Consider the following 57,671-nt stretch of genomic DNA (forward strand, 5'->3'; position numbering starts at 1 on the left):
CTGGACCTGGCCGAGGATCGTCTGGCAGGCGGGGCCGCAGTCCGCCTTGGTGGCCATCGACACCCCGCCGCTGAGCTGGTCGATGCCGCCGCCGGGCTTGAGGGCGTCCTGCAGGCCGGAGTGGACCTGGTCGACGCCCGCCTTGGACGCGTCGACGCCACCCTTGGACTTGTCGACGCCCACCTTGGACGCGTCGACGCCACCCTTGGACGCGTCGACGCCGCCCTTGAGCTGGTCGAGGCTGCCGCCCTTCTCGGTGGCTGCCGACAGGCCGGCGCGGATCTGGTCGACCCCGTCGATGAGCGTGCCGGTCTGCCCCTTGGCGCCGAGGCCGGCGCGGAGCTTGGCGATGCCGGCGTGGAGAGGCTTCGCCTGGTCCGGCAGGCCACCGACGCCGTCGTAGAGCTGCGTCAGACCGGCGTCGACCTTGTCGAGCCCGTCAGCGACGAGCGCGAGGTTGTCGACGAGCGCGGGGGCGCCCTCACCGAGCAGGTGCAGTCCGCCCGCGACCTGGCCGGCGCCGTCGTCGACCTGGGCCGCGCCGCCACTCAGCTTCCTGGCACCGGCGTCGAGCTGGCCCGCGCCGTCGGCGACCTGCACGGCGCCGCCCGCGACCTTGGACGAGCCGTCCTTGGCCGCACCCGCACCGGACCGCAGCTTGCTCGTGCCGTCCTTGAGCTGGCCGGCGCCGGAGGCGAGCGCGCGCGAGCCGGGGAGCGCCTGGGCACCCAGGCCGGCGTCGAGCTTGCGCGCACCGTCGCGCAGCTGGATGAGCCCGGCGAGCAGGGTGCCTGCTCCGTCGCGCAGCTTGAGCAGGTTGGAGTCGATCTCGGTCGCACCGGAGGTCAGGGTGACCCCGGTCGTGGCACCGCTCTTGTAGCTCGCGGCCCCGCCCTTGAAGGACGGGCTGTCGAGCGGGCTGACGGGCAGCGCCGCCACCGAGGCCTTGGGCAGCGTGCCGTCGACGATGTCGGCCGCGTAGCCGAACGTCGCGGTCGGCGTGCCTATGGGCCCGAAGAGCGTCATCGTGAAGGTCAGCTTCGTGCCGCCGCGTCCGTCGCCGGCGAGGTTGGCCTCCTTCGAGCTGACGTTCGTGAACGTGTCGGGGACCGTGGTCGTGAGCGAGCCGACCATCGGGATGACGACGTCCTCGGTCGCGGACGTGCTGTGCCCGGTGCCGTCGTCGAAGGTGACCACCTGCGAGGTCGCCGTCACGTTCTTGACGGTGTAGCTGACCTCGAGGTGACCGCTGCGCCCGAGCAGGTCGCCCGGCTCGGCGGGCTTGCCGTCGAGGGTGTAGGTGGCGTGGACCTCGAGCGGGAGCTTCTTCGTGTAGTCGCTGACCGTCCGGAGCTGCTGCTCACCGTCGACGTCGTACCGGCCGACCATGACGCCGTCCTTGACGTCGAAGCCTCCGAAGCCGTCGAGGTTGCGCAGGCCCTGGGTCTCGACCGGGTTCTTGAGGTCGACCGTGCCGCGGCCCTTCATGGCCACCTGCTCGTAGACCCGAGCGACGTCGACGGTGCCGGATGCGTCGAGGTAGGCCTGGACCGTCTCGGTGTTGGACACCTGCACGTTCGAGTCACCGGCCGCTGCCGCGGGCGAGGCCGCGAGCAGCAGGAGGGTGGGCATGGTCGCCAGGCCGGCAACCAGGGTGGCGAGAGTCCGCTTGCTCACTGTGCCGCTCCCGTCACGAGGTCATCGAGGTTGGTGGTGGTGCGCTCGGAGCCGGCCTCCGACTCGTCGGGCCCGCGACGGCGGCGGGCGGGACCCGCCGCCGGGTCCGACTGCGGCGCAAGGAGGTTGGTGGCGAGGTAGCCGAGGCCCACGGCCAGCAGGACCGTGGTGGCTGCGGCGGGCGACTCGCTGAGGAACTGCGAGGGGGCGTCGGTGTAGACCGACTCGTAGGCGCCGACGATCGACGCGGCCCCGACGAGGCCGCTCCAGAGCGGCAGCCGGCCGCCGGACACCGCGGCGACGACACCGACCAGTGCGACGACGACGAAGGCCGCGACCGCACGGCCCGCGGACGAGTCCGGCAGGACGGCTGCGCGCAGCGCGAAACCGAGCCACGCGAGAAGGAAGCCCGCGGCGAAGCCCGCGACCTTGCCCCACGCCGGACGGTGCGGGACGAGCCCCAGGACGCCACCGAGGGCCGCGCCGAGGAGGGCGACGTGCTCGAGATCGAGACCGAGGACGTTGCTGAGCCCGATGATGACCGCCGCGAAGACGGCGAGACACAGACCTGTGACCAGGCTTCTGACCATGTCCACCTCACAGTAAAAGCACCCGCCTCCATTGGCGGGTGCAAGTTACCGAGCAGTATGCAGGTGAGCAGGTCTGCGTGGAGTGTCAAGTGATGGACACGACCCTCCCGTTTCCATAACGTGACCAAACGCCCGTCCCGAACGGGTAGTCACCCCGCCCGACCGGCCGCCGGGACCCCCGGGCACCCGGTCGACGGCCCGGCACCGCTCGGGGTCTCGCCGTGAGCCTCCTCGACGGGACGAGGTCGACGGTCGCCGTCGGTGGCGCGTCACTGCGCCGCGTCGGGGGGCGTGAGCGGGGGTCAGTGGGCGGCGTCGTGCCAGGAGTGCCCCACGCCGACGTTGATGTCGAGCGGGACGTCGAGCTCGGCCGCGTGGCCCATCTCGTGCCGCACGAGCTTCTCGATGTCGTCCCGCTCACCGGCGGCCACCTCGAGCACGAGCTCGTCGTGCACCTGGAGCAGGATGCGGGACTTGGCCCCGGCCCGGGTGAGGGCGCGGTCGACGCCGATCATGGCGACCTTCATGATGTCGGCGGCGGACCCCTGGATGGGTGCGTTGAGCGCCATCCGCTCGGCCATCTCGCGTCGCTGCCGGTTGTCCGAGGTCAGGTCGGGCAGGTAGCGGCGACGACCGAACATCGTCGCGGTGTAGCCGGTGCCGCGGGCCTCGGCTACGACCTCCTTGAGGTAGTCGCTGACGCCTCCGAAGCGCTCGAAGTACCCGTCCATGAGGCCGCGGGCCTCCTCGGTGCTGATGGTCAGCTGCTTGGACAGCCCGAAGGCTGAGAGCCCGTAGGCGAGGCCGTAGGACATGGCCTTGACCTTGGAGCGCATCGCGGCGGTGACGTCGTCGGGCTCGACGCCGAAGACCCTTGAGCCGACGTACTTGTGCAGGTCCTCTCCGGTGCGGAAGGCCTCGATGAGCCCGGCGTCGCCGGACAGGTGCGCCATGACGCGCATCTCGATCTGCGAGTAGTCGGCCGACATGAGCGCCTCGAAGCCGTCACCGACGACGAAGAGCTCGCGGATGCGGCGCCCCTCCTCGGTGCGGATCGGGACGTTCTGCAGGTTGGGCTCGGTCGAGCTGAGGCGCCCGGTCGCGGCGATGGTCTGCAGGTAGGTGGTGTGGATGCGGCTGTCGTCGGCCACCGACTTCTGCAGCCCCTCGACGGTGACGCGCAGCCGCGCGGCGTCACGGTGGCGGAGCAGCGCCTCGAGGAACGGGTGCTCGGTCTTGGCGAACAGGTCGGTCAGCGCGTCGGCGTCGGTGGTCCAGCCGGTCTTCGTCTTCTTCGTCTTGGGCATGCCGAGGGTGCCGAACAGCACCTCCTGCAGCTGCTTGGGCGACCCGAGGTTGATCTTCTCGCCGCCGATGGCGTCCCACGCGTCCTGCTGGGCGCCGGCCACCTTGGCGGCGAAGTCGGTCTCGAGGGCGTCGAGCCCGGGCACGTCGACGGCGATGCCGGTGCGCTCCATGCGCGCGAGGACGTCCACTAGCGGGAGCTCGACGTCGGCGAGCAGCTCGGCACCGCCGGTGGCGGCGACCTGCTCGTCGAGCACGGAGGCGAGGTCGCGGACGGCGGTCGCGCGCACCATCTCCTTCTGCGCGGCCTGCTCGTCGGCGTCGCCGCCGAAGTCGAGCATGCCCTGCCCGTCGGTCGGCGCCGCACCGCTCAGCTCGCGGTGCAGGTTGCGCAGGACGAGGTCGTCGAGGTGGTAGGTGCGCTGGTCGGGCTTGACGAGGTAGGCCGCGAGCTGGGTGTCGCTGGTCAGCCCCGCGAGCGACCACCCCCGTGCCGCCAGCGCCTCGACGGGTCCCTTGGCGTCGTGCATGGCCTTGGGGCGGTCGGCGTCCTCGAGCCAGGCGCCGAGGGCCGCCTCGCCCTCGGGCGTCAGGGTCTGCAGGTCGATCCACGCAGCGCTGCCGTCGGCAGCCGCCACGGCGATGCCGCTCGCGTCGCCGGTGCCGCGGGCCCAGCTGCCGGTGACGGACAGCCCGGAGCGGTGGTCGTTGGCGAGGTGCTCGGCCACCCAGGCCGCCACCGACTCGGGGGCGACCACGGAGCCGTCGATCTCGAAGCCCTCCTCCGCCTCCGGTGCGGCCGCCTCGACCGTGGCGAAGAGCCGGTCGCGCAGGACCCGGAACTCGAGGCCGTCGAAGACCGTGTGGACCTCCTCGCGGCTCCACTGGCTGCGCTTGAGGTCCTCGATCTCGACACCGACGGGGCTGTCCTTGACGAGCTGGTTGAGCCGGCGGTTGCGCAGCACCTGGTCGAGGTGGTCGCGCAGCGACTGGCCGGCCTTGCCGGGGATCTTGTCGATGCTGGCGACGATGCCGTCGAGGTCGCCGTACTGGGTGATCCACTTCGCGGCGGTCTTGGGGCCGACCCCGGGCACGCCCGGGAGGTTGTCGGAGGTCTCCCCCACCATCGCGGCGAGGTCGCTGTAGCGGGTCGGCGGCACGCCGTACTTCTCCTGGACCTCGGCGGGCCCCATGCGCCACACCTCGGAGACGCCCCGGACGGGGTAGAGGATCGTGACGCGGTCGGAGACGAGCTGGAAGGTGTCGCGGTCGCCGGAGCAGATGAGGACGTCGATGTCCTTGGCCTCGGCCCGCGTCGCGATCGTGGCGATGATGTCGTCGGCCTCGTAGCCGTCGAGCTCGACGAAGGTGATGCGCAGCGCGTCGAGGATCTCCTTGACGAGCGGGATCTGGCCCTGGAACTCGTCGGGCGTGCGGGCCCGCCCGGCCTTGTACTCGGAGTACTCCTCGGTGCGGAAGGACTGGCGGGCCTTGTCGAAGGCCACGACGACGTGGGTCGGCTCCTCGTCGCGCAGCATGTTGATGAGCATCGAGGTGAAGCCGTAGACGGCGTTGGTGTGCTGCCCGGTGGTCGTCGAGAAGTTCTCGGCGGGGAGCGCGAAGAACGCGCGATAGGCCAGCGAGTGTCCGTCGAGGAGGAGAAGTCGGCTCACACGGCAACCCTAGTGGCGCCCACCGACGCCCCGACCGCGGGCACGACCGCGGGCACGACCGCGGGCGCGACCGCGGGCACGACCGCGGGCACGACCGCGGGCACGCCGTCGCGCGCACGACAGGGAGGGCGGCATACGATCACGCCCATGACCGACCCCACGCCGCGCCCGGCCGGATCCACGCTCGAGGACATGCAGATGACGACGGAGGGCACCCTCCTGGACCGGATGCACATCGAGATCCTCGAGGCCACGCCCGAGCGCCTGGTCGCGACGATGCCCGTCGAGGGCAACACCCAGCCCTACGGCCTGCTCCACGGCGGCGCCAGCGTCGTGCTCGCCGAGACCCTCGGCTCCGTCGGGGCCCAGCTGCACGCCGGACCGGGCCGGGTGGCCGTCGGTCTCGACATCAACGCCACCCACCACCGGGCCGCGCGCACGGGCGTCGTCACGGGCACGGCGTCCCTGCTGAGCGCAGGTCGCACGCTCGTCAGCTACGACGTCGTCGTCACTGACGAGGACGGCCGACGCCTGTGCACCTCGAGGATCACCTGCCTGCTGCGTGACGCGGCGCCCGGAGCCTGACCGGGCGCCGGGTGGGGCAGGACCTAGCCGGCGATCTTCGGGTCGTGCCGCGGCGCCCTGGCCCGCGCCCGCAGGTCGCGCCGGCGCTGCAGCAGGTCGAGCGACACCCGCTGAGGGCGCTGCTCACCGGCGAGCTTGCGCTGGAGCGTCGCCGCGGACGCCACCCGGCGCACGGTCTCGGGTGCGAACCCCAGACGCGCGAAGAAGCGGTTGGCCTCGCGGTCACCTGCGGGAACCGCACTGGCGAGGTGCTCGCAGCCCTGGCGGTCGGCGTAGCGGGTCGCGGCCGAGAGCAGCGCGCGCCCGATGCCCTGGCGCCGGAAGTCCTGGTGCACGAAGAGCATGTCGATCGACACGCACGGCGAGTCGACGAGAAGGCTGCGGGTCGAGTCCGCGAGCACGACGTAGCCTGCCGGCCGCCCATCGGTGAACGCGATGAAGGCGCAGATGTCGTTGCGCTGCAAGGCATTTCGCAGGGTGCCGTCGAGGGCCAGCCGCTGGGCCGCCTCAGGGGTGGTGCCACCCTCGATGCGGTGCGTGATCCACAGCTCGATGAACTGAGAGTGCAGGCCCTCGTCCACGCGCTGCACCGAGACCACTGCTCGACCCATCATTCCTCCTGTTCCGGCCCCGAGGTCACCCGGCAGACACTACGACCAACGGCGACGTGACGGAAGAGCAGGTCGCAACTGCACCGGCGCGAAGCGGGGCACCACGACCGTTGTCGTGGTGCCCCGCTTCGGATTCCGTAGGCCGCTCGGCCCGCCCGGACAACCCGGTCTAGACGTCGCCGCCGAGGTAGGCGGCCTTGACGGCGGGGTCGTCGGCGAGGGCCTTGCCCGTGCCCTCCCGGACGATCTCGCCCGTCTCGAGGATGTACGCGCGGTGCGACCGCTTGAGCGCCTGGGCGGCGTTCTGCTCGACGAGCAGGACCGTGGTGCCCTGGCTGTTGATCTCCGTCACGATGTCGAAGATCTGCTGGATCAGCTTCGGCGCGAGACCCATCGACGGCTCGTCGAGCAGCAGCAGCTTCGGCTTGGCCATGAGGGCACGCCCCATAGCCAACATCTGCTGCTCGCCACCGGACATCGACCCGGCCGCCTGGTTGCTGCGCTCCTTGAGCCGGGGGAAGAGCTCGAAGACGCGCTCGAGGTCGTCCTTGACGGCCTTGCTCTTGCGGTCCGGGCGCGCGTAGGTGCCCATGTCGAGGTTCTCCATCACCGTCATGCCGACGAAGCAGCCTCGACCCTCGGGGGACTGCGAGATCCCGAGGACCGGCCGCTCGTGCGAGGGCAGGTGCGTGATGTCCTGACCGTTGAAGACGACCGACCCCGCCCGCACCGGGCGCAGGCCCGAGACGGTCTTCATCGTCGTCGTCTTGCCCGCGCCGTTGGCGCCGATGAGGGTGACGATCTCACCCTCCTCGACCGTGAAGCTGATGTCGCGGATGGCCTCGATGCGCCCGTAGTTGACGCACAGGCCCTTGACCTCAAGAAGCATCTTCCTCATCAACTCCCAGGTAGGCGGCGATGACCGCCGGGTTGTCGCGGATCTCCGCGGGTGAGCCCTCGGCGATCTTGCGGCCGAACTCGAGCACGACGATCCGGTCGGTCACGCCCATGACGAGCTTCATGTCGTGCTCGATGAGCAGGACGGTGTAGCCCTGGTCGCGGATGGTGCGGATGAGCTCCATCAGCTTGACCTTCTCGGCCGGGTTGAAGCCGGCCGCCGGCTCGTCGAGGCAGAGCAGCTGCGGGCTGGTGGCCAGGGCGCGTGCGATCTCCAGACGGCGCTGGTCGCCGTACGGGAGGTTGCGGGCGAGCTCGTTGGCCTTGCCGTCGAGGCCCATGAACGCGAGCAGCTCCATGGCGCGCGCGAAGCCCTCGGCCTCCTCCTTGCGGTGCTTCGGCAGCCGGAACATCGCCGAGACGACGCCCGTCGAGTGGTGGGCGTCAACCCCGACGAGGACGTTCTCGAGCGCCGTCATGTTGGCGAACAGACGGATGTTCTGGAAGGTGCGCGCGATGCCCAGCTTGGTGATCTGGAACTTCTTGCGCTTGCCGAGCGGCTTGCCAAGATAGCGAACCGCCCCCGAGGTCGGCTGGTAGACGCCGGTCATGACGTTGAAGCACGTCGTCTTGCCGGCACCGTTGGGACCGATGAGGCCGAGGATCTCGCCCTTGTTGATGTGGAAGCTCACCTCGTTGAGGGCCACGACACCGCCGAAACGGAGCGTGACCTCGTCGACCTCGAGCAGCTTCTCCCCCTCGGCGACCACCGGCACGCCGATGTCGACCGGCGCGATGTCGACGTCGGGGTTGATCTCGGTGACCTCGTCGGCCGGGTCGACGAGCTGGTGCTCGACCGGGTGCTCCGACCCGCTGGTGGGTGCGGTGGCAGGCGGGGTCGTCGTGTCGTCGTCGCCGGTGGTGGGCTGAGTCGGCTCAGGCACTGGCTTCTCCTTCCTCGAGAACGGCCTGTCTGTCGTCCGCCCGCTTGGCGCGGACGGTGCGGCGCGGTGGCAGCAGACCCTGGGGGCGGAAGATCGCGAGCAGCATCAGGGCGAGACCGAAGACGAGCACGCGGAAGTCCGCGAAGTCACGGAAGCGCTCCGGGAAGTAGCCGACGACGATCGCACCGACGATGACGCCCCAGCGGTTGCCGGCGCCACCGACGACGACGGCGGCCAGGAACAGGATGGAGAGCAGCAGCTGGAAGCTGTCGGGCGAGATGAAGCCCGCCTTCGTGGCGAAGAGCGCACCCGAGAGGCCACCGATCGCGGCGCCGAGGGCGAAGGCCAGCAGCTTGAACCGGAAGGTCGGCACGCCCATGAGCTCTGCGGCGTCCTCGTCCTCACGGGTCGCCTCCCAGGCGCGGCCCACCCGGCTGCTCTTGACGAGGATGTCGAAGAGCAGGACGAGCCCGATGATGCCGAGGGCCAGCCAGTAGTAGGGCACGAAGTCGTTGATGCCGAACTTGAGGAACGTCGACGTCGTGCTGAGGTCGACGACCGGCGCACCGCCGCTCCAGTCGAGGCTCGGCACCTTGAACAGCTCGATGCCGGGCGGCTTCGGGATGTCGCTGATGCCCTGGGCCCCACCGAGCCACTGCGAGTTGACGAGCGTCAGGCGCACGATCTCACCGAAGCCGAGCGTCACGATGGCGAGGTAGTCGCCGCGCACGCGCAGGGTCGGTGCACCGAGGATGACACCCGAGACCATGGCCACGACGATCGCGATCGGCACCACGAGGACCCACGAGAGGTGGGCGTGCTCGGACGTCAGGACGCCGACGGTGTAGGCGCCGACGGCATAGAACCCGACGTAGCCGAGGTCGAGCAGTCCGGCGTAGCCGACGACGATGTTGAGTCCGAGCGCGACGAGGACGTAGGTCGACACCGTGAAGAGGACGCCGCCGAAGTCCGACCCCTCCGTCGTGATGAACGGGATGTTCAGCAGCGGCAGCAGGAAGAGGAAGACGGCGAAGGCCAGCCAGAGGATGATCTTGACGGCCCTGGGCAGGTTGGTGACCCGCTCCTTGAAGCCCCGCGACGACGGCTTGGCGGTCGTGGATGCCGACGTGGTGGTGCTCATGCGCGCGCCTTTCCGAGGGACTCACCGAGCAGGCCGGTGGGTCGGAAGAGCAGGATGAGGACGAGGAGCACGAAGGCCACGACGTCCTTCCACTGCGAGCCGACGACCGCGGAGCCGTAGTTCTCGGCGAGGCCGAGGACGAAGCCGCCGAGGAGGGCGCCGCGCAGGTTGCCGATGCCGCCGAGGACCGCCGCCGTGAAGGCCTTGACGCCGAGGATGAAGCCGGCGTCGTAGCGGGTGATGCCGATCTTCAGCATGTAGAAGACCGCCGCCGCACCGGCCATGACGCCGCCGACGAGGAAGGTCACCTGGATGACGCGGTCGCGGTTGACGCCCATCAGGGCCGCTGCCTCCGGGTCCATCGCCACGGCACGGATGCCGCGACCGAGGCGCGAGCGCTTCACGAACTGGTCGAGGATCACCATGATGACGATCGCGCCGACAATGACGAAGATGTCGACGTTCGTGACGTGGTAGCCACCGATCGTGAAGATCGGCTGGGGCTGGATGATCGTGGGCAGGCCCGCGTTGTTGCGGGAGTTGCGGACGTAGTCGCGCAGGGTGTCATCGAGTCCGACCCAGCCGACGATGCGGCTGCGCAGGCCCATGATCTCCGCGAGGACGAACGAGGCGCCGATGGCGGAGATGAGCGCGATGAGCGGTGGTGCGTTGCGTTTGCGCAACGGGCGGTAGGCCACCCGTTCGAGCAGCACCGCGATGAGGCCGGACATGGCCATGGCCGCCACGAACATCATGGCGACCCAGAAGATGACCTGCCCGACGCCGGCGCCGGGGTGGCCGCCGAGGAGCATGACGACCCACAGCGCTGCGAAGGTGCCGTACATGAACACCTCGGAGTGGGCGAAGTTGATCAGGCGCAGCACGCCGTAGACGAGGGTGTAGCCGAGCGCGATGAGCGCGTACACCGCGCCGATCGTCAGTCCCGTGATGGTGTACGAGAAGAAGTTGTCGATCAGGTTCTGCATCCAAGACCTCCTGGGCCGGGTGCGATGGGCTGGATCAGAAGTCGGACGTCAACCGAACGAGGGGCGGTCGGAGCGTACTGCCCCGACCGCCCCCCTTTCGATGACGTTCGCGTTACTTGATCTCGCCGACGGAGACGATCTTGCCGTTCTCGACCTTGTAGGCGAAGACCTTGATGTCGGCCGACTCGCCCTTGGCGTCGAACTTCAGCTGCTTCGTGACGCCCTTCTTGTCGTAGGCCTTGACGAAGTCGACCATCGAGGCGCGGTCCTTGCCGGCGGCGATGCCGTCGAGCAGGATCGTGGCGGAGTCGTAGCCCTCACCGGAGTAGGTGTTGGGGTCCTCGTTGTACTTCGCCTTGTAGGCGGCCTGGAAGGCCGGAGCGACGTCCGGCGGGACGCACGGGCAGGTGATGATCGTGCCCTCGGCGGCTTCCTTGGCGTTGTCGATGAAGGACTGGTCCTTGACACCGTCGGCCACGACGAACGTGCCCTTCCAGCCGGCGTCGCGCAGCTGCTTGATCATCGGGGCGGCCTCGGGCGAGTAGCCACCGAAGAAGAGCGCGTCGGCGCCCGAGCTCGTCACCTTGGTGACGGAGGCGGAGAAGTCGGTCTGCTTCTGCTGGATGGTGTCGTTGCCGACGACCTGGCTGCCGAGGTCCTGACGGACGATGTCGGCCAGGCCCTTGCCGTACTCGGACGCGTCGTCGATGACGAAGGTCTTCGTCGACTTGAGGGTGTCCTTGATGTACTTGGCGGCGGCGGGGCCCTGCGTCGCGTCGTTGCCGAGCGCGCGGAAGAAGGTCTTCCAGCCGTTGTCGGCGAGCTTCGGGTTGGTCGCCGAGGGCGTGATGGTGACGAGGCCGGCCTCGTTGAACGCCGGGTCGGCAGCCTTGGACTCACCGGAGAACGCGGGGCCGACGATGCCGACGACCTTCTTGTCGTCGATGGCCTTCTTGGCCAGGGCCGGCGCCTGCGTCGGGTCGCCCTGCGAGTCGTAGTTCTCGAGCGTGACCTTGCAGTCGGCGTGCTTCTTGTTGTAGTCGTCCAGGGCCAGGTTGACACCGTTCTGGATGTAGATGCCCAGGTTGGCGTTCGGGCCGGTCAGGGCGCCGAACATGCCGATCTTGTAGTTGCCGCAGGCCGCGGCGCCACCGCTGGCCGCCGGGGTCGTGGTGTCGCCGCCCTTGGTGCCACACGCACCGAGGGCAAGCGCCGCAACCGCGAGCGGCACGGCGAACTTGAGGGTGGAACGCACGGGTGTCCTCCTGATGTCACTCATCCCTCAGTCGAGGGCTGGTCGGAGACTAAGCCGAAACCCGTGCTGGGGTCATCAGAAAACGGCGATCGGTGACCGTGTCGTGACCTGCGCCCGTGCCGGGGGCCGCAGGATCTGCTGAGACGTCGCGGTCAGGCCGCCGGGAAGCCGTTGATGACGGCCTCGGCGACCTCTTTCATCCCGAGGCGGCGATCCATCGCCGTCTTCTGGATCCAGCGGAACGCGTCGGACTCGCTGAGCTTGAGCTGCGTCATGAGCACGCCCTTGGCCCGGTCGACGAGCTTGCGCGTCTCGAGGCGCTCGCCGAGGTCGGCGATCTCGGACTCGAGGGCCTTGAGCTCCTGCCAGCGCGACGTGGCGATGTCGATGGCCGGACGCAGGTCGTCGGCCGTGAAGGGCTTGACGATGTAGGCCATGACGCCGGCGTCGCGGGCGCGCTCGACGAGCTCGGTCTGCGAGAAGGCCGTCAGCATGATGACGGGACACAGCTTGGCCTCGTGCAGCTGCTCTGCGGCGGACAGGCCGTCGAGGATCGGCATCTTGACGTCCATGATGACGAGGTCGGGACGGACCTCCTTGGCGAGCTCGACGGCCTGCTCGCCGTTGCTGGCCTGGCCGACGACGTCGTAGCCCTGCTCGCCGAGCATCTCGACGAGGTCGAGGCGGATCAGCGCCTCGTCCTCGGCGACGAGGATGCGGGTGCCGCCGGAGACGGGCGCCGCGGTGCCGTCGCCGCTCTCGGCCGCCTGGGCTGCCGCGGCGCCGTCGGCGCCCTCGATGCTTCCGGCGCCCTCCGTGCCCTCTGTGGGGGCGGCGACACTGGCAGGGGTCGGCTTGGGCGTCAGGCTCTCGTCGGTGCTCACGGGCAAAGCCTATCCGGGGCCAGGTTTCCGGCGCGTTTCGGGACCGTCACCCTGCGCCACCCGTCGTCGGCGCCACTACGGGTCTTCGGTGCCGAGGGCGGGACTCGAACCCGCACGGCCTTGCGGCCAGAGCATTTTGAGTGCCCCGTGTCTGCCATTCCACCACCCCGGCCGGAGTTGCCGAGCCAGCATACCCACGACGGCGTATGCCGTCGGGCGCGCCCAACGGCATACGCCGTCACTCGTGGGGTGCCGCCACCACCCGAGCGTGTGCGCTCAGCTCGTGACCTCTTCGGGCCGGTAGGCGGGGGCCGCCCGGTTGACGGCGTCGCCGACCCGGTGGACGCGCAGCGCGTTGGTCGAGCCGGGGATGCCGGGAGGCGAGCCGGCGACGATGACGACGCGGTCACCCTCGGCCACGCGACCCTCGGGGATGAGCTTGAGGTCGACCTGCATGGCGAACTGGTCGGTGTGGTGCATGCGCGGCACGAGGTAGGTCTCGATGCCCCAGACCAGGGCGAGGCGCGAACGGACGCGCGGCTCGGAGGTGAAGGCCAGCATGGGCTGGCGGGGGCGGATGCGGGCCATCCGCGTCGCCGAGCCGCCGGTCTCGGTGAAGACGATGAGGAACTTGGACCCGACGACCTCGCCGATCTCGACGGCGGCCTTGGTCACCGCGCCACCGACCGTCTTGGGGTTGGTGGGCATGCGGACGATCTTGTCGAAGCCCTTCTCCTCGGTGGACTCGATGATGCGCGCCATGGTGCGCACCGAGTCGATGGGCCACGCGCCGACCGAGGTCTCACCGGAGAGCATGAGCGCGTCGGCACCGTCGAGCACCGCGTTGGCGGCGTCGGAGGCCTCGGCGCGCGTCGGCCGGGGGTTCTCGATCATCGACTCGAGCACCTGCGTGGCGACGATGACCGGCTTGGCCTCGCGGCGGGCGAGTTCGATGGCGCGCTTCTGCACGAGCGGGACGTCCTCGAGCGGCATCTCCACACCGAGGTCGCCGCGGGCGACCATGATGCCGTCGAACGCCGCGACGATGCCCTCGAGGTTGTCGACCGCCTGCGGCTTCTCGATCTTGGCGATGACGGGGATGCGGTCGCCGAACTCGTCCATGATCGCGTGGACGTCGACGATGTCCTCGGCCGAGCGCACGAACGACAGCGCGATCATGTCGACACCGAGGCGCATCGCGAAGCGGAGGTCCTCGCGGTCCTTGTCGGACAGGGCGGGGACGCTGACGGCCACACCGGGCAGGTTGATGCCCTTGTTGTTGCTGACCTGGCCGCCGATGACCGTCTCGGTCAGCACGTCGGTGTCGCCCACCTCGACGGCGCGCAGCATGACCTTGCCGTCGTCGATGAGCAGCACGTCGCCGGGGCTGACGTCACCGGGCAGGCCGGCGTACGTCGTGCCGACGATGGTGTCGTCACCGTCGACCTCGCGGGTGGTGATGGTGAAGCGCTGGCCGGGGCTCAGCGTCACGGGGCCGCCGGAGAAGCGGCCGGTGCGGATCTTGGGGCCCTGCAGGTCCACGAGGGTCGCGACGGCGCGTCCGGACGCGTCGCCCGCGGCGCGGACGTCGCGGTAGACCTGCTCGTGCACGGCGTGGTCACCGTGCGAGAGGTTGAGCCGGGCGACGTCCATGCCGGCGTCGACGAGGGCGCGGAGCTGGGAGGGCGATGAGGTCTTGGGGCCGATGGTGCAGACGATCTTGGCGCGACGCATGCTTCAACCTTAGGGGTGCTGTGACGTGGGTCACCGGGCGGGTTCGACCTGTGGGACGAACGCGACCGGTCGGGGCGTGAGCTGCCCTGCCACAAAAGGCGATCGTGGTCGTATGCCGTGTCGCGGAGGTGGCGACACGGCATACGTGGGGTGCGCGCGGGTGACGAGCGGCCCGTCAGGCCGTGAGCGGCCGGTCGGTCGGCGCGATGGGTCGCGGCAGGGAGCTCGACCCGGTGAGCCAGGCGTCGACGCCGGCTGCGGCGGCGCGCCCCTCGGCGATGGCCCACACGATGAGCGACTGCCCCCGGCCCGCGTCGCCGGCCACGAAGACGCCCGGGACCGAGCTCATGAAGTTCTTGTCGCGACGGACGTTGCTGCGCTCGTCGAGGTCGACGCCGAGCTGCTCGAGCACGCCGCTCCCCTGCGGCCCGAGGAAGCCCATGGCGAAGAGGACGAGCTGGGCAGGGATCTCCCGCTCGGTGCCCGGCTTGGCGCTGGGACGACCGTCGACGAACTCCACCTCGGTCAGGCGCAGCGCCGCCACGTTGCCCTCGTCGTCGCCGACGAACTCGGTCGTGCTGACGGAGTAGATGCGGTCGCCACCCTCCTCGTGGGCGCTGGCGACGCGGTAGAGCATCGGGTAGGTCGGCCACGGCTGGCTGCCCGGGCGGTCCTCCCCCGGCTGCGGCATGATCTCGAGGCTCGTCACCGAGGCGGCGCCCTGGCGGTGCGAGGTCCCGATGCAGTCGGCGCCGGTGTCGCCACCGCCGATGACGACGACGTGCTTGCCGGTGGCGAGGATCTGGTCCTCGACCTGCTCGCCGAGCGCAGCGCGGTTGCCCTGCGGGAGGAAGTCCATCGCCTGGTGGATGCCACCGAGCTGACGCCCGGGGGCGTCGAGGTCGCGCGGCACCGTGGCACCGAGCGCGAGCACGACGGCGTCGTAGCGGTCGCGCAGCTGACGCCCGGTGATGTCGACCCCGACGTCCATGCCGTTGCGGAAGCGGGTGCCCTCGGCGGTCATCTGGTCGAGCCGGCGGTCGAGGACCGACTTCTCCATCTTGAACTCGGGGATGCCGTAGCGCAGCAGCCCGCCGGGCTTGTCGGCCCGCTCGAAGACGGCGACGGTGTGCCCGGCCCGGGTCAGCTGCTGGGCGGCCGCGAGACCGGCGGGGCCGGAGCCCACGACGGCCACGGTCTTGCCCGAGAGCCGCTCGGGCGGCAGGGGCACGACGAGCCCCTCGTCGAAGGCACGCTCGATCGTCGTGACCTCGACCTGCTTGATCGTCACGGCCGGCTGGTTGATGCCGAGCACGCACGCCGTCTCGCACGGTGCGGGACAGAGCCGACCGGTGAACTCCGGGAAGTTGTTCGTCGCGTGGAGGCGCTCGATCGCGTCGGCCCAGTCGCCCTTCCAGGCGAAGTTGTTCCACTCCGGGATGAGGTTGCCGAGCGGGCAGCCGGAGTGGCAGAACGGGATGCCGCAGTCCATGCAGCGGCCGGCCTGGCGCTGGAGCTGCCCGAGCTCCTGCTCCTCATAGACCTCCTTCCAGTCCCGGATGCGCACCGGGACGGGTCGGCGGGCCGGGAGCTCGCGCTCGCGGGTGGTGAGAAAGCCTTGGGGGTCAGCCACGGGAAGCCTCCATGATCCGGTTCCACACGTCGGGTCCGTCGAGGTCGAGGCCCTGTTGCTCCGCCTCGGCTCGCACGTCGAGGACGCGCTGGTAGTCGCGCGGCAGCACGAGGGTGAAGCGCTCGCGCGCCTCGTCCCAGTGCTCGAGCAGCGCCTGGGCGACGGGCGACTCGGTCCACCGCACGTGGGCCTCGAGCAGCTCGCGCAGCGGGGCCTCGTCCTCGTCGCGCAGGGCGAGCAGGTCGACCATCTCGGGGTTGACGAGGTCGCGGTCGAGGTCGAGGACGTAGGCGAGGCCACCGGACATGCCGGCCGCGAAGTTGCGGCCGGTCTGCCCGAGCACGACCGCCGTGCCGCCCGTCATGTACTCGCAGCCGTGGTCGCCGACGCCCTCGACGACCGCGTGGGCGCCGGAGTTGCGGACGCAGAAGCGCTCACCGACGATGCCGCGCAGGAAGAGCTGCCCGGTCGTGGCGCCGTAGGCGATGACGTTGCCGCCGATGACGTTCTCCTCGGCCACGAGGGCCGCGTCCCGGTGCGGTCGCACGACGACCCGCCCACCGGAGAGCCCCTTGCCGACGTAGTCGTTGGCGTCGCCGAAGAGCTGCATCGTGACCCCGGCCGGGAGGAAGGCGCCGAAGGACTGGCCTCCGGACCCGGTCATCGTCAGCTCGATGGTGTTGTCCGCGAGCCCGTGCGGGTGCGCCTTGGTCACGTGGTGGCCCAGCATCGTGCCGACCGTCCGGTTGACGTTGCGCACGGCGATCTCGGTGCGCACCGGCTCACCGGACTCGATGGCCGACAGGGCCCGGCTCAGCAGCTCGTTGTCGAGCGCCTTGTCGAGACCGTGGTCCTGCGTCGCCGACTGGTGCAGCGTGCCGCCGGTGGGGTTGTCGGCCACGGCGAGGATCGGGCTGAGGTCGAGGCCGGAGGCCTTCCAGTGCGCGATCGCCTTGTCGAGGTCGAGGCTGCCGACCTGGCCGACCGCCTCCTCGATGGAGCGGAAGCCCAGCGACGCGAGGTGCTCGCGGACCTCCTCGGCGATGTACTCGAAGAAGGTCTCGACGAACTCCGGCTTGCCGGAGAAGCGCGAGCGGAGCTCGGGGTTCTGGGTGGCGATGCCGACCGGACAGGTGTCGAGGTGGCAGACACGCATCATGACGCAGCCCGACACGACGAGCGGCGCCGTCGCGAAGCCGAACTCCTCGGCGCCGAGCAGGGCGGCCACGACGACGTCGCGCCCCGTCTTGAGCTGGCCGTCGACCTGGACGACGATGCGGTCGCGCAGGCCGTTGAGCACGAGCGTCTGCTGGGCCTCGGCGAGACCGAGCTCCCACGGGGCGCCGGCGTGCTTGAGCGAGGTCAGCGGCGAGGCACCCGTGCCACCGTCGTGGCCCGAGATGAGCACGACGTCGGCATGCGCCTTGGACACCCCCGCGGCCACCGTGCCGACCCCGATCTCGGAGACGAGCTTGACGTGGATGCGGGCCGCCGGGTTGGCGTTCTTGAGGTCGTGGATCAGCTGGGCCAGATCCTCGATGGAGTAGATGTCGTGGTGCGGCGGCGGGGAGATCAGGCCCACGCCCGGCGTCGAGTGCCGGGTCTTGGCGACCCACGGGTAGACCTTGTGGCCGGGCAGCTGACCACCCTCGCCGGGCTTGGCGCCCTGGGCCATCTTGATCTGGATGTCGTCGGAGTGGGTGAGGTAGAGGCTCGTCACGCCGAAGCGGCCGGACGCGACCTGCTTGACGGCAGAACGGCGCTCGGGGTCGAGCAGTCGGTCGACGTCCTCGCCGCCCTCACCGGTGTTGGAGCGACCGCCGAGGTGGTTCATCGCGACCGCGAGGGTCTCGTGCGCCTCCTGCGAGATGGAGCCGTAGCTCATCGCGCCGGTGTTGAAGCGCTTGACGATCTCGCTGACCGGCTCGACCTCCTCGATCGGCACGGGCAGGCGGCCCGTCACCCCGGTCGGCCGGAAGCCCATGAGGCCGCGCAGCGTCATGAGGCGCGAGGTCTGGTCGTCGACGCGGTTGGTGTACTGCTTGAAGACGTCGTAGCGGCGCTGGCGGGTCGAGTGCTGGAGACGGAAGACCGTCTCGGGGTCGAAGAGGTGCGGTTCGCCCTCGCGGCGCCACTGGTACTCGCCACCGACCTCGAGGGTGCGGTGCGGCTGGTGGACGCCGTCCGGCGGGTAGGCCCGGGCGTGGCGCTCGGCCGTCTCGCGGGCGATGACGTCGAGGCCGACCCCACCGAGCTGGCTCACCGTGCCGGTGAAGTAGCGCTCCACGAGGGCCTGCGACAGGCCGATGGCCTCGAACACCTGGGCGCCCCGGTAGGAGGCGACCGTGGAGATGCCCATCTTGGACATGACCTTGAGCACACCCTTGCCGAGCGCCTTGATGAGGTTGGCGACGGCCTTCTCGGGGGTGACGCCCTCGATCTCGCCGGCGCGCACGAGGTCCTCGACGGTCTCCATCGCTAGGTAGGGGTTGACCGCCGCGGCGCCGAAGCCGATGAGCAGGGCCACGTGGTGGACCTCGCGCACGTCGCCGGCCTCGACGAGCAGGCCCACCTGGGTGCGGGTCTTCTCGCGGATGAGGTGGTGGTGCACGGCCGCGGTGAGCAGCAGCGACGGGATGGGCGCGAGGTCGCGTCCGGAGTCGCGGTCGGACAGCACGACGAAGCGCGCGCCCCGCGTGATGGCCTGCGAGACCTCGGCGAAGATCTCCTCGAGACGGTCGCGCATGGCGGCCGCTCCCCCGGTGACGTCGTAGAGGCCGCGGACGACGTGCGTCGCGTAGCCCGGCAGGTCGCCGTCGGCGTTGATGTGCACGATCTTGGCGAGCTCGTCGTTGTCGATGACCGGGAAGTCGAGGACGAGCTGGCGGGCGTGGCTCGGCGAGGCGGACAGCGCGTTGCCCTCCGGCCCCATGTAGGTGCCCAGCGAGGTGACGAGCTCCTCGCGGATGGCGTCGAGCGGCGGGTTGGTCACCTGGGCGAACAGCTGGGTGAAGTAGTCGAAGAGCAGCCGCGGCCGCGACGAGAGGACGGCGATGGGCGTGTCGGTGCCCATCGACCCGAGCGCCTCGCCACCGGTGCGGGCCATCGGCGTCAGCAGGATGCGCAGCTCCTCGGCGGTGTAGCCGAAGGTCTGCTGGCGCCGCGCCACCGAGGCCGCCGTGTGCACGATGTGCTCGCGCTCCGGCAGGTCCTCGAGCCGGATGAGTCCCGCGTGGAGCCACTCGGCGTACGGCTTGGCCGCGGCGAGCTGGGACTTGATCTCCTCGTCGCCGACGATGCGGCCGTGCTCGGTGTCGACGAGGAACATCTTGCCGGGCTGCAGCCGGCCCCGCTGGACGATCGTCGCCGGGTCGAGCTCGAGGACCCCCGACTCGGAGGCGAGCACGACGAGGCCGTCGTCGGTCACGGTGTAGCGCCCCGGTCGCAGGCCGTTGCGGTCGAGGACCGCCCCGACGAGCGTGCCGTCGCTGAAGCAGACGTTGGCGGGGCCGTCCCACGGCTCCATGAACGTCGAGTGGAACTCGTAGAACGCCTTGCGCGCCGGGTCCATCGTGGCGTGGTTCTCCCACGCCTCGGGAATCATCATGAGCACCGCGTGGGGCAGCGAGCGGCCGCCGAGGTGGAGCAGCTCGAGCACCTCGTCGAAGCTCGCCGAGTCCGACGCGTCGGGCGTGCAGATCGGGAAGACCCGCTCGAGGTCGCCGGGGATGATGTCTGAGGTCAGCAGGCTCTCGCGGGCGTGCATCCAGTTGCGGTTGCCCTTGACGGTGTTGATCTCACCGTTGTGCGCGATGAAGCGGTACGGGTGCGCGAGCGGCCACGACGGGAACGTGTTGGTCGAGAAGCGCGAGTGCACGAGCGCCAGCTCGCTGGTGAAGCGCGGGTCGGACAGGTCCGGGAAGAACGGCTCGAGCTGGCCGGTGGTCAGCATGCCCTTGTAGACGATGGTGCGCGAGCTCAGCGAGGAGAAGTAGACCTCGACCTCGTGCTCGGCGCGCTTGCGCAGGCAGAACGCGAGGCGGTCCAGGCCCAGGGCGACCTGGCGGCCGATCGAGCTGCTGACGAAGAGCTGCTCGAAGAACGGCATGCAGTCACGGGCCACGGTGCCGACGAGGTCGGCCTCGACGGGCACCTCGCGCCAGCCGAGCACCTTGAGGTTCTCGGCGACCGCGATCTCCTCGATGCGGGCCTTGGCGGCAGCCCGCTCGATGGGGTTGCGCGGGAGGAAGGCGATGCCCGCGGCATACGCCCCGCTGTTGGGGAGCGTGAAGGGGACCGACGCGCGGAAGAACTCGTCGGGGATCTGCGTCAGGATGCCGGCGCCGTCCCCGACGAGCGGGTCGGCACCCGTCGCGCCACGGTGGTCGAGGTTGCGCAGCGCCGTGAGCGCGTGGTCGACGATGTCGTGACCCGCCGTCCCCCGCATCGTCGCGATGAGGGCGACACCGCAGGCGTCGTGCTCGAGCTCGCGCCGGTAGAGACCGGAGTTCTCCGGGTGTGCACTGAACAGGGCACGGGTGGGGGTGTGCGGCGGCATCTTCACCGTCCTTCTGCTGGGTCCCAGGCGGCGACCACGACCGGGCCGGCGACATGACTGAGGGCATGTGGACGGCACTGGCCACAGGCGTTGCTGACGACGATATCGGAGGGACCGCTCGTCCTACCTGTTGATACGGCGGATTCCGCATCCTGAGACGCCGTGCTCACATCCGTCGCACGGACGTGAGCGGCGACACGTCAGCGCTGCGCCGGACGCTCCGCGTCGGCCGTGCGTCGGGCGGTGTGGTTCAGCCCGTCGGCAGGCTCGTGCGCCGCAGGATCTTCGGGGGCCGTGCCGGTGGAGTCGCCGCCGTGGCTGCCCTCCCCCACCCGGTCGGCGTCACCAGGCCCGGCAGGCTCAGCCGGGTCGGCCGGGTCAGCCGGGTCAGCCGGTCCGGTGGACTCGGTGGACTCGGCTGGCTCGGCTGGCGTCACCGGCTCCGGCAGCGCGGGCTGCTCCAGGCGGCCGAAGCGGCGCCACAGGACGATGCCGAGGACGAAGACGAGGATCGAGACCCACGTGTTGACCCGCTGCCCGAGGATGAGGTTGGCGGAGTCGCTCCGCATGTTCTCGATGACGATGCGTCCGACGGGGTAGCCCATGACGTAGGCGGCGAAGACCTGGCCGGCCTTGAGCTGACGCCGGCGGCCGAGCCAGATGAGGAAGGTCGCGAGCACCAGGCACCAGAGCGCCTCGTAGAGGAAGGTCGGCTGGAAGTAGCCCTTGACGATCGGGTTGCCCTGGGCGTCGACGAGGGCGCGCCCGGCTGAGGTGTCCCACTCGTAGATGCGCAGCCGCCACGGCAGGTCGGTGGGGGCGCCGTAGATCTCGTTGTTGAACCAGTTGCCGAAGCGGCCCATGGCCTGGGCGATCGCGAGGCCGGGGGCTGCCGCGTCGACGAAGTCGCGGAAGGCGACGCCGTTCTTGCGGCAGCCGATCCACGCGCCGACGGCGCCGAGCGCGACGGCGCCCCAGATGCCGAGGCCGCCCTCGTAGATGGCGAACGCCTTCCACGGGTGGCCGTTCTCGCCGAAGTACGGCTGCGGCGTCGTGATCAGGTGGTAGAGGCGGCCGCCGACGATGCCGAACGGCACGGCCCAGGCGGAGATGTCGATGGCGACGCCCTTGCGGTGACCGCGCGCCTCGAGGCGCTTCTGGGTCAGCCACACGGCGACGACGATGCCGGCGAGGATGCACATGGCATACCCGCGGATCGGCAGCGGACCGAGGTGCCAGACCCCGACGCTCGGCGACGGGATCTCGGTGGGCAGGGCCGCGAGCAGGCTCATGACCGGCTCCGGCGCACGCCGTCGGCGAGCTCGCGGGCCAGGGCACCGAGTGCCTCCAGCCCCTGGGTCTCGGACTCGGCCTCGGTGAGGCAGCGCACGAGCGCGGACCCGACGATGACCCCGTCGGCGTAGCGGCCGACCTCGGCCGCTTGGTCGCCGGTCGAGACACCGAGCCCGACGCACACCGGCAGGTCGGTGTGCTCGCGCGTGCGTGACACCAGCGCGTCCGCGGCGTCGCCGACGCTGGCACGGGCCCCGGTGACGCCCATGACGGCGGTGGCGTAGACGAAGCCGCGGCACGCGGACGTGACGGCCGCGAGACGCTCGGGCGTCGAGCTCGGAGCGACGAGGAAGACCTTGTCGAGGTCGTGCGCGTCGGCCGCGGCGATCCAGTCGCCGGCCTCGTCGGGGATGAGGTCGGGCGTGATGAGCCCGGCTCCCCCGGCCGCGGCGAGGTCGGCGGCGAAGCGCTCGACGCCGTAGCGCAGGACGGGGTTCCAGTAGGTCATGACGAGCGCCCCGGCCCCGGCGCCGGAGACCTCGCGCGCAGCGGTGAAGATGTCGCTCAGGTGCACCCCGGCGGCCAGCGCTCGCACGGCGGCGTCCTGGATGACGGGACCGTCCATGACGGGGTCGCTGTAGGGCACCCCGATCTCGACGATGTCGACGCCGGACTCGACGAGGACCTTCATCGCGGCGATGGAGCCCTCCACCGACGGGAAGCCGACGGGGAGGTAGCCGATCAGGGCGGCGCGGTTGTCGGCGCGGCACTTCTCGAGGACGGCCTCGACGCTCACTGCTGGACCCCCGTGCCCTTGGCTCCGTCGTCGTCGGGCAGGCGCGTCGCGCCGTCCCCGTCGATGAGGCCGAACCACTCGGCGGCCGTGTGCACGTCCTTGTCGCCGCGGCCCGAGAGGTTGACGAGCAGGACCGCGTCCGGGCCGAGCTCACGGCCGACCTGCATCGCACCCGCGAGGGCGTGCGCGCTCTCGATCGCCGGGAGGATCCCCTCGGTGCGCGACAGCAGCGAGAAGGCCTCCATCGCCTCGTCGTCGGTGACGGGGCGGTACTCCGCACGTCCCGACTCGAGCAGGTGGGCGTGCTCCGGACCGACGCTGGGGTAGTCGAGACCCGCGGAGACGCTGTGCGACTCGACGGTCTGGCCGTCCTCGTCCTGCATGACGTAGGTGAAGGCGCCGTGGAGCACGCCCGGGATGCCGGCCGAGAACCGCGCGGCGTGCTTGCCGGAGGCGACGCCCTCGCCGCCCGCCTCGAAGCCGATGAGCCGCACCGAGCGGTCGTCGACGAAGCGATGGAAGATGCCGATCGCGTTGGAGCCGCCGCCGACGCAGGCGAGCACGGCGTCGGGCAGGCGCCCCACGAGGTCGAGCACCTGCTGGCGCGCCTCGACGCCGATGACCCGGTGGAAGTCGCGGACCATCTCGGGGAACGGGTGCGGGCCGGTCACGGTGCCGAGGACGTAGTGGGTCGTCGAGACGTTGGCCACCCAGTCGCGGAAGGCCTCGTTGACGGCGTCCTTGAGCGTCTTGCTGCCGTTGTCGACGGGCACGACCGTGGCGCCGAGCAGGCGCATCCGTGCCACGTTGAGCGCCTGGCGCTCGGTGTCCTTGCGACCCATGTAGACGACGCACTCGAGGCCGAGCAGGGCGGCGGCCGTGGCCGTGGCCACCCCGTGCTGCCCTGCGCCGGTCTCGGCGATGACGCGCGTCTTGCCCATGCGCTTGGTCAGCAGGGCCTGCCCGAGCACGTTGTTGATCTTGTGCGAGCCCGTGTGGTTGAGGTCCTCGCGCTTGAGGATGACCCGGGCACCACCGCAGTGCTCGGCGAAGCGCGGCACCTCGGTGATGATGCTGGGACGGCCCGTGTAGGTGCGGTGGAGCCGCTCGAGCTCACCGACGAACTCGGGGTCGACGACGGCCTTGCGCCAGACCTCCTCGAGCTGCTCGAGGGCGGGGATGAGGGCCTCGGGGACGTAGCGCCCTCCGAAACCACCGAAGCGGCCGTATGCCGGCACGTTGGATGTCGTGGTCATGCTCACTCTCCTGCCGCGCCCGCCCGGGCCGTGGCCCGGGCCGCGTGCGCGGCGTCGATGAAACCGCGGATCGCGGCCTCGGGGGCGCCGTCCTTGACGAGGGCCTCGCCGACGAGGACCGCGCCGGCACCGGCGCGGACGTAGGTGGCCACGTCGGCCGGGCCGCCGACCCCGGACTCGGCCACGCCGACGACGTCCGCGGGCACGCGCGGCAGCAGGTCGGTGACGGTGCGCGGGTCGACCTCGAGGGTCTTGAGGTTGCGGGCGTTGACCCCGACGAGGACCGGGTCGAGCGCGAGCGCGCGGTCGAGCTCGGTCGCGTCGTGGACCTCGATGAGGGCCGTCATGCCGAGGTCACGGGCCTGGTCGTGCAGGTCGCGCAGCCGGGCGTCGTCGAGGGCCGCGACGATGAGCAGGATGAGGTCGGCGCCGTGAGCGCGGGCCTCGGTCACCTGGTAGGCGTCGACCATGAAGTCCTTGCGCAGCAAGGGAGTCCGCACGGCCGCACGCACCTCGTCGAGGTCGGCGAGGCTGCCGGAGAACCGGCGCTCCTCGGTGAGCACGCTGATGGCGCTCGCGCCGCCCGCGGCATACGACCTCGCCAGCAGGCCGGGCTGGGGGATGTCGGCGAGCGCTCCCTTGCTAGGGCTCGAGCGCTTGACCTCCGCGATGACGGCGACGCCCTCGGCGGAGCGGATGCCGGGCATCGGGTCCAGGGCGGCGGCGACGGAGCCGAGGCGCGCCTCGAGCTCGGTCAGCGGCACGGCGACACGACGGCGTCCGAGATCCTCGCGGACGCCGCTGATGATCCCGTCGAGAACCGTCGTCACTGCGCTCAGCTCTTGCCGCGGGTCTGGACGCCCACCTCGTCCGGGGCGTCGATGATCGAGCCGCCCTGCGCGTGGTGGCCGTTGCTGCCGTAGCCGGCCATCGACAGCAGCTTGCCCGCGACGATGCCCGCGACGATGATGACGGCGCCCACGATGGCGAGCGCGACGCTGGGGATGATGAAGGCGACCGACGCGATGGCCGTGCCGAGCAGGATGATCCCGACCCCGGTCCAGGCGGCGGTGCTGTGACCGTGGTCCTCGTGCTGCTCTTCCATGGCGTCCTCTCTGGTCCGGTCGACTCCACTCGCGTGCGGGCCGACGCCGTCCATTCTGTCAGGTCTCGTCGGGGGCGTCGCGCAGGGTCGGGTCCCGCCCCTCGGACAGCTCGTCCCACGTCGTGCGCACCTCGCCCCGGGGTCCGCTCGCCGGCTTGTCGCCACGCTCGTAGCGTCCGGAGAGCCCCGCCCACGAGCGGCTCGAGACCGCCGTGACGACGGCGCCGAGGGTCAGGAGCACGGCGGCGACGACGGCAGCCCAGACCCAGGCGGTGCCCGAACCGGTGGCGGCGGGCGCGGTGGTGCGGGCAAGCTCGCGGGCGACGGCGTCGGCCACGGTCGCGACGGGTCGCAGCGCGACGAGCACCGTCATGGCGAGGGCGCCGAGGGCAGCCAGGACGATGACGGCGGCCGAGACGGCACGGATGACGGGCCCTCCGGTCATGAGGCCGAGCAGGGCCACGACGCAGACGGCCAGCAGCCCCACGACACCCGGCGCGGCAGCGCCTCCCGTGACCGTCGTGACCGCCTGGCTGAGGACGTCGCGGGACTCGCCGGTCGCCCAGGGCTGCGTGGTGAGGCCGAGCAGCAGGGCTGCCGGCAGCAGGACGACGAGGGCGGCGCGCTTCTTGTCGAGGGCACGGGTCGGGCGCGTGGTCGGTTCGGTCGGCTCGGTCGGCTCGGTCGGCTCGGAGCGACCGGTCTGGTCGGTGGGGCTCATGCGCGGTGCTCCCCCAGCGGCCGCAGGCCGGCCGCGGCCGCGACGGCGCGCAGCGCGGCGGCCGCCTTGTTGACCGTCTCCTCGTACTCGAGGTGCGGCACCGAGTCGGCGACGATGCCGGCGCCGGCCTGCACGTGCGCGAGGCCGTCCTTGATGAGGGCCGTGCGGATGGCGATGGCCATGTCGAGGTCGCCGGCGAAGTCGAGGTAGCCGACGACGCCGCCGTAGAGCCCTCGTCGCAGTCCCTCGTAGCCGTCGATGAGCGCCATGGCGCGCGGCTTGGGCGCGCCGCTCAGCGTGCCGGCGGGGAACGTCGCGACGAGGGCGTCGTAGGCGCTCCGGTCCTCGCGGAGGTCACCGACGACGGTCGACTCGATGTGCATGATGTGGCTGTAGCGGCGGATCGACATGAAGTCGACGGTGTCGACCGTGCCGGCGCGGCAGATGCGCTGGAGGTCGTTGCGCGCCAGGTCGACGAGCATGAGGTGCTCGGCCCGCTCCTTGGCGTCGCCGAGCAGCTCCTCGGCGAGGTGCGCGTCGTGGTCGGGGCTCTTGCCTCGCGGGCGCGACCCGGCGATCGGGTGCGTGATGGCCTGGCGCCCGGTCACCTTGATGAGGGCCTCGGGGCTCGAGCCCACGATGTCGTAGGCCGTGCCGTCGGGGTGCGGCAGGCGCAGGAGGTACATGTAGGGGCTCGGGTTGCTGACCCGGAGCGCGCGGTAGACGTCGAGGGCGTCGGCGGAGCACGGCACGGTGAAGCGCTGGCTGACGACGATCTGGAAGGCCTCGCCGGCCCGGATCGCCTCCTTGGCCTCCTCGACCATCTCCTCGAACTCCGGTTGGGTGTGGCTGCTCGTCGGCCGGGTCTCGACCGGCTCGATGGTGGCGACGGTGCTCTTTGCCGGCGCCGCGAGCTCGTCGGTCATCCGGTCGAGCCGGCTGACGGCGTCGGCCCAGGCGTCCTCGATGCGCTCGTCGGTGGCATCGTGGTTGACGGCGTTGGCGATGAGCAGCAGGGAGCCGTCGCTGTGGTCGAAGACGGCGAGGTCGGTGGCGAGCATCATCGCCACCTCGGGGAGGTCGAGCTCGTCGCGCCCGGTGTCGGGCACGCTCTCCCAGCGCCGCACGGCGTCGTAGGTGATGGCGCCGACGAGACCGCCGGTGAGCGGAGGTAGTCCGGGCGTGCGAGGGGTGGCGAGGGCCGCGACGGTCTCGCGCACCGCCTCGGTCGGGTCACCGTCGGTGGGCAGACCGACCGGCGGCTCGCCGATCCAGAGAGCCCGGCCGTCCTTCTCGGTCAGCGTCGCGGCGCTGCGGGCGCCGACGATCGAGTAGCGCGACCAGACTCCCCCGTGCTCCGCGGACTCGAGCAGGAAGGTGCCCGGGGCGTCCTTGGCGAGCTTGCGGTAGACGCCGACGGGGGTCTCCGCGTCGGCCAGCACGCGGCGTACGACCGGGATGACGCGACGGTGCTCGAGCGCGAGCTCGGTGAAGACCTCGAGGCTCGGCCACGTGCGGCCCCACGCGAGGTCGGCGTGCGGTGCGGGCGCGGGAGCGAGCGAGGTGTTCGAGTCGGGCACCGGCCCATTCTGGCCCACGCGCCGCAGCCGCTGTCCCGCACCTCACCCAACGGACGCCGTTGGGACGGTGTCCCGACGGCGTCCGGTGGTGCGACGAGGAGGCTCGTCAGTGGTGGTGGCCACCCGTGTGGGCCGCGGATGCCGTCCTCGAGCCGCAGCCCTCGGTGGGAGCCAGCTCGTGCACGGCGGCACGGGGCGCCCACCCCGTGGTCGCCACGCCGACGAGCTGCACCCGGACCTGCCGTGCCCTGACGTCCAGGACGACGGCCTGCTGTCCGGCCGGGAGGGGGTGGCCGTCCAGGGCGGGCCGGCAACCGGGCGGCGGACCGACCAGGTGGATCTCCCTCCGGAGGTAGAAGTCGTCCACCCAGCCCTGCACGGGCGGCCCCTCTAGGGTGCGGACCTGCAGCCAGGTTCCCTGGACCGCGACCACGCGGGCCAGCGTGCCGTCCCGGACGTCCCCGGTCACGGTCGTGCTGCCGGCTGCGGCGTGCACGGCGACGACGGCAGCGGCCAGCTCGCCGTGGTCGTCCCGTCCGCTGACGAGCACGACCGGCCCCGGTGCCGGCGGCCGGACGACCGCGACGGGTCGGGGCGAGGCCGAGGCGCCTGCGGCGTTGCCGGAGACGGCAGTGACGTCGCCGCCACCGGAGGCCGCGGCGGTCGTCACGGCGACGCCGCCGCCCACCACGAGCACCGCCCCCGCGAGGCCTGCCATGAGCCGGCGCCTCACGGGCAGGTGGCGGGGTTGGCGGTGCCCTTGGTGACGTTCGCGGAGATCGTCGAGCACCAGGCGCCGCCGTCGGACGTGCGGTGGAAGACCTTGTCGTACTGGGTCGACCCCAGCGAGTAGGTGTAGGAGTCGTAGACGGTCTCCACGCCACCGGCGATCTTGAGGAACCGCACGGACTCCGAGCCGGTGTTGTTGAGGTAGCCCGTGCCGACGTCCATCACCCACCTACCGCCCGCCGGGATCGTGGTCCCGGCCGGGACCGCCTTGGGTGCGCCGCCGCCACCGGCGACGTCGTCGACGTAGTAGCCGCCGATGTCGACGGGGCTCGTCGTCGGGTTGTACAGCTCGACCCATTCCGTCCCGGTGCCCGAGGGGGCCATCAGGAACTCGTTGACCTCGACCTTGGAGGGGTCGCCCGTCGATCCGCCGCTGCCACCGGTCCGCGTGGCATACGTCTTCGTCCCGCTGTCGTAGTCGACGGTGAAGCCCGCACCGGTCCCGGTCGTGGCGAGGTGGACCGTGCCGTTGTGGTTGAAGGTGCCCGTGTAGTCGATGGGTGCACCGCTCGGGTCGGTCGTGTCGCACGGGTCGTTGGCCAGGAAGATGTCGGCGCCGACCGAGCGGAAGGCGTTCAGCGTGCGGTTGCCCGGGTGGCCGAAGGAGTTGGCCCCGCACGAGATGAACCCGACCTGCGGCTTCGTGGCGTTGAGGTAGGCGTCGGACGAGGAGTGGCCCGAGCCGTGGTGGTTGGCCCGGAGGGCGTTGACGGCGCCCATCTTCGTGCTGAGCAGGGCCTCGATGTTGTTGTACGTGTAGCTGTTGGCGCTCGTCGCGTACTCGCCGTCGCTGTCGCCGGCCGTGCCGTAGACGAAGGGACCGAAGGAGGTGCGCAGCCCGATCGAGTAGTCGTTCTCGCTCGGCGGGAGCGCGTCGGCGCTGTGGTCACCGCTCACCGGGGTGACACCGTCGGCCTCCTTGACGTCCTTGCCGTTCGCCTCCACGACCGCCGAGGTAACCCCCGTGCCGAGGTCGAGCGTGGGCCACGCCGCGGTGTTGGTCACCCGCAGCACCTTGCCGTCGATGTTGGCCCGGTCGGCCTGGCCGCTCGGACCGTAGAGCCAGCAGATCCAGCGCTTCGAGGTCTGGGACGTCGTGCCGACGTTGTGCCAGGCGGTCTCGGTGCTGGGCGCGGCCGTCGTGCCCACGTCGCAGTCCTTGTCGCCGTTGCTGTCGGTCCAGACGCCGCCGTCGTGGTCGAGGACCTGGCCGACGGTGAAGCCCAGCCCTCCGACCGAGGTGGGGGTCAGCAGCTGGTAGATGCCGTTGCCGTATGCCGTCGGCGCGTCGTTGGGATTGCCGGGGTAGCCGATGTGGTCGAGGTGGTGGTGGGAGGCCATGACGTAGTCGAGGTGGACGGGCCCCGACGCGATGCCGCAGATGCTGCGGATCTGGGCGGCCACGGACGTGGCCTCGGTGCCGGAGCCGGTGGAGTTCCAGGCGGTCTCGCCGAGGTCGATGAGCAGCGTCTTGCCGGTCGGGCCGACGACGAGCTGGGAGTCGCCCTGCTCGACGTCGAACCAGTACACGTTGAGCTCGCCCTGGCGCCACGTGCCGGAGGTCGAGCAGTGGGGCGCGTCGGGCACCGCGGCCGACGCCGGGGTCGAGGTGAGCAGGGTGGCAGGAGCCGCGAGGGCGGCGCCGATGAGCAGTAACGCGGCAAGACGGGGTCGGTACACGAGCGGTCCTCCGGGGTGCGTCATCCATCGCGCGGGGATCCGCGCGGGGAGGAACGTAGCGCCGGGGAACCGCCTCCTAGGGAAAAGGAAATGTCCGATTTGGGTGGGTTCCGGTAAAGGTCTGGTGTCGGCGCCCCAGCCGGGCGCCGACGGGCCTGCGCCCTTCCCCTCTCCGCCGGTCCCCGCGCGTCGTCCCGCGCCGTCCTGAGGCCCCTGGCGCTCAGTCCGCGGAGACGGGCTCGCCCACCGTGGCGGGCAACACCCGCGCGTCGAAGCAGGTGCGGTCGCCGGTGTGGCACGCCGCGCCGACCTGGTCGACGCTGACGAGCAGGGCGTCGCCGTCACAGTCGAGACGCACGCCCTTGACCCACTGCGCGTGGCCGCTCGTGTCGCCCTTGCGCCAGTACTCCTGGCGGCTGCGCGACCAGAAGGTCACACGCCCCTCGGTCAGGGTGCGGCGCAGCGCCTCGTCGTCCATCCAACCGACCATGAGCACGTCGCGCGAGTCGTGCTGCTGCACGACGGCGGCGACGAGTCCGTGCTCGTCGCGCTTGAGCAGCGCGGCGATCTGGGGGTCGAGCGTCGCGGGGGACGGCGTCTGGTCGGTGGTGTCGGTCACCGGGACATTCTGCCCGGACGGCGACCGTGGGTCACACCGCCACCGCGCCACCGACGTGCAGCGTGCGGGCAGACGGCGGACAGGCGGCAGCCCGACCGCCGACCGACCGCAGCCCAACCCCCGGCGTCGAACGCGGCGTTCGGTCGCGAGCTCACCGCTCCGACACCGCGTCCGGCACCGAACGCGGTGTTCGGTGCCGGAGCGGGGTGCGGGTCAGACGGCCTGCTGCTGGGCGACCCACGACTCGTGCAGCTTCGAGTAGACGCCGCCGAGCCGGACCAGCTCGGCGTGGGGTCCGCGCTCGACGATGCGGCCCGCGTCGACGACGATCACCTCGTCGGCTGCCTGCGCGGTGGAGAGCCGGTGCGCGATGGCGATGGACGTGCGGCCCCGGGTGAGCGAGTCGAGCGCGCGCTGCAGGCGCACCTCGGTGCTCGGGTCGACGGCCGAGGTGGCCTCGTCGAGGACGAGCAGGTCGGGGTCGGCGAGGTAGGCGCGCGCCAGGGCGACGAGCTGCCGCTCCCCCGCCGACAGCGACTCGCCGCGCTGGCCGACGTCCGTGCCGAGCCCGAGCGGCAGGGTCGAGACCCACGCGTCGAGCCCGAGCTCGGTGAGGGTGAGGCGGACGTCGTCCTCGCTCGCCTCGGGCCGGCCGAAGCGAATGTTGTCGAGCAGCGTGCCGTCGAAGAGGAAGCCCTCCTGCGGCACGAGCACGACGCGCGAGCGGAGCGAGGAGAACCGGATGGTGCGCAGGTCGACGCCGTCGAGGAGCACCTGCCCGCTGCTCGAGTCCATGAGCCGCGTCAGCAGCTTGGCGAGCGTCGACTTGCCGGAGCCGGTCTCGCCGACGATGGCCACGCGGCTGCGGGGCGCGATCGTCAGGTCGATGTCGTGCAGCACCGGCTCGCCACCCGGGTAGGCGAACCCGACCTCGTTGAACTGCACGGTGATCGGCCCGCGCGGCAGCGTGACGCCCGACTCGCCGGGGTCGGAGACGTCGGCCGGGGTGTCGATGATGCCGATGACGCGCCGCCAGCCGGCGACGGCGTTCTGCATCTCGTTGAGGATCTCGGTGGCCTGCTGCACGGGCTGGGTGAAGAGGTTGACGAGGAAAAGGAAGGCGAGCAGCTCGCCGAGGGTCAGGCTCCCGCGCGCCGCGAGGACCGTGCCGACGACGAGGACCACCGCCGTGGTGAGCCCCGAGACGACCTGCCCCGAGGTGAAGGCGACGACCGAGCGCGCCTGGGCCCCGATCGCGGCCTTGCGGTGCGCCTCGACGGCGGCGTCGATGCGCTCGGCGGTGCGGTCCTCGACGCCGTAGGCGCGGATCGCCTGGGCGCCGACGACGGCCTCGGAGATGGCCCCGAGCATGTCGCCGACCCGCTCACGCACCCGCGTGTAGGCGCGGCCGACGATGCCCTGGAACCTGCGGATGATGACGAAGAGCGGCACGAAGCAGAGCCACACGACGAGACCGAGCAGCGGGCTGTAGATGACCATGAGGACGGTCGCGAGCGAGATCTGCGCGATGTTGATGAGCAGCATGAGACCGCCGAACTGCACGAACATCGAGATCGTGTCGACGTCGGAGGTCACACGTGAGACGAGGGAGCCGCGACGCTCGGTGTTCTGGGTGAGCATCGCGAGGTCGTGGATGTGGCGGAACGCCTTGAGCCGCAGGGTCGCCAGGCCGTTCTCGGACGTCTGGAAGAGACGGATGTTGACGAAGTAGGCCGAGAAGGCCGTGACGACCACGCCGACGAGCGCGATGCCGATGTAGGTGGCGACGACGCCGGTGTCGGGGCCGCCGGCGGCGAGGATGCCGTCGTCGGTGATCCGCTGGACCACGAACGGCACGAGCACCCGCCCGAGCGTCGAGAGCACGGCGAGCAGCACCGTGACCCAGATGCCCTTGCGCAGCTCGGGTGAGAGCTCGACACCCCGACGCAGCGTCTGCCACGTCGTCATCTCCTTGCCCGTCGCCACGCCGTGGTGCTCGACGAGGACCTGTGACCGCATGCTCATCGGGAGACCTCCTCGTCGGCGGCGATCGCCTCTCGCTCGGCGGCTTCGCGGGCGTATGCCGTCACGAGCCGTTCGTAGCCCACGCACCGACCGAGCAGCTGGTCGTGCGAGCCGTGGTCGACCACGTGGCCGCCCTCCATGTAGACCACCTCGTCGGCGAGCAGGATCGTGGCCATGCGGTAGGCGACGACGAGAACCGTCGTGCCGGAGCTCGCCTCGCGCAGCCGCGCCAGGATGGCCTGCTCGACACTGGGGTCCACCGCAGACGTGGCGTCGTCGAGGATGAGCAGCTGGGGCTCACGGATCACCGCGCGGGCCAAGGCGATTCGCTGACGCTGTCCACCGGAGAGACTGGCTCCCCGCTCGCCGACATGGGTCTCGAGACCGTCGGGCAGCCGCTCGACGAAGCCGGTGGCCTGGGCGACGTGAAGTGCCTGCCAGACGCTCTCGTCGTCGTGGGCGGCACCGAGGGTGATGTTGCCGCGGACGCTGTCGTCGAACATGAAGGTCTGCTGGGCGACGAGGGCCGCGACCTCGCTCACGCCGCCGCGACGCACCTCACGGAGGTCGATGCCGTCCACGAGCACCGCACCGCTGTCGGGGTCGACGAGCCGCATGACGAGGTTGGTCAGGGTCGACTTGCCGCTGCCGGTGGGTCCCACCAGCGCGACCGTGGCACCGGGCGCGACGTCGAGGGTGACGTCGACGACGGCGGGGTTGCGGTCGGCCTCGCCGTCCTCGGACTCGATCTCGTAGGCGTAGGCGAGCCGCTCGGCCTGCAGGTGGCTGGCGCGGCCCGAGGGCAGCGAGCGCTCGCTGTAGGTCATGCTGCCCGTCGCGTCGAGCACGGCCGACACGCGGTTCCAGCCCACGACGGCGCGCGGCAGCTCGGCGAGGACCCAGCCGAGGGCCCGCACCGGGAAGGCGAGGATGGAGAAGAGGTAGGCGATCTGGACGACCTCGGCCGCGGAGAGCAGGCCGCTCTGCACGCGCAGGGTCCCGACGAAGAGCACCGCGAGCGTCCCCACCGTCGGGATGGCCTCGATGGCGGGGTCGAAGCGGCCCCGCGTGCGGCCGACCTCGATGTTGGCGTCGCGCAGCTCGTGCGTCACCCCGCGGAAGCGCTCGGCCTCGTGGTCCTCGCGCCCGAGCGACTTGACGATGAGCGCCGCCTCGAAGCTCTCGTGCGCGACCTCGGAGACGTCGGCCCGCAGCTGCTGCGCCCGGGTCACCCGCGGCGACATGGCGCGCTGGAAGGCGACGTTGGCGAGGAAGAGCATCGGGAAGACGGTGAGGCCTACGACGGCGAGCCACGGGTCGACGACGACCATCTGGACGATGCCGAAGACGAGCATGACGACGACGCCGAGGGCCATCGGCAGGGGCGCGAAGATGTTCCAGGTCGCCTCGACGTCGGCGTTGGCGTTGGAGAGCAGCTGCCCGGACGGGTGCCGGTGGTGCCAGCTGAGCGGCAGCCGGAGGTACTGACGGGTGACCTGACGGCGGTACATCGCGCCGAGGTTGTACATCGCGACGCCACCGGCGATGCGCCGCCCGATGACCCCGATCGTCGTGGTCAGCACGACGGCCGCCATGACGCCCCCGATGAACCACAGCTGCCCAGCGGTGACGTGACGGGCGGCGATCGCCGGGGCGACGGCCTGCTTGACGACGTAGCCGATGGCGGCCGCCGTGAGGCTCGTCATGACGCCGTAGACGACGCTGCCGAGGACGGCGAGCGAGAACCAGCGCGGCTGGCCCTTGATGCCCCGGCCGATGACGGCGAGACCCTCCCGAAGGGTCGAGGTGGTCGGGACGTTCACGGTGCGCTGCTCCCCTGGTGGTCTGCGTGCCGACCTGCTCTTCGGGCGACCCCCCAGCCTCTCACGGCTCGCCGACACCGCCGACACGGGCGACACGCCCGGCACCGGCCGGCCTGGCCCACGACCACTCGGTCTCCGCGCCCGCGTCCTCCCCCGCCCCCTCGCCCGGGTCGGTGACCCGGCGGAACCCGAGGCGGGCGAGGACCCGCTGGCTCGCACGGTTGCCCGCCTCGGTGTGCGCGACGACGCGCAGGCCCGCCGCCTCGAGGGAGCGCACCATCGCCGAGAGCACGTCGGTCATGAGACCGCCGCCACGGGCGTCCGGGACGAGGCCGTAGCCGACCTCGACGACGCCGTCCTCCGGCGGCCCGAAGCACCCGATCGAGCCGACCGCCAGACCGTCGGAGCGGCGCACGACGTGCCGCGGTGACCAGGCGTCCGGACCGGAGGTCATCATCCCGACGGCGTCGAGGTCGTCCTCGCGCGGGTAGCCCTCGGCCCAGTCGGCCCGGCGCTCCCCGGCACGCATCGCGGCGGCGTCCCCGGGCGTGATGGGGACGAGGCGCGCCTCCCGCGTCTCGATGGGACCCGGTCCGATCGGACGCGCGGGAGCACCCGTGCTCACCCAGTGCCGCAGCACCCCGTCGCGCTCGTCCTCGAGCACGCCCCCGGCCGAGGCGATGGTGCGGGCCGACCCGATGTTGTCGACGTCGCACGTCACGAGCACGGGGTCGATGCCCCGGGCCGCGGCCAGCTCGAGCGCGAGACGGAGCGCCTCGCGGGCGACGCCCTGGCGCCGGGCACCCTGCGACACGGCATACCCGATGTGTCCGCCCTCGGCGACGAGCGAGGGCGTCAGCGCGTGACGCACGGCGATGGTGCCGACGACGCGACCGTCCCGGACGACCCACCGGTTCGACGACGGCACCCGGCCCTCCGGCAGCGCCTCGTCCGGCCGCTCCATCCGGCCGAGCCAGTCGGCCCACTCCTCGAAGACCTCCGGGTCGCGCAGGGCGTCGCGGTCGCCCGGACGGTAGCCCGACCCGTGGATGGTCTCGTCGCCGAAGTCGTCGACCATCTCCCACCACGAGCCGGCCAGGTCGACGGTGGGGCGCACGAGCTCGATCACGGTCCGACCCTAGGCAGCAGGCGCCCCGGACGGCCACCGGATTCGGACCCACCCCGTGCTGAGAGGATGGGCGCATGACCCGCCACGCCCAGTCCGAACGCCTCCAGCTCTGCGACGAGCTCGACCGGCTCGGGCCCGACCGCCCCACCCTGTGCGAGGGCTGGGACACCCGCGACCTCGCGGCCCACCTCGTCATCCGGGAGGGGCGCCCCGACCTCGCCGTCGGCAACCTCGTGCCCTTCCTCGCCGGTCGCCTCGAGCGCGAGCAGCGCCGCATGGCGCTGGGCGACTACACCGCCCTCGTCGCACGGGTGCGTCAGGGCGCTCCTGCGTGGAACCCCATGTCGAACCCCAAGGTCGACGAGCTGACCAACCTCGTCGAGTACTTCGTCCACCTCGAGGACGTGCGCCGCGCACAGCCCGGCTGGGAGCCGCGCGAGCTGCCCGACGCGCTGCAGGGCAAGCTCTGGTCGGCGCTCAAGCGCTCGGCGCGCCTGATGTTCCGCAAGTCCGCCACCGGCATCGTGCTCATCGGCGAGGGCCAGGGGCGGCACGCCGCCAAGCTCCCCGACCAGCACGGCACCGTCATCCTGCGGGGGACGCCGGCCGAGCTCGTGCTCTACGCCTACGGCCGCAAGGACGTGGCACGGGTCGAGCTCGAGGGCGACGCCGACGACATCGCCGCGCTGCAGCAGGCCGAGCTCGGCATCAGCTGAGCCACCGACCGCTCAGCGGACCGTCACGCCCGCGGCGCCCAGGGCGTCCTTGACCTCGCCGACGGTGAGCTCGCGGAAGTGGAAGACGCTGGCGGCGAGCACCGCGTCGGCGCCCGCGGCGACGGCCGGCGCGAAGTGCTCGACCCGTCCGGCGCCGCCGCTCGCGATGACGGGGACCGACACCGCGGCGCGGACCCGGCGGATCAGCTCGAGGTCGAAGCCGTCCTTGGTGCCGTCGGCGTCCATCGAGTTGAGCAGGATCTCACCGGCGCCGAGCTCGGCGGCCCGTGCGCACCACTCGACGGCGTCGAGGTCGACCGGCGTGCGACCACCGTGCGTCGTCATGACGAAGTCGTCGGTGGGTCGCCCGTCGTCGCCGAGCCGCCGCCGCACGTCGGCGGACAGGACGAGCACCTGGGCGCCGAAACGGCTCGCGATCTCGGCGATCAGCTCGGGTCGGGCGATGGCGGCCGTGTTGACACCGACCTTGTCGGCGCCGGCGCGCAGCAGCCGGTCGACGTCGTCGACGGTGCGCACGCCGCCACCGACCGTGAGCGGGATGAAGACCTGCTCTGCCGTGCGTCGCACGACGTCGTAGGTGGTCTCACGGTCACCGCTGCTCGCCGTGACGTCGAGGAAGGTCAGCTCGTCGACCCCCTGCTCGTCGTAGAGCGTGGCGAGCTCGACGGGGTCGCCGGCGTCGCGGAGGTTCTCGAAGTTGACGCCCTTGACGACACGCCCCGCGTCGACGTCCAGGCAGGCGATGACTCTCGTGGCGACCGGCATGCGACAAATCTAGGCCAGTGGCGCGGGTGGGTAGTCTCGCGCCCATGTGGGACGAGGTGACGCGGCCGCCGCGCGAGGAGCACGTGCGTGCCGTCGTGTCGCTCGCGCTCGCGGCGCGGCCCCGCTGCGGTGAGGTCGTCGTCGTCGCCCTCGACGGCCCGAGCGGCGCCGGCAAGACGACGCTCGCGAGCGGGGTCGAGCTCGCCCTCGCCAGAAAAGGCCCGGTGTCTGTGGTGCACATGGACCACCTCTACCCGGGCTGGGACGGGCTGGCCCAGGCGCCCGGGCTGCTCACCACCGAGGTGCTCGAGCCGCTCGCGAGCGGCAGGCCCGCGGCCTACCGGATCTGGAGCTGGGTGCGCGAGGAGTGGGCCGGCACCCGCGAGGTGCCGCCCTGCCGCTTCCTCGTCGTCGAGGGGTGCGGATCCAGCGTCGGGCCCGCGGGGTCGTATGCCGCCGTCTCCGTCTTCGTCGACGCCGACGTCGCGCTCCGGATGCGTCGCGGGATCGAGCGCGACGGGGAGGCCTACCGCCCGCAGTGGCAGCGGTGGGCCGACCAGGAGACGGCGCTCTTCACGGCCGACGCGACGAGGGAACGCGCGGACCTCGTGCTCGACACATCTAGTCTCTGACGGTGCGCACACGTCGACGAGCCGTCCGGCCCCTCCCCGCGGTCTGGGTCATGGCGGTCGCGCTCGTCGCGGTCGCGGCCAACCTGCGGATCGCCATCACGAGCATCCCGCCGCTGCTCGACGCGATCTCGACGGACCTCGGGCTCAGCCACGCTGCCGCCGGCGCCCTGACGACGCTGCCGGTGCTGTGCATGGGGGTCTTCGCGCCGGTGGCGAGCCGGATCGCCCACCACACCGGCGCGGCCGGCGCGGTGCTCGGCGCTGTCGTCGGCATCCTCGCGGGCACGGCCAGCCGCTTCGCCGGCGGCCACGTCGTCGTGCTGTATGCCGGGACGTTCGTCTGCGGGGTGGGGATCGCCGTGGCCGGCACCCTGCTGCCCCGGCTCGTCAAGACCTACTTCCCTCCCGAGCGCGTCGGGCTCGTCACGGGCCTGTACATGCTCGCCATGATGGGTGGCGCCGCCGCGAGCTCGGCGATCGCCGTGCCCCTCGCCGACCGGCTCGGCAGCTGGCAGGCGTCCCTCGGCTCGTGGTCGGTCGTCGCGCTCGTCGGAGCCCTGGCCTGGGCACCGTTCACCGTCCGCGCCAACCCGCACCACACCCCCGACGAGGAGGGCCCCGGCCGCCTCCCCTGGCGCCACCCCACCGCGTGGCTCGTCGCCGGCTACCTCGCCCTGCAGTCCTGGTGCTTCTACTCCGCCGTCACGTGGCTCGCCCCGACGTACGTCGAGCACGGCTGGTCCCGGGCGTCGGCGGGCTACCTCGCCGCAGCCTTCAGCGGCGCCCAGATCGTGTCGGGACTGCTCGGCCCGGTCCTCAGCGACCGCACGACCGACATGCGCCGGCTCCTGCTGCCGGCGGCCTCGCTCGGGGTCGCAGGTTCGGTCGGCATCTGGCTCGCGCCCCTCACCGCCCCGTGGGTGTGGGCCGTCGTCACCGGGCTCGGGCAGGGCGCCGCGTTCTCCCTGGCGCTCGTGCTGCTCGTGCGCTACGCCCGGACACCCGAGGCCAGCGGCCGCCTGACCGGCATGGCTTTCCTCATCTCCTACGGCATCGCCTCGATCGGGCCGCTCGCGATGGGGCTGCTGCGCGACGTCACCGGTGGCCTGTCGGTCGTGTGGGCCGTCCTGGCTGCCATCGGCGCCGTCCAGGGCCTCGTCGTCCTGCGCCTGCGGCCGGACCTGCGTCGCGTCGACTGACCCTCGAGGACCGCTCGACCCAGCCCGGACCAGGTGCTCGACCGCCTCACGGACCGACCCGTCAGTGGCCACCGAGCCACCCCCGAGCGGCCCCCAGCCGCCCCGCGAGCCTCCTCCGGCCGGCCCCGATCGAGGCCTCGGCGACCCCACGACTGGGGCTGGTGGGGCACCTGGTTCCTGGCAATTAGGTCCAAACCACGTACAACGGACGAAATGCCTGTGCAGAATGCTCGCCGGACGTGCTGACTGCTAGGAGACCGACGTATGTTGCCTGGGCCCCACCCGCGAACACATCGAGACGGTCGGACCGACCCCTCACCGCCCCGACGGGTCGTGTCCCTGGTCGTGGCGCTCGGCCTGGTCGCCGGGGTGCCCGGCCTCGCCGGCGCCGCCACCGCTGCAGCCGCCCCGGTCTCGATCCAGGCGACGGCGCCGGTCGCGGCTCCCACGAGCGTCAGCCTCTCCGTCCCCGCCGGACCGACGCGAGGCGGCACGACGGTCGAGCTCTCGGGCACGGGTGTCGGCGGAGCGACCAAGGTCTGGTTCGGCACCGTCGCCGTCACGGCGGTCGCCCAGGTGTCGAGCACCAAGGTCCGCGTCGTCACCCCGGCGCACCCGGCCGGGTCCGTCGACGTCCGCGTCACCACCCCCGGCGGCACCTCGCCGGTCACGCCGGGCGCCACGTTCGCCTTCGACGCCGTACCCACCGTGACGGGCATGTCGATGCGCAGCGCGACGGCCCGAGGCGGCCGGACGGTCGTCGTCAGCGGCACGGGCCTGCAGCGGGCGAGCGCGGTCCGCTTCGGCGCGGCACCGGCCACCGGTCTCGTCCGGATCTCCGACACGCAGGTCCGCGTCACCGCGCCGGCCCACGCAGCCGGCGTCGTGGACGTGGTGGCCACGACACCCGGCGGCACCTCGGTCGTCACCGCCGCCGACCGGTTCACCTACGTCGCGAGCCCCCTCCCGTCGGTGGCCTCCGTCCCGACCGTCACGTCCCTGTCCGCCCCCGCGGGATCGGTCCGGGGCGGCAACGTCCTGCTCGTGACGGGCACGGGCTTCCGTGGTTCGGCCATCGTGACGTTCGGCGGGACCGCAGCCCGCCCGACCGTGCTCTCGAGCACCCAGCTCCGGGTCACGACACCGGCGAGGGCCGTCGGCACGGTCGACGTCCAGGTGCGCACGACGTCCGGCACGTCGCGCCCGTCACCGGCCAGCAACTTCTCCTACCAGGCCGTCCCGACCCTCACGGGGATCTCACCGACCTCGGGCCCCACGGTTGGAGGCACCACGGTCACCCTGACCGGCACGGCGCTCGGCACGGCGACGGCCGTCCAGTTCGGCGCCGTGACCGCCACGAACGTCGTCCGCGTCTCACCGACCACCCTGCGCGTGACGAGCCCCGCAGCGGCGATCGGCACCGTCGACGTGCGAGTGACCTCACCCGGCGGCACCTCCACGGCGTCGACGAGCGCCCGCTTCGGCTACCAGGCACCCCCGACCGTCACGTCGCTGTCGACCGGGGCGGGTCCCGTGCTCGGGGGCACGACCGTGACGCTCACCGGTCAGCACCTCGCCGGCGCGACCCGGGTCGCCTTCGGACCCACCGCCGCATCGTTCACCGTGCTCTCCCCCACGAGCATCCGGGCCACCACCCCCGCCCGGCCGGTCGGCGTCGTCGGCGTCGTCGTCACGACCCCCTACGGCACGTCCCCGCTGACCGCGGCGACGACGTTCGCGTTCGACCCCGTGCCGTCCATCACGACCATCTCGCCCCAGACCGGTCCCCCCGCGGGCGGCACCGTGGTGACGCTGACCGGCACCGGACTCACCCGCGCCACGGCCGTGCGCTTCGGCACGGCGACCGCGACCGACCTCGTGCGGGTCTCGGACACGGTCGTACGGGTGACGACGCCTGCGCACGTCCCTGAGCAGGTCGACGTCGTCGTCACCACCCCCGGTGGCACGTCGGTGGCCGGGACCCGCTCGCGCTTCGCGTACGGCTTCCCGCCCGCCATCGCCTCCCTCTCCGCGACCGCCGGTCCCCTGCAGGGCGGCACCGTCGTGACGATCACCGGGACGCACCTCTCCAACGTCACCGCCGTGAGCTTCGGCTCCGTCCCCGGCACGGGCCTCGTCCGACTCTCCGACACCGCCCTGCGCGTCACCTCCCCGGCGCAGGCCGAGGGCGCCGTCGCCGTCCGGGTCGTCAACGTCAACGGGACGAGCCCCGACAGCGACAGCAGCGTCTTCACCTACGTCGGTGTCCCCGCCGTCACGAGCCTGTCGACACCCGCGGGGCCCCTGGTCGGCGGCGGCGTGGTCGTCATCACCGGCACACGGCTCGGACGTGCCACAGCGGTCGACTTCGGCGGGTTGCCCGGCACCTCCCTCGTCGCCGTCTCCGACACCCAGCTGCAGGTCACGGCTCCTGCACGAGCGGTCGGCACCGTGACCCTGCGCGTCACGACCCCGGGCGGCGTCTCTCCCGTGGTCGACGCGGCACAGTTCACCTACCAGGCCGTCCCGACCATCACGTCGGTGTCGCCCGCCCTCGCCCCCACCAAGGGCGGCGACACGATCACGCTGACCGGGACGGCATACGACAGGGTCTCCTCCGTGACGTTCGGCGGCGTGCCCGCGACGGCCGTGACCCGTGTGTCCGCCACCACGCTGCGGGTCACGCTCCCGACCCACGCCGAGGGAGACGTCGACGTGCGCGTCGTGACTCCCGGCGGCACCTCGCCGGTCGCGCCGGGCAACCGGTTCACCTACCAGAACCCGCCCGTCGTCACGTCGGTGTCCCCCGCGTCCGGGCCGCTCAGCGGCGGCACCGTGCTGACCCTTCGGGGCACGTCGTTCACCGACGTCAGCGCGGTGCAGCTCGGCAGCGTCGCCGTGACGTCGTGGAAGCGGGTCTCGGCCACCACGCTGACCGCCGTCGTCCCCGCCAGGCTGTCGACCGGGCTGACCTCGATCCGCGTCACGACCCGGGCGGGCAGCGTCGTGAAGGCCGATGGCTTCACCTACTCCGCCGGCGCCACCCTCGGCTCCGGCCAGGTGCTGTCGTCCACCACCGCGCTCCGCTCCCCGTCGGGTGCCTACGTCGCCACGATGCAGGCCGACGGCAACCTCGTCGTCTCGACCTCCGGTGGGTCCAGGCGCTGGTCGAGCGCGACCCCGGGTGCCGGCAACCGGCTCGGCATGCGCACCGACGGCAACGCCGTCGTCCTGCGGCCCGACGGCAGCGTCGCCTGGTCCAGCGGCACGAACGGCTGGGCCGGAGGGGTGCTCACCCTGACGAACGACGGCCTGCTCCAGGTCCGTCAGGGCACGACGACCGTCTGGGACCACCGCGGCATCCGCTACGACCGGCTGCTCGCCGGACAGGTGCTGCGACCGGGCGAGTCGATCCTCTCGTCTGGGTCGGGGTGGAGCCTCGCCATGCGCACCGACGGCAACCTCGTGCTCAGCTCGTCGAGCGGCGTCCGCCAGTGGGCGACCTTCACGAGCGGAGCCGGCAACGTCGCGACGATGCAGACCGACGGCAACTTCGTCGTGCGCAACAGCAGCGGCGTGACCCAGTGGGCGACGCAGACGAGCGGCTCCGGGGCGGTGCTGCGCGTGCTCAGCACCGCGAACGTCGCCGTCTACCGCGGCACCACCGTGACGTGGGCCATCACCGGCGGTCCGGCCCCGACCGGCTGGACCTGCTACTCCCGAGCGACCCAGAACTGCATCCAGCGCTTCGGCTACTACGGCCAGAGGGCGTGGGGCTACCCGGTCGACGCGTGGGGCAACAACTGCACCAACTTCTCCGCCTACCGCCTCTCCCGGGACGGGGTCGTCAACCCCGGCAACCTCGGCAACGCCACGGACTGGGACACCAGTGCGCGGGCCAAGGGTTTCGCCGTGGACCAGCGCCCCCGCGTCGGCGACATCGCCCAGTGGAACAGCAACCACGTCGCGTACGTCGACTGGGTCAGCGCCGACGGCAACACCGTCGCGATCTCGGAGAGCGGCTACGGCGGCACGGTGCTCGGGGCGACCTACACCTCGATGAGCGGCCGTCGCATCCTCGCCCGAGGCAGCTCCTCCTGGCCGTCCAACTTCATCCACTTCCGCTGAACCCGTGACCCCGGGCCGTCGCCCGGGGTCACGGGGCGGTGTGGTCGTCATCGGGGTCGCCCCGAGTCGGGCCTTGTCGACGACGGTCTGCGGTGGGAGCCTGCGACGGTGGAACGGACGATCTACGACGCCCTGGGCGGCCTGCCCGCCCTCGTGCAGCTCGCCGAGGCCTGGCACGAGCGCTGCCTCGCCGACCCCGTCGTGGCGCACGCCTTCTCGCACGGCTACCACCCGGACCACAGCGCGAGGCTCGCGTCGTACTGGGCCGAGGCGCTGGGAGGCCCGAACACCTACACCTCGACGGTGACGAGCGAGTCGGAGGTGGTGCGCCTGCACTCGGGCCACGGCGAGCACCGCGAGATGGACGAGCGGGCCGTCGCCTGCTTCGCCGCCGCGCTCTCCGACACCGGGCTCGACCTCGACCCGGCGCTGCACGACACCCTCGTCGGCTACTTCACGTGGGCGACCGGCTACCTCTCCACCTACCACGGGTCGGCGGACGAGGTGCCCGACGGCCTGACCGTCCCGCGCTGGTCGTGGGACGGTCTCGTCCCCGGCACCGACACCCGTCCCCGGCAACACACCGAGTAGGTGTGACGTCGGCCCGGCTGCGACCGCAGTGGTCGGCGTCTGCTCGGTGTCTTGCGTGGTCTGCGGCTGTGAGGGCGCGTATGCCGTGTGGCCGGGTCCCGTGCGTCAGCCCCAGTAGTCGTCCATCGCCTCCGGGGCGTCCCCGAGGGCCTCGTCGGCAGCCGACGACGCCCGCCGCTCGGTGACCGTGAGGCGACCGCGGTAGAAGAGCATGGGCCGGCCCGACTCGCCGTCCTCGAGGTCGAGCACCCGGCCGACGACGACGTCGTGGTCCCCTGCCACGTGGACCTGCTCGACCGAGCAGTGCACCCGCATGAGGACTCCGGGCAGGCTGGGACCGCCGCGCTCCGACGGGGTCCAGTCGAGGCCGTCGAAGCGGGCGCCGGCGGCCGAGCCGAACCTCGCGATGAGGTCGCGCTGGTCGTGACCGAGCACGTTGACGGTGAAGCGGCCCTGCCCCCGCATCCGCGGCCAGGACCGGCCGCGGTGGTCGGCGCAGAAGAGCACGAGCGGCGGGTGGAGCGAGACGGACGCGAACGACTGGCAGGCGAAGCCGACCGGGGCTCCGTCGTCGGCGAGCCCGGTCACGATGGTGACACCGGTCGCGAAGTGGCCCAGGGCGTGCCGCATGCGCTCCGGGGTCGGCTCGCCGGTCACGCTGGTCCCTGCGGCCGGTCCGGCTCGCGGGCCTCGCCGAAGGCCTGGATGAGCGCCGCGAGCCGCGAGGCCTCCCGCCCCGACACGGCGCCGTCCGCCTTCTGGATGGCCATGACCGCCACGGAGTCCCCGTCCTCGAGGTCGAGCGTGACCCACGGCTCGCCGCCACCGAACTGGATGCCGACGATCTCCGGCCAGGCGAGGGTCCGGGTCAGCACGAGGTTGCGCACGACGAGCCCGGCCCGGCTCGGGACGGCGACGATGGAGGCGTAGCGCCACGCGATGAGGGCGACGGCGACACCGAGCCCGAAGAACATCAACCGGTCGCCGATCCCCCACCGCCCGTCGACCTGGGTCGGCATGACGACGGCGATGACGCCGAAGACGACGAGCGAGGCCCACACGACACCGAGCGCCACGGTGCGACCGCGCCGGGGCCGGAAGGGCGCCCACGCGTCCGCGCCCGCTGCGGGCTGGGCCTGCGAGTCGTGCGGCGTCATGCGATCCCTCCGAGCCTCGGGCGTCACAGGCGGCAGGCGGCGATGTCGGTGACGAGGATCGCCCGCGCCCCGAGGTCGTAGAGCTCGTCCATGAGGCGGTTGCGACCGAGGCGCGGCACCATGGCGCGCACCGCCACCCACGCGTCGTCCTGGAGCGAGGAGACGGTCGGGGACTCGAGGCCCGGCGTCAGCTCGCAGGCCCGGTCCACGAGGTCCTTCGGGCAGTCGTAGTCGAGCATGACGTAGGTGCGGGCGGTGATGACACCGGCGATGCGCCGCTGCAGCACCTCGATGGCCTGGTCCTCACCGGGGCGGTCGCCGCGGATGAGGACGGCCTCGGACCGCAGGATCGGCTCGCCGAAGACCTCGAGCCCCTGCTGGCGCAGCGTCGTCCCGGTCTCGACGACGTCGGCGATGCAGTCGGCCACCCCCAGCGTGATGGCCGTCTCGACGGCCCCGTCGAGACGGACGACCTCGGCCGACACCCCGCGGGAGGCGAGGTCCGAGCGCACGAGGCCGGCATACGACGTCGCCACCCGCTTGCCCTCGATGTCCTCGACGGTGGCGACCTGACCCGGCTTGCCGGCATACCGGAAGGTCGAGGCGCCGAAGCCGAGCTGCATGACCTCGACGGCGCCCGAGCCCGAGTCGAGCAGCAGGTCCCGGCCGGTCACCCCGGCGTCGACGGTGCCCGAGCCGACGTAGACGGCGATGTCGCGGGGACGCAGGTAGAAGAACTCGACGTCGTTCTCGGCGTCGGGGACGACGAGCTCCTTGCTGTCACGACGCGTGCGGTAGCCCGCCTCGCGCAGCAGGTCGACGGTCGCGTCGGACAGGGAGCCCTTGTTGGGCACGGCGATTCGCAGCATGGCGGTCGGGGTCCTCAGAGGTGGGAGTAGACGTCGTCGAGCGAGATGCCCTTGGCGAGCATGAGGACCTGCAGATGGTAGAGCAGCTGGCTGATCTCCTCGGCGGCCTCGTCGTTCGACTGGTACTCGGCGGCCATCCACACCTCGGCCGCCTCCTCGACGATCTTCTTGCCGATCGCGTGGACACCGGCGTCGAGCTGCGCGACGGTCCCCGAACCCTCGGGTCGCGTCTGCGCCTTCTCGGCCAGCTCGGCATACAGCTGCTCAAAGCTCTTCACGGTGCCCCAGCCTACGGGCCGGGCGGCGCCGGTCCGGACGGTGCTCACGTCGTGGCGACGCCGCGCAGCGCGACGACGGTGGCGACGGCGGCCGTGGCGGCCTCGTGGCCCTTGTCCTCGGCCGACCCGGGGAGCCCGGCACGGTCGAGCGCCTGCGCCTCGTCGTCGCACGTCAGCACCCCGAAGCCGACCGGCGTGGCCGTGCGGACCGAGACGTCGGTGATGCCGACCGTCGCGGCCTGGCAGACGTAGTCGAAGTGGGGCGTGCCACCGCGGATGACGACGCCGAGCGCGACGAGCGCGTCGTAGCGGTCGGCGAGCGTCGCGCACGCCACGGGCAGCTCGAAGGTCCCGGGCACGCGGACGACGTCGACCGACGTCACGCCCGCATCGGCCAGTCCGCGCCGCGCGCCGTCGAGCAGGCCGTCCATGACTTGCTCGTGCCAGCTCGCGGCGACGACCGCGACCCGCAGGCCTCGCCCGTCCGTGGTGAGGGTGGGGGCGCCGTCCTTCATGCTGTCTCCTTGCCGCCGTGCCGGTCGCTCGTGACCGGGATGTCGTGTCCCATGCGCTCGCGCTTGGTGATGAGGTACTGCTCGTTGTCCTCGCCCATCGGGCCGTGCAGCCGCTCGACCGCGACGACGTCGACACCGAGGTGGCGCAGCGCCGTGACCTTCTTGGGGTTGTTCGTCAGGAGCACGACCTCCGTCGCGCCGAGGTCGTGCAGGATCGCCGCGCCGGCGGCGTACTCCCTCGCGTCGACGGGCAGCCCGAGCGCGGTCTGCGCGTCGACGGTGTCGGCGCCCCGGTCCTGCTGGGCGTAGGCGCGCAGCTTGTCGACGAGGCCGACGCCACGGCCTTCGTGCCCACCGAGGTAGACGACAACGCCACCCTCGCGCCCGACGCGCGCCAGCGATGCCTGCAGCTGCGGACCGCAGTCGCAGCGCAGCGAGCCGAAGGCGTCGCCCGTCAGGCACTCGGAGTGCAGCCGCGTCAGCACCGGCCCGGTGCGGCTGCGGCCGTGGAGGCCGCGAGGGCTGACGAGCGCGACGTGCTCGTCTCCGGTCAGGGTGTCGCGGTAGCCGTGGGCGGTGAAGGTGCCGTGCACCGTCGGGATGCGCGTCGTCGCGAGGCGCTCGACCCGGTCGAGGCGCTGGCGGTGGTCGACGAGCTGCTCGATGGTGATGACCGGCAGGCCGAACTCGCGGCCGAGCGCGACCACCGCGTCGAAGCGCATCATCGTCCCGTCGTCGTGGACGAGCTCGCCGATGACGCCGACGGGTGCCAGGCCCGCGAGCCTCGTCAGGTCGACGGCGGCCTCCGTGTGGCCGGGACGCGTCAGCACGCCACCGTGTCGCGCACGGAGCGGCAGCAGGTGGCCGGGCCGGATGAGGTCGGCGGGCTCCGTCCCCGGATCGGCCAGCACCTGGACGGTGCGCAGGCGGTCGGCCGCGCTGATGCCTGTCGTGACACCGGTGGCCGCGTCGACCGACACGGTGTAGGCCGTGCGCAGCGGGTCGCGGTTCTCGGCGACCATGAGCGGCAGCGCGAGCCGGTCGGCGACCTCGTCGGGCATCGGGGCGCAGAGGTAGCCGGACGAGTGCCGGATGGTCCACGCCATCCAGTCCTCGGTGGCGGTCTCGGCGGCGAGGACGAGGTCGCCCTCGTTCTCGCGGTCCTCGTCGTCGAGGACGAGGACGGGCCGGCCGGCCTGGAGCGCCTCCAGCGCCTCGTCGACGGTGGACAGAGCGGTCATGACACGGCCTCCTGCCGGTGGGTGAGCAGACGCTCGACGTACTTGGCGATGACGTCGACCTCGAGATTGACGACGTCGCCGACTCCCTTGTGCCCCAAGGTGGTCAGATCGAGCGTGGTCGGGATGAGCGAGACGCCGAACGCGTCGTCACCCACGTGCGCCACGGTCAGCGACACACCGTCGACGGTGATCGAGCCCTTCTCGACGACGTATGCCGCGAGGTCCGGCGGGAGCGTGAAGTCGACCGTCTCCCAACGGTCCCCGGGCGTGCGTGCCGTGATCGTGGCGGTGCCGTCGACGTGTCCCTGGACGACGTGGCCACCGAAGCGACCGTCGGCCGGCATCGCCCGCTCGAGGTTGACGCGGTCGCCGGGTGCCAGGGCGCCGAGGCTGCTGCGGGCCAGCGTCTCGGCCATCACGTCGACGGCGAAGCCGGTCGAGTCGTGCTCGGTGACGGTGAGGCAGACGCCGTTGACGCAGATGGAGGCCCCGTGCGTGGCGTCGCTGACGACGAGCGGGCCCTCGATGCGCAGCACGGCCGAGTCGGTGCCGTGCTCGATGCCGGCGACGGTGCCCAGCTCCTCGACGATTCCGGTGAACATGTGTCTCTCCTCAGGTTTGCGCGGGTGCCCGCTGGTCAGGGGCGGTCGCGCGTGGTGCAGCGGGCGCGGTGGTCGCTGTGGTGGTCGTTGCGGTGTCGGCGGGTGCGGTCGTGGGTTCGTCGGTCGTCGTGGCGACCGCGTGGATGCGCACGTCTCCCCCGACGACGGCGACGTCGACGAGACCCAGCCGGCGGACGTCCGAGATGGACCGGATGCCGAGGTCGTCGACGGCAAGCCGCCCGGCGCCGAGCAGCGCCGGGGCGACGTAGGCATAGACGTCGTCGACGAGGCCGGCGCGCAGGACGGCCGCAGCCAGAGTGGGGCCACCCTCGAGCCAGACATCGCGGACTCCCCTGTGCCACAGCAGGTCCAGGGCTTCTCGCGGGTCTCGTGTGGCGAGGTGCACCACGGATCCGGGCGCGTCGTGCAGACGCGCGACCGGCGGGACCTCCCGCAGACCCATCACGGCGCGAAGAGGCTGGTCCGGCGCGAGCTCGCCACCCGGCATACGCACCGTGAGCCGGGGGTCGTCGGCGAGGACGGTGCCGGTGCCGACGAGGACGGCGTCGCGGGTCGCCCGGAGCAGGTGGACGTCGGCCCGGGCGGCCTCACCGGTGATCCACTGGCTGCTGCCGTCGGCGGCAGCACTGCGACCGTCGAGGGTCGAGGCGAGCTTCCAGGTGACGAGGGGCCGACCCAGCTCGACGGTGCGCGCCCAGCGCTCGTTGACCGCCGCCGCCTCGTCGGCGAGGACGCCGCCGGTGACGTGCACGCCTGCGGCGTGGAGCCGCTCGGCCCCGCCTGCGGCGTCGGGGTTGGGGTCGGACTGGGCGAAGACCACCCGGGCGACACCGGCCTCGACGAGGGCGTCCGCACAGGGACCGGTGCGGCCCGTGTGGGAGCACGGCTCGAGCGTGACGTAGGCAGTCGCTCCACGCGCGGCGTCCCCCGCCTCCCGAAGGGCCTCGATCTCCGCGTGCGGAGTGCCGGCACCGTGGTGGAAGCCCTCACCGACGACCGTGCCGTCCGGCGCGACGAGCACGCACCCGACCCGGGGGTTCGGGTCGGGCCACGGCCCGGCGGCGGCGAGCTGGAGGGCTCGCCGCATCCAGGCGGGGGCTGAGGTGGCACCCACGGGTCAGCTCGACGTGCCGGTCAGCTGGGGCTCGACGTCGGGCACGCTGACCCGGGACACCTTGACCCACTGCGTGAAGCCGTAGACCACGAAGAGGCCGTAGAAGGTGTAGAGCACCGCGGTCGGCACGTAGTCGGTCGCGAAGGCGAACGGCACACCGACGAGGTCGACGCCGATCCACGCCAGCCAGAACTCGTTCCAGCCCCGGGCCATCGCGTAGGTGGCGACGATCGAGCCGACGAAGATCCACGCGTCGCACCAGTAGAACCACCACTGCGGCGTGAAGTACGGGTTGGGCGAGAGGTTCCAGAGCCAGACGAAGGCCTGGTGGACGAGCACGGTCCCGACGAGCCAGAAGACGATCACGGCGACCCGCTCACGGCTCGTGGCCCAGCGCGGCGTGATGGCGACCCCGCTCGAGTCACTCGCGTGGTTGAGCCGACGCACCTGCGACCACCGCCACCACCCGTAGATGCTCGTGACGATGAAGAAGACCTGGCGCCCCGCCTGCCCGAAGAGGGGGATCCGCTCGTCCGCGCCGAAGACCGCGCCGAGGTAGACGAAGAACAGCATGATGTTGGCGAGGATCCCCACGGGCCACGCCCACACCCAGCGGCGCATGCCGAGGTAGGCGGACGCGAGCCCGATGAGCACGCCGATCAGCTCGAGCCAGTGCAGCTGGTAGGAGCCGATGGGGATCGTGGCGTCGATGGCCTGCTGGAAGACGTTCTTCGTCTGGTCCGCCAGAGCAAGAGAGCGCATGTGGTGTTCGTCCTTGGTGGTTCGTCGTGGATCGGACGAACTCCGGGGTAACTCCACACGCCCACGTGGTCAGGGCCTGCCCGGACGGTGCCGACGGCCCAGGCCACGACGGCCTGTTTCGTGCTGCCTCCCATCCGGACTTTCACCGTCGGTCCTGGAGTTTCACCAGGTCAACCGGCCGCTGGATGCGGGCGGGTCGCGGACTGTAACCGCCGGCTCGGAATTACACCGACCCCGGAGCACGTACAGCCAGTATGCACCCGGCGCGGTCGCGGCAGCACACCGTGGCCGCGTGATGACCACCACGGGCCGCCGCCGACGGCGGACGGCTACGGCTCGCGGGGCAGGACGGCGTCGCGCACGCGCTGGTCCCGGGCGATCCGGACGAGGTCGCGGCGGTAGCGCTCGGCCGCGACCGCCCGCAGGACGGTCTCCGGGTGGTGTCCCGGTGGCGGAGCCGGAGCCACCGAGACGAGCACGCGTCCGAGCAGCTGGCGGCCGTGGGCCTCACGCGCAGCCGGGGCGAAGGTCTCCGCGCGCGGGATGAACTGGCGCAGGGCAGCGGCCAGGCCCGGGTCGAGCGGGGCGATGTCGGCTCGGGACGCCCAGTCCGCCAGCTCGGAGGGCATCTGCGGTGGCGGCGACAGGTCGAGGCGGCTGCGCTCGGAGACCACGTAGGTGCCGGCCGCCTGGTCACCGAGGCGCTTGACCCGTGAGCTCGAGAGGGCGGCGATGACCGCTGCGGTCCCCGTGGTCAGGTAGATCTCGGGCCAGCCGACGAGCGCCCGGGTCAGGGTATGCCTCGAGGACACCGGGCCTCCGTCGTCGCGCACGACCCGGAGGCCCATGACGAGCTTGCCGAGGGTGCGACCTCGCGTCACCGCCTCCGTGGCGGCAGGGACCCCGACCAGTACCCCGACGAGGACGACGATGACGGCCGTGCGCTGGACGGCGTCGGACGAGTGCTCGGTGAGACTCCCGACCAGGACGATGAGGCCCCAGCAGGTCAGTCCGTAGGTGACCACGTCGATCAGGCCGGACACGAGACGCGAGCCGAGGTTGGCGACGGGCAGCTCGATGGCCACGCCCTCACCCGTCACGGCCTCCTGGGCCGCGTATCCCCGGTAGGGCGCGGTGGCGCTGCGCGCGTTCGCCGTCACACGAGGCAGGCTAGCCGTTCGGCCCGCTCCGACGCGCCCGGAACGCGGGGCGTGCCGTGGCTCGGGCCCGTTGCGGTTCGTCCGCGGTTAGGGTGACGCCGTGAACGTCGACGCGCTCGTCACCGCGCACCACGAGCAGTGGCAACGCCTCGACGCCCTGAGCAGACGCCGCCGCCTCACCGCGGCCGAGGCCGACGAGCTGCTGGAGCTGTATGAACGCGTCTCGACGCACCTCTCCCAGTTGCGGTCGACGGCCCCCGACCCCGTGCTCGTGCGACACCTGTCGCTGCTCCTGACCCGGGCGCGGCTCTCGCTCGCCGGGCGTCACGCCTCGACCTGGTCCGGCCTGCTCTCCTTCTTCACGCGCACCTTCCCTGCGGCGCTCTACGGCCTCCGGCGCTGGTGGGTGTCGACGCTCGTGGCCAGTGTCGTGCTCGCGGCGCTCGTCGCGGCGTGGACCTTCGCCCATCCGGAGCTCTACACCTCGCAGCTGTCGGCCGAGCAGATCCGCGCCTACGTCGACACCGACTTCGCGGGGTACTACTCGGAGTTCGCGCACTACGAGTTCGCGACGCAGGTGTGGGTCAACAACGCCTGGGTCGCGGCGCAGTGCATCGCCTTCGGCGCTCTCGGCCTGCCCGTGCTCCTCCTGCTCTGGCAGAACGTCGTCAACCTCGGTGTCGTCGCTGCCCTCATGATCAGCCACGACCGGGCATCCCTCTTCTTCGGGCTGATCCTCCCCCACGGCCTTCTCGAGCTGACCGCCGTCTTCGTCGCGGGCGGGGCCGGCCTGCGGCTCTTCTGGTCCTGGGTGGAGCCCGGGCCCCTCTCGCGCTCGGCCTCGTTCGCGCGCACGGGTCGCACGGTCGTCGCGGTGGCCCTCGGGCTCGTCGTGGTGCTGCTCGTCAGCGGTCTCATCGAAGGGTTCGTGACGCCCTCCGGCCTTCCCACCGCGGCGCGGATCGCCATCGGCCTCACCGCCTGGACCGCCTTCCTCCTCTACGTGTTCGTCGTCGGGCGGCGCGCCCACCGGCTCGGCGCCACCGGTGACGTCGCGGCCTTCACCGCGGGCGACGCGGCTCTCGTCGCCGGCTGAGCGTCAGAGCAGTCCCTCGCTCTTGAGGCGGAGGTAGTGGTCGGCGAGACGTGGAGGCAGCGACTCCGCGTCGGCGTCGATGACGTCGACGCCGAGTCGCTCGAGAGCCTCGGCGACCCGTCGCCGCTGACTGGTCGTGCGCTCGGCCGCTGCGGCGCCGTATGCGTCCTGCAGGGTGTCGCGCGCCAGGCGCAGGGCCGTGACTGCGGGGTCCGACACGCTCGCGACCACGACGCGGTGCCGACCCACCAGCGCCGGGAGCACCGGGAGGAGGCCCTCTTCGACCGCTGCCGGCTCGAGGGGGGTGAGCAGCACGACGAGCGCCCGGCGGTGGCCTCGGCCGATGAGCCCCGAGACCAGGGCGGTCCAGTCGGCCTCGACGAGGGAGGCATCGACCGGGGCCAGTGCGGACACGACGTCGGCGAGCAGGCTGCCCCGCTCGGCCGAGCCGCCGACCCGGACGCGCACGACCTGGTCACCGGCGATGACGTCGACCCGGTCGTGGGCCCGGCTCGCGAGGGCGGTGAGCAGGAGCGCGGCGTCCATCGCCGCGTCGAGACGGGGGACGTCCCCGACCCGACCGGCGCTGGTGCGCGAGGTGTCGACGACGATGACGACGCGGCGGTGCTGCTCCGGCTGCCAGGTGCGCACCACGACCGACTGGCGACGGGCGGTGGCCCGCCAGTCGATCGAGCGCACGTCGTCGCCCTCGACGTAGTCGCGCAGCGAGTCGAACTCGGTGCCCTGGCCGCGGCGTCGCACGGCTGACCGGCCGTCGATCTCGCGCAGCCGCGAGAGCCGGCTGGGCAGGTGGCGCCGCGACGGGAACGGGTGCAGGACGCGCACGCTGCCCGGCACCTCGGTCGAGCGCTGGCGACCGGCCAGGCCCATCGGGCCCAGGGTGCGCACGGTGACGAGGTCGGCCACCCGGTCGCCGCGGCGGGTCGGACGCAGCGGCGTCCGGACGCGGACCCGCTCCCCGCCGCCGACGCGCAGCGGGTGACGGTCGGGCGCAGCCCCGGTCGAGGGCGGCCAGGCATCGCGCACCACGCCACGGACGGTGCGGCGTCCGGGGTTCGTGACGAGCAGGTCGGTGGCGACGGTCTCTCCCAGGCGCACCTGTGCCGGAGTGGTCCGCTCCAGCAGGAGCCGACGTGGGGACGGCGCCAGCGCGACGTCGACGGCTGCGAGCACCGCGACGGTGAGGACCCACAGGGCGACGGTCGACCCGGTCGGCCACCACACGAGCAGGACGGCCCCGGCGAGGACCGACCAGGCGGCTCGGGTCGTCAGCACCACGGACGGGCCCCGGTCACCGTGGGACGGGCACGGAGGAGAGCGCGCTGTCGAGGACGGCGCTGATGCCGACGCCCTCGAGCTCGGCCTCGGGACGCAGCGCGAGGCGGTGGGCCAGGGTGGCGTGCGCGAGCGCCTTGACGTCGTCGGGCGTGACGAACCAGCGGCCGTTGAGCCAGGCCCACGCCCGGCTCGTGGCGAGCAGGGCCGTGGCGCCGCGCGTGCTGACGCCGAGCGAGATCGACGGCGACGTGCGGGTGGCACGTGCGATGTCGACGATGTAGCCCGCGATCTCGGGCGAGACCTCGACCCGTCGCACCGCGGCGGCGCCGGCCTCGAGGTCTGCCCGTCCGGCGACGGCACGGATGCCGGCCGTCGCCAGGTCCCGCGGGTCGAAGCCCGAGGCGTGCCGTCGCAGCACGGCCACCTCGTCCTCTCGCGGCGGGAGCTGGAGCGTCACCTTGAGCAGGAAGCGGTCGAGCTGCGCCTCGGGCAGGGGGTAGGTGCCTTCGTACTCGACGGGGTTCTGCGTGGCCGCGACGAGGAACGGTGTCGGCAGCGGCCGCGGCCGTCCGTCGATGCTGACCTGCCGCTCCTCCATGGCCTCGAGCATTGCCGACTGGGTCTTGGGCGGCGTCCGGTTGATCTCGTCGGCGAGCAGCAGGTTGGTGAAGACCGGCCCCTCGCGGAAGGTGAAGTCGGAGGTGCGGGGGTCCAGCACGAGAGAGCCCGTGACGTCGCCCGGCATGAGGTCGGGCGTGAACTGGACGCGGTTGGTGGTGAGGTCGAGCGCAGCCGCGAGCGAGCGCACGAGCAGCGTCTTGGCGACACCGGGGACGCCTTCGAGCAGCAGGTGTCCGCGGGCCAGCAGCGCGACGATGGCGGCGCTCACGGCGGCGTCCTGACCCACGACGGCCTTGGCGACCTCGGCCCGCACGGCGCCCAGGGCGTGGCGTGCGGCGTCCGACGCGTCGGTGCTCGCGTCGCGGGCGGCATACGGCACGGTGTCTCGCGACGGGTCCGGGATGGGGTCGTGGACGGGGTCGGTGACGCTGTCGGACGGGGACGGCACGGTGGCGTCGACCTCCCTGGTCTGGGGTTCGGGCGTCTGGCTCATGCGGTGCGCACGCTCTCCTCGAGGTCGGCCAGCCCCTGCGAGAGCAGGAGCAGGTCGCGGTCGGTGGTCGGGTCGGGTCCGTCGAGCAGCTGCTCGACGTCGGAACGGGCAACCCCGGACGCCCGGGCCACGGCATCGACGAGGGGGGCGACGGGAGTCGAGCGTGGCAGTCCCAGGCGGTCCGCGAGTCGGGACCGGCTGCCGCCACGCAGGACGCGTGCCGCGAACGGCCGGTCCGCGGCACGGTGGTAGAGCCGTCCTCGGGCCTCGGTGGTCTCGCTGGCCCGGACGACGACGGGCAGCGGCTCGACGACGAGGCGCCCGAGCCGTCGTCCGCGGGCGAGGGCGAAGGCGATGACGGCGGCAGCGAGCAGCCAGCCGGTCGGCCCGAGCCACTCGGGGACGCCCCGCCCCGGGTCCGCGACGTGCTCGCCCGACGGGTCGGTCGCATCGAGGTCCGAGATGCCCGGCACGTACCAGAGCAGGTGCTCGGTGGGCCCCAGGGCGCGCAGGGCCAGAGCGGCGTGGGCGTCGTCGAGCACCTTGCCGTTGCTCAGGGCTCGTGCCGAACCGAGGACGACGGTCTCGGGCGCGTCGTCCTGCGGGGGCAGCACGACCACGGCGCCGGACGGCCCGGAACTCCCCTCACCGGTCCCCGCTCTCCCGGCGGTCCCTGCGGTCGCCTCGGGCGGGAAGCAGAACGTCGCGTCGACGGCCGGGGGTGACAGCGTCGGGTCGTCGAGCGAGCCGTAGCTGCTCCACGTGCCGGACAGCCGGTCGGTCGGGCGCGCGATGCCCGAGGTGCAGTCGGCCGCCAGAGCCGTGTCTCCCCCTCCGGTGACCGTGAGCGGGAGCCGGAGGTCCTGCAGCTCGATGTCGTCGGGCTCGACCAGGACGAGCCGGCGCGTCTGCTCGACCGCCCGCGTCAGCCGTTCGGCGGCGCCGGTGCCGAGGTAGGCGGAGCGGGCCATCACCACCGTCCACCCGTCGCGCGGGCCGGAGCGGTCGAGGGTGCGCTCGACGTCGTCGACGCTGCGCACCACCGACACGTCGACGCCCTGCTGTCGCAGGACCTCGGCCAGGGCGCGGGCTCCGTTGCGGCCGGTGTCCTCGGGGTCGAGCGGCGGCCCGACCGACCGCGGACCGGCGACGAACAGCGTGAGGAGGCCGACCGCAAGGGCCACGGCCAGCACGAGGACGACGACCCGGACCACAGTGCGTCGCCGGCTGCGCGGAGACCGGGGTGGGACGGTCGTGATCCAGGCGGCGAGACCTGGCGTCGGCTCGACTGGTGCCGCCGCCGGGTCGCGGGTCGCGGCGCTCACGGCCCTCCCCCGGTGCTGGCGCCGACGCCGGTCGCGTGCTGGCTCAGCCGATCAGGGTCGCTGCCGGACTCGTTGCCGGACTCGTTGCCGGTCCCGGTTCCCGGGAGCACCGGACGTGTCGAGCGCAGCCGGGAGTCGAGGTCCAGCACGGAGCGGGCGTCGTCGGGCCCGACCGGCGCTCGGCCGTAGACGACCCGGTCGAAGAGGTCCGCCGCGCCCCGCACCTCACGTGATGCTGGCGGGAACACGACGGCGAGCGCCGCGCCGATCTCGTGTGCCGTGCGACCGGGCACGTCGTCGAGCAGCGTGCGCTCGGCGGACGCCGCAGCGACCGCACGGAAGGCGTCGGCGGTCGCCGCGGTGGCGTCGCCTCGGTCGAGAGCGGCCAGCGCGCGGGCCCGGTAGCCGTCCGCGGTCAGGTGCGGGTCGTCGAGGACGCCTCCCGCCTGCGCAGTGCGCGTCACCGTGGGTGTGCGGCGCACCACGACGAGCAGGATGGCGACGACCACGAGAGCGAGCACGACCAGCACGACGGGGAGAGCCCACCCGGGCGTGTCGAGCAGGGGCCCGGAGCCGGACAGCCGCTCCTGGAGCCAGTCGACGATGCGCTGGTACAGGCTGCGGTCGTCGACGTAGGCCGCCGACGCGAGCTCGTGAGCGAGCCAGGAGCGGGCCTGCTCGACGCCGGGGTCGAGCGGCGGGCTCGCGGGAGGCAGCACCGCGTCGATCACGCCACCTGGGCGTCGTGGCCCTGCTGCACCTGCTGGAGCAGGGCCATGTCGAGCCCCTCGTAGCGGATCCGCTGGTCGACGTAGAGCAGCGAGTCCACTCCCGAGCTGAAGGGCGTCGTCAGGACGCTCTGGACGAGGACGGTGCCGGCCTGGAGCAGGACGAAGATCCACGCGGCGCTCGTCAGGGAGTCGCTGGCGAGGTAGCCGACGAGGAAGCCGACGGGCGCCGTGACGACCGAGCCGGCGACGGCGGTCACGACGACGGTGAGCAGGCGGATGCCGAAGATGCGCCAGAAGCCCCGCTTGCGCGTCAGCTGCCAGGAGCGGCGCAGCGCCCGGACCGGGCGCACCCCCTCGAGCACGACGATCGTGACGGCGAAGGCCCACCGCACGCTGAAGAGGATGAAGCCGACGACGCCCACGACGACCGCGACGAAGGTGACGAGGCCGGCACCACCGCCGTCGCCGGTGCCGGTCGCGGACCACGCGGCGACGACGACACCGATGAGGACGGCGAGGAACACGAAGGCGGCGAGGCCGGCCAGCAGCACGACGCCGAGGGCGGGCAGGATCCGCGCGCGCGCAGCCCGTGCGGTCTCGCCGAGGCCGATGCGCCGGCCCTGGACGCCCTGGCCGATGACGACGGCCATGAAGAGGGGCAGCAGCAGCGCCGTGACGTACGTCGCGAGCGCGGGGGCGAACGAGGCGACCTCCCCGGTGAGGAAGGTCGACCCGAGTCCGGAGCCGCCGGCGTACGCGTCCCCCGCGGGGTCGAACATCGGGTCCGAGCCGGCGGCACTCGAGAGGCTCGAGGCGATCCAGAGTCCGATGAGGGTCAGCGGGACGAGGACCACGGCGGTCGTGACGAGCGCGAGGCCGATGGTGGCGGCCGGGTTGCCCCGGACGGCCGTCATGACCCCGCTCCAGATCTCCCCGAGGGTCAGCGGCCGGAGCGGGATGATGCCGGGCTTCGGGGCCAGCTGCGGCGGCGTCCACCCGGGCGGCGGCGTGCCGACGGGCTGACCGGGGGCGGGCGTGGCCTGGGC

Annotated in this window: 49 protein-coding genes, 1 tRNA gene and 1 riboswitch (2 of these 51 cut by a window edge); of the genes, 7 read left to right on the forward strand and 43 right to left on the reverse strand. The window is 72.1% G+C overall.

The genetic code is table 11. The features are described from left to right. The 3 genes from ABD297_RS07025 to polA form a co-directional block, all read right to left on the reverse strand. Positions 1-1,677, reverse strand: the 5' portion of a protein-coding gene (locus ABD297_RS07025; RefSeq protein WP_344254126.1) for a hypothetical protein. 1,056 nt of this gene lie to the left of the window's left edge; the window shows 1,677 of its 2,733 coding nt (coding positions 1-1,677); its start codon is at positions 1,675-1,677; the stop codon falls past the left edge of the window. Then, positions 1,674-2,267, reverse strand: a complete 594-nt coding sequence (locus ABD297_RS07030; RefSeq protein WP_344254127.1) for a hypothetical protein — start codon at positions 2,265-2,267, stop codon at positions 1,674-1,676. The genes ABD297_RS07025 and ABD297_RS07030 overlap by 4 nt, the downstream gene beginning before the upstream one ends. 302 nt (positions 2,268-2,569) lie before the next feature. Then, positions 2,570-5,245, reverse strand: coding sequence for a DNA polymerase I (gene polA, locus ABD297_RS07035; RefSeq protein ID WP_344254128.1), 2,676 nt, complete (start codon positions 5,243-5,245; stop codon positions 2,570-2,572). A gap of 147 nt (positions 5,246-5,392) precedes the next feature. On the opposite strand from polA, the gene ABD297_RS07040 reads away from it, so the two are divergent. Continuing rightward, complete coding sequence (locus ABD297_RS07040) at positions 5,393-5,830, forward strand: hotdog fold thioesterase (protein ID WP_425581143.1); 438 nt, start codon at positions 5,393-5,395, stop codon at positions 5,828-5,830. A 23-nt stretch (positions 5,831-5,853) separates the two neighbouring features. Here ABD297_RS07040 and ABD297_RS07045 read toward each other — a convergent pair whose 3' ends face one another. The 24 genes from ABD297_RS07045 to ABD297_RS07160 all read right to left on the reverse strand — a co-directional run bounded on the left by ABD297_RS07045 (position 5,854) and on the right by ABD297_RS07160 (position 35,289). After that, positions 5,854-6,441 (reverse strand): GNAT family N-acetyltransferase, encoded by a 588-nt coding sequence (locus ABD297_RS07045; protein ID WP_344254129.1) that lies wholly within the window; start codon positions 6,439-6,441, stop codon positions 5,854-5,856. Between the two features lie 169 nt (positions 6,442-6,610). Further along, entirely contained in the window at positions 6,611-7,330 is a 720-nt protein-coding gene (locus ABD297_RS07050; RefSeq protein ID WP_344254254.1) for an ABC transporter ATP-binding protein, read from the reverse strand. After that, positions 7,320-8,282, reverse strand: a complete 963-nt coding sequence (locus ABD297_RS07055; protein ID WP_425581144.1) for an ABC transporter ATP-binding protein — start codon at positions 8,280-8,282, stop codon at positions 7,320-7,322. The genes ABD297_RS07050 and ABD297_RS07055 overlap by 11 nt, the downstream gene beginning before the upstream one ends. Further along, positions 8,275-9,423 (reverse strand): branched-chain amino acid ABC transporter permease, encoded by a 1,149-nt coding sequence (locus ABD297_RS07060; RefSeq protein ID WP_344254130.1) that lies wholly within the window; start codon positions 9,421-9,423, stop codon positions 8,275-8,277. The genes ABD297_RS07055 and ABD297_RS07060 overlap by 8 nt, the downstream gene beginning before the upstream one ends. Then, positions 9,420-10,409, reverse strand: coding sequence for a branched-chain amino acid ABC transporter permease (locus ABD297_RS07065; protein WP_344254131.1), 990 nt, complete (start codon positions 10,407-10,409; stop codon positions 9,420-9,422). Before ABD297_RS07065 ends, ABD297_RS07060 begins: the two co-directional genes overlap by 4 nt. A 112-nt stretch (positions 10,410-10,521) precedes the next feature. Next, on the reverse strand, positions 10,522-11,664 hold the full coding sequence (locus ABD297_RS07070) for a branched-chain amino acid ABC transporter substrate-binding protein (RefSeq protein WP_246111445.1): 1,143 nt from the start codon (positions 11,662-11,664) through the stop codon (positions 10,522-10,524). A gap of 152 nt (positions 11,665-11,816) precedes the next feature. Beyond that, positions 11,817-12,548, reverse strand: a complete 732-nt coding sequence (locus tag ABD297_RS07075) for an ANTAR domain-containing response regulator (RefSeq protein ID WP_425581145.1) — start codon at positions 12,546-12,548, stop codon at positions 11,817-11,819. Positions 12,549-12,637: 89 nt separating this feature from the next. Continuing rightward, positions 12,638-12,720 (reverse strand) — tRNA-Leu (locus tag ABD297_RS07080). A 104-nt stretch (positions 12,721-12,824) separates the two neighbouring features. Next, complete coding sequence (gene pyk, locus ABD297_RS07085) at positions 12,825-14,282, reverse strand: pyruvate kinase (RefSeq protein ID WP_344254132.1); 1,458 nt, start codon at positions 14,280-14,282, stop codon at positions 12,825-12,827. Between the two features lie 175 nt (positions 14,283-14,457). Then, positions 14,458-15,915 carry a glutamate synthase subunit beta gene (locus ABD297_RS07090; protein ID WP_344254133.1) on the reverse strand — a complete coding sequence of 486 codons (1,458 nt, stop codon included), beginning with the start codon at positions 15,913-15,915 and terminating at the stop codon, positions 14,458-14,460. After that, positions 15,908-20,473 (reverse strand): glutamate synthase large subunit, encoded by a 4,566-nt coding sequence (gltB, locus tag ABD297_RS07095; protein WP_344254134.1) that lies wholly within the window; start codon positions 20,471-20,473, stop codon positions 15,908-15,910. The genes ABD297_RS07090 and gltB overlap by 8 nt, the downstream gene beginning before the upstream one ends. Before the next feature lie 200 nt (positions 20,474-20,673). Continuing rightward, positions 20,674-21,765: a prolipoprotein diacylglyceryl transferase gene (lgt, locus tag ABD297_RS07100; RefSeq protein ID WP_344254135.1), complete on the reverse strand. Its 1,092-nt coding sequence runs from the start codon at positions 21,763-21,765 to the stop codon at positions 20,674-20,676. Continuing rightward, entirely contained in the window at positions 21,762-22,562 is an 801-nt protein-coding gene (gene trpA, locus ABD297_RS07105; protein WP_344254136.1) for a tryptophan synthase subunit alpha, read from the reverse strand. The genes lgt and trpA overlap by 4 nt, the downstream gene beginning before the upstream one ends. Further along, entirely contained in the window at positions 22,559-23,818 is a 1,260-nt protein-coding gene (trpB, locus tag ABD297_RS07110; RefSeq protein ID WP_344254137.1) for a tryptophan synthase subunit beta, read from the reverse strand. Before trpB ends, trpA begins: the two co-directional genes overlap by 4 nt. Before the next feature lie 2 nt (positions 23,819-23,820). Beyond that, positions 23,821-24,648 carry an indole-3-glycerol phosphate synthase TrpC gene (trpC, locus tag ABD297_RS07115; RefSeq protein ID WP_344254138.1) on the reverse strand — a complete coding sequence of 276 codons (828 nt, stop codon included), beginning with the start codon at positions 24,646-24,648 and terminating at the stop codon, positions 23,821-23,823. Between the two features lie 5 nt (positions 24,649-24,653). Beyond that, the gene (locus ABD297_RS07120) at positions 24,654-24,923 is read right to left on the reverse strand and encodes an HGxxPAAW family protein (protein WP_344254139.1); all 270 of its coding nucleotides are present in this window, start codon (positions 24,921-24,923) and stop codon (positions 24,654-24,656) included. A 58-nt stretch (positions 24,924-24,981) separates the two neighbouring features. Beyond that, positions 24,982-25,644, reverse strand: a complete 663-nt coding sequence (locus ABD297_RS07125; protein WP_344254140.1) for a Trp biosynthesis-associated membrane protein — start codon at positions 25,642-25,644, stop codon at positions 24,982-24,984. After that, complete coding sequence (locus tag ABD297_RS07130; RefSeq protein ID WP_344254141.1) at positions 25,641-27,224, reverse strand: anthranilate synthase component I; 1,584 nt, start codon at positions 27,222-27,224, stop codon at positions 25,641-25,643. Before ABD297_RS07130 ends, ABD297_RS07125 begins: the two co-directional genes overlap by 4 nt. 106 nt (positions 27,225-27,330) lie before the next feature. Then, the gene (locus tag ABD297_RS07135; protein ID WP_344254142.1) at positions 27,331-27,942 is read right to left on the reverse strand and encodes a hypothetical protein; all 612 of its coding nucleotides are present in this window, start codon (positions 27,940-27,942) and stop codon (positions 27,331-27,333) included. A gap of 11 nt (positions 27,943-27,953) precedes the next feature. Further along, the gene (locus tag ABD297_RS07140) at positions 27,954-29,693 is read right to left on the reverse strand and encodes a lamin tail domain-containing protein (protein ID WP_344254143.1); all 1,740 of its coding nucleotides are present in this window, start codon (positions 29,691-29,693) and stop codon (positions 27,954-27,956) included. Between the two features lie 220 nt (positions 29,694-29,913). Beyond that, positions 29,914-30,312, reverse strand: a complete 399-nt coding sequence (hisI, locus tag ABD297_RS07145; RefSeq protein WP_344254144.1) for a phosphoribosyl-AMP cyclohydrolase — start codon at positions 30,310-30,312, stop codon at positions 29,914-29,916. A 213-nt stretch (positions 30,313-30,525) separates the two neighbouring features. Beyond that, positions 30,526-32,337 carry an ABC transporter ATP-binding protein gene (locus tag ABD297_RS07150; RefSeq protein WP_344254145.1) on the reverse strand — a complete coding sequence of 604 codons (1,812 nt, stop codon included), beginning with the start codon at positions 32,335-32,337 and terminating at the stop codon, positions 30,526-30,528. Next, positions 32,334-34,160, reverse strand: coding sequence for an ABC transporter ATP-binding protein (locus ABD297_RS07155; protein ID WP_344254146.1), 1,827 nt, complete (start codon positions 34,158-34,160; stop codon positions 32,334-32,336). Before ABD297_RS07155 ends, ABD297_RS07150 begins: the two co-directional genes overlap by 4 nt. Before the next feature lie 61 nt (positions 34,161-34,221). Next, the gene (locus ABD297_RS07160) at positions 34,222-35,289 is read right to left on the reverse strand and encodes a GNAT family N-acetyltransferase (RefSeq protein WP_344254147.1); all 1,068 of its coding nucleotides are present in this window, start codon (positions 35,287-35,289) and stop codon (positions 34,222-34,224) included. 74 nt (positions 35,290-35,363) lie between these two features. Between ABD297_RS07160 and ABD297_RS07165 the strand changes: the two genes are divergently transcribed. Beyond that, positions 35,364-36,005, forward strand: coding sequence for a TIGR03085 family metal-binding protein (locus tag ABD297_RS07165; protein ID WP_344254148.1), 642 nt, complete (start codon positions 35,364-35,366; stop codon positions 36,003-36,005). Positions 36,006-36,017: 12 nt separating this feature from the next. Here ABD297_RS07165 and hisF read toward each other — a convergent pair whose 3' ends face one another. Next, on the reverse strand, positions 36,018-36,791 hold the full coding sequence (gene hisF, locus ABD297_RS07170) for an imidazole glycerol phosphate synthase subunit HisF (RefSeq protein WP_344254149.1): 774 nt from the start codon (positions 36,789-36,791) through the stop codon (positions 36,018-36,020). 44 nt (positions 36,792-36,835) lie between these two features. Here hisF and ABD297_RS07175 point away from each other — a divergent pair, with 44 nt between their 5' ends. The 4 genes from ABD297_RS07175 (at position 36,836) to ABD297_RS07190 (ending at position 43,341) form a co-directional block, all read left to right on the forward strand. After that, positions 36,836-37,423 carry a uridine kinase family protein gene (locus tag ABD297_RS07175; RefSeq protein WP_344254150.1) on the forward strand — a complete coding sequence of 196 codons (588 nt, stop codon included), beginning with the start codon at positions 36,836-36,838 and terminating at the stop codon, positions 37,421-37,423. 2 nt (positions 37,424-37,425) lie between these two features. Then, complete coding sequence (locus ABD297_RS07180; RefSeq protein ID WP_344254151.1) at positions 37,426-38,622, forward strand: MFS transporter; 1,197 nt, start codon at positions 37,426-37,428, stop codon at positions 38,620-38,622. A gap of 333 nt (positions 38,623-38,955) precedes the next feature. Next, positions 38,956-42,750: an IPT/TIG domain-containing protein gene (locus ABD297_RS07185; protein ID WP_344254152.1), complete on the forward strand. Its 3,795-nt coding sequence runs from the start codon at positions 38,956-38,958 to the stop codon at positions 42,748-42,750. 108 nt (positions 42,751-42,858) lie between these two features. Beyond that, positions 42,859-43,341 carry a globin domain-containing protein gene (locus tag ABD297_RS07190; protein WP_344254153.1) on the forward strand — a complete coding sequence of 161 codons (483 nt, stop codon included), beginning with the start codon at positions 42,859-42,861 and terminating at the stop codon, positions 43,339-43,341. A gap of 105 nt (positions 43,342-43,446) precedes the next feature. On the opposite strand, the gene ABD297_RS07195 is transcribed toward ABD297_RS07190, so the two are convergent. The 10 genes from ABD297_RS07195 to ABD297_RS07240 all read right to left on the reverse strand — a co-directional run bounded on the left by ABD297_RS07195 (position 43,447) and on the right by ABD297_RS07240 (position 51,060). Next, positions 43,447-43,998 (reverse strand): flavin reductase family protein, encoded by a 552-nt coding sequence (locus ABD297_RS07195; protein ID WP_344254154.1) that lies wholly within the window; start codon positions 43,996-43,998, stop codon positions 43,447-43,449. Further along, a complete protein-coding gene (locus ABD297_RS07200) occupies positions 43,995-44,498 on the reverse strand; it encodes a PH domain-containing protein (RefSeq protein WP_344254155.1) in 504 nt (167 codons plus the stop codon). The genes ABD297_RS07195 and ABD297_RS07200 overlap by 4 nt, the downstream gene beginning before the upstream one ends. A gap of 23 nt (positions 44,499-44,521) precedes the next feature. Then, a complete protein-coding gene (gene hisG, locus ABD297_RS07205) occupies positions 44,522-45,367 on the reverse strand; it encodes an ATP phosphoribosyltransferase (protein WP_344254156.1) in 846 nt (281 codons plus the stop codon). A 14-nt stretch (positions 45,368-45,381) separates the two neighbouring features. Next, positions 45,382-45,645 carry a phosphoribosyl-ATP diphosphatase gene (locus ABD297_RS07210; protein WP_028785574.1) on the reverse strand — a complete coding sequence of 88 codons (264 nt, stop codon included), beginning with the start codon at positions 45,643-45,645 and terminating at the stop codon, positions 45,382-45,384. A 44-nt stretch (positions 45,646-45,689) separates the two neighbouring features. Further along, positions 45,690-46,160, reverse strand: a complete 471-nt coding sequence (gene ribH, locus ABD297_RS07215) for a 6,7-dimethyl-8-ribityllumazine synthase (protein WP_344254157.1) — start codon at positions 46,158-46,160, stop codon at positions 45,690-45,692. Then, entirely contained in the window at positions 46,157-47,401 is a 1,245-nt protein-coding gene (gene ribB, locus ABD297_RS07220) for a 3,4-dihydroxy-2-butanone-4-phosphate synthase (RefSeq protein ID WP_344254158.1), read from the reverse strand. Before ribB ends, ribH begins: the two co-directional genes overlap by 4 nt. Next, complete coding sequence (locus ABD297_RS07225; RefSeq protein ID WP_344254159.1) at positions 47,398-48,003, reverse strand: riboflavin synthase; 606 nt, start codon at positions 48,001-48,003, stop codon at positions 47,398-47,400. The genes ribB and ABD297_RS07225 overlap by 4 nt, the downstream gene beginning before the upstream one ends. 10 nt (positions 48,004-48,013) lie before the next feature. After that, positions 48,014-49,138, reverse strand: a complete 1,125-nt coding sequence (gene ribD / locus ABD297_RS07230; RefSeq protein ID WP_344254160.1) for a bifunctional diaminohydroxyphosphoribosylaminopyrimidine deaminase/5-amino-6-(5-phosphoribosylamino)uracil reductase RibD — start codon at positions 49,136-49,138, stop codon at positions 48,014-48,016. Positions 49,139-49,141: 3 nt separating this feature from the next. Next, positions 49,142-49,900 (reverse strand): nicotinamide mononucleotide transporter family protein, encoded by a 759-nt coding sequence (locus ABD297_RS07235; RefSeq protein WP_344254161.1) that lies wholly within the window; start codon positions 49,898-49,900, stop codon positions 49,142-49,144. 117 nt (positions 49,901-50,017) lie between these two features. After that, a riboswitch (FMN riboswitch) is annotated at positions 50,018-50,146 on the reverse strand. Between the two features lie 83 nt (positions 50,147-50,229). Next, positions 50,230-51,060 carry an RDD family protein gene (locus tag ABD297_RS07240; protein ID WP_344254162.1) on the reverse strand — a complete coding sequence of 277 codons (831 nt, stop codon included), beginning with the start codon at positions 51,058-51,060 and terminating at the stop codon, positions 50,230-50,232. A 100-nt stretch (positions 51,061-51,160) separates the two neighbouring features. Here ABD297_RS07240 and ABD297_RS07245 point away from each other — a divergent pair, with 100 nt between their 5' ends. Next, positions 51,161-52,156 carry a stage II sporulation protein M gene (locus ABD297_RS07245; RefSeq protein ID WP_344254164.1) on the forward strand — a complete coding sequence of 332 codons (996 nt, stop codon included), beginning with the start codon at positions 51,161-51,163 and terminating at the stop codon, positions 52,154-52,156. A gap of 3 nt (positions 52,157-52,159) precedes the next feature. Here the strand turns inward: ABD297_RS07245 and ABD297_RS07250 are convergent, their stop codons facing one another. The 5 genes in view from ABD297_RS07250 to ABD297_RS07270 are tightly spaced (at most 13 nt apart) and all read right to left on the reverse strand, a layout consistent with a single transcriptional unit that may run on beyond the window. Beyond that, a complete protein-coding gene (locus ABD297_RS07250; protein ID WP_344254165.1) occupies positions 52,160-53,455 on the reverse strand; it encodes a DUF58 domain-containing protein in 1,296 nt (431 codons plus the stop codon). Positions 53,456-53,468: 13 nt separating this feature from the next. Further along, complete coding sequence (locus tag ABD297_RS07255) at positions 53,469-54,569, reverse strand: AAA family ATPase (RefSeq protein WP_344254166.1); 1,101 nt, start codon at positions 54,567-54,569, stop codon at positions 53,469-53,471. Continuing rightward, entirely contained in the window at positions 54,566-55,894 is a 1,329-nt protein-coding gene (locus ABD297_RS07260) for a DUF4350 domain-containing protein (protein WP_344254168.1), read from the reverse strand. The genes ABD297_RS07255 and ABD297_RS07260 overlap by 4 nt, the downstream gene beginning before the upstream one ends. Next, entirely contained in the window at positions 55,891-56,625 is a 735-nt protein-coding gene (locus tag ABD297_RS07265) for a DUF4129 domain-containing protein (protein ID WP_344254169.1), read from the reverse strand. The genes ABD297_RS07260 and ABD297_RS07265 overlap by 4 nt, the downstream gene beginning before the upstream one ends. After that, positions 56,622-57,671, reverse strand: the 3' portion of a protein-coding gene (locus ABD297_RS07270; RefSeq protein ID WP_344254170.1) for a DUF7847 domain-containing protein. The gene runs 246 nt beyond the window's last position; only the last 1,050 of its 1,296 coding nucleotides appear in the window; its start codon lies beyond the right edge, outside the window; the stop codon is at positions 56,622-56,624. The genes ABD297_RS07265 and ABD297_RS07270 overlap by 4 nt, the downstream gene beginning before the upstream one ends.

Origin of the sequence: Terrabacter carboxydivorans, assembly GCF_039532035.1 — a bacterium.
Lineage (GTDB): Bacteria > Actinomycetota > Actinomycetes > Actinomycetales > Dermatophilaceae > Terrabacter > Terrabacter carboxydivorans.

What these genes read in the sequence shown, in the direction of transcription:
- ABD297_RS07200 (WP_344254155.1), bottom strand. Translation starts at nt 44,498, where the DNA reads ATGACGCCGCACGACTCGCAGGCCCAGCCCGCAGCGGGCGCGGACGCG.
- ABD297_RS07065 (WP_344254131.1), bottom strand. Translation starts at nt 10,409, where the DNA reads ATGCAGAACCTGATCGACAACTTCTTCTCGTACACCATCACGGGACTG.
- ABD297_RS07150 (WP_344254145.1), bottom strand. Translation starts at nt 32,337, where the DNA reads ATGAGCATGCGGTCACAGGTCCTCGTCGAGCACCACGGCGTGGCGACG.
- ABD297_RS07175 (WP_344254150.1), top strand. Translation starts at nt 36,836, where the DNA reads ATGTGGGACGAGGTGACGCGGCCGCCGCGCGAGGAGCACGTGCGTGCC.
- pyk (WP_344254132.1), bottom strand. Translation starts at nt 14,282, where the DNA reads ATGCGTCGCGCCAAGATCGTCTGCACCATCGGCCCCAAGACCTCATCG.
- ABD297_RS07045 (WP_344254129.1), bottom strand. Translation starts at nt 6,441, where the DNA reads ATGGGTCGAGCAGTGGTCTCGGTGCAGCGCGTGGACGAGGGCCTGCAC.
- ribB (WP_344254158.1), bottom strand. Translation starts at nt 47,401, where the DNA reads ATGACCGCTCTGTCCACCGTCGACGAGGCGCTGGAGGCGCTCCAGGCC.
- hisF (WP_344254149.1), bottom strand. Translation starts at nt 36,791, where the DNA reads ATGCCGGTCGCCACGAGAGTCATCGCCTGCCTGGACGTCGACGCGGGG.
- ABD297_RS07225 (WP_344254159.1), bottom strand. Translation starts at nt 48,003, where the DNA reads ATGTTCACCGGAATCGTCGAGGAGCTGGGCACCGTCGCCGGCATCGAG.
- gltB (WP_344254134.1), bottom strand. Translation starts at nt 20,473, where the DNA reads ATGCCGCCGCACACCCCCACCCGTGCCCTGTTCAGTGCACACCCGGAG.
- ribH (WP_344254157.1), bottom strand. Translation starts at nt 46,160, where the DNA reads ATGAAGGACGGCGCCCCCACCCTCACCACGGACGGGCGAGGCCTGCGG.
- lgt (WP_344254135.1), bottom strand. Translation starts at nt 21,765, where the DNA reads ATGAGCCTGCTCGCGGCCCTGCCCACCGAGATCCCGTCGCCGAGCGTC.
- ABD297_RS07030 (WP_344254127.1), bottom strand. Translation starts at nt 2,267, where the DNA reads ATGGTCAGAAGCCTGGTCACAGGTCTGTGTCTCGCCGTCTTCGCGGCG.
- ABD297_RS07120 (WP_344254139.1), bottom strand. Translation starts at nt 24,923, where the DNA reads ATGGAAGAGCAGCACGAGGACCACGGTCACAGCACCGCCGCCTGGACC.
- ABD297_RS07255 (WP_344254166.1), bottom strand. Translation starts at nt 54,569, where the DNA reads ATGAGCCAGACGCCCGAACCCCAGACCAGGGAGGTCGACGCCACCGTG.
- ABD297_RS07125 (WP_344254140.1), bottom strand. Translation starts at nt 25,644, where the DNA reads ATGAGCCCCACCGACCAGACCGGTCGCTCCGAGCCGACCGAGCCGACC.
- hisG (WP_344254156.1), bottom strand. Translation starts at nt 45,367, where the DNA reads ATGCTGCGAATCGCCGTGCCCAACAAGGGCTCCCTGTCCGACGCGACC.
- ABD297_RS07165 (WP_344254148.1), top strand. Translation starts at nt 35,364, where the DNA reads ATGACCCGCCACGCCCAGTCCGAACGCCTCCAGCTCTGCGACGAGCTC.
- ABD297_RS07235 (WP_344254161.1), bottom strand. Translation starts at nt 49,900, where the DNA reads ATGCGCTCTCTTGCTCTGGCGGACCAGACGAAGAACGTCTTCCAGCAG.
- ABD297_RS07040 (WP_425581143.1), top strand. Translation starts at nt 5,393, where the DNA reads ATGACCGACCCCACGCCGCGCCCGGCCGGATCCACGCTCGAGGACATG.
- ABD297_RS07060 (WP_344254130.1), bottom strand. Translation starts at nt 9,423, where the DNA reads ATGAGCACCACCACGTCGGCATCCACGACCGCCAAGCCGTCGTCGCGG.
- ABD297_RS07135 (WP_344254142.1), bottom strand. Translation starts at nt 27,942, where the DNA reads ATGGCAGGCCTCGCGGGGGCGGTGCTCGTGGTGGGCGGCGGCGTCGCC.
- ABD297_RS07050 (WP_344254254.1), bottom strand. Translation starts at nt 7,330, where the DNA reads ATGCTTCTTGAGGTCAAGGGCCTGTGCGTCAACTACGGGCGCATCGAG.
- trpB (WP_344254137.1), bottom strand. Translation starts at nt 23,818, where the DNA reads ATGACCACGACATCCAACGTGCCGGCATACGGCCGCTTCGGTGGTTTC.